This window comes from Colwellia sp. MB3u-55, from assembly GCF_014076785.1.
In the GTDB taxonomy this organism is placed as follows: Bacteria; Pseudomonadota; Gammaproteobacteria; order Enterobacterales; family Alteromonadaceae; genus Colwellia_A.
This window is the reverse complement of record NZ_JACGUS010000120.1, coordinates 57,672-115,342: the sequence shown is the minus strand read 5'-3', so window position 1 is coordinate 115,342 and position 57,671 is coordinate 57,672. Positions and strand designations below refer to the sequence as shown.

Sequence of the window (57,671 nt, the reverse complement as noted above, 5' to 3'; positions counted from 1 at the left end):
AACTTAAATGAGTGAACTCATTAGCACATGGTTAACTAACCAAGGTATCGCCGAAGCGTATTTAGCGATGACCACAATTTTTGTTGGTTGCATGCTCATTTTTGTCATTTCGGCATTGGGTTACTACCTCGCAAAATATCAGGTATTAGCTTTTGTTAACAAAATGGTCAGCAGAACAAAAAACACTTGGGATGATGTTTTATTAGAGCATAATGTTTTTTCTCGCTTCGCTTTTTTAATCCCGTTATTCGTACTACTGTTTTTAACGCCTATTTTACTGCCGGAACAGGCATTACTTGGCGCCGTTTTAGTGGTTTTTGTAAAAATAGCTCTCAGTTTTCAAATTGCACGTTGTATCAGTGCTGTTTTAAACGTCATTAGAAGTCTCTATCAAAATACGGCGCGTGACCGCTACTTACCCTTAAGCTCAACGATACAAGTGATAAAACTGGCTATTTATTTGGTTGCCACTATTTTATCTATTTCATTTATTTTAGATAAGTCACCTATTTATTTACTCAGTGGTTTAGGTGCATTAACGGCTGTTTTATTATTAGTATTTCAGGACACGATTAAAGGTTTAGTCGCTAGTATTCAAATATCAGCGAACAAAATGGTCGCGCCTGGTGACTGGATTGAAATTCCTAATTATGGTGCTGATGGTGATGTGATTGAGATTGGTTTAAATACGGTTAAAGTAAAAAACTTTGATAATACAGTGACAACCGTTCCTACGTACGCCTTAATAAATGGCTCATTTAAGAATTGGCGAGGCATGCTCAATTCAGGTGGTCGACGTATTAAGCGTAGTATTATTATTGATATTAACAGTATTTCATTTTATCAAAATGCAGAGATTGAAAAACTCAAAGAAATTAGTTTATTAAAAGATTATTTACAGCAAAAATCTGATGAAATCACCACGAGTTTAAAAACGGCTAATTTATCTAACGATAATGTTAATAGCCGACAGTTAACCAATGTCGGAACTTTTCGCGCTTATATTACCGCTTATTTGGCTAAACATGAAAAAATACATAATGAGATGACTTGCATGGTCAGGCAATTAGCGGCAACCGACTCAGGCTTACCGCTGGAGATATATTGCTTCAGTAATGACCAAAACTGGAAGAATTATGAAGGTATACAAGCCGATATTTTTGACCATTTATTCGCAATGGCACCGGTATTCAGTTTACGTGTTTTTCAACATCCTACCGGCTATGACTGGCAAAAAAGTCGCTCGAGTCGAAAATTCTAACGTTGACGAACCACGCCTTCTTGCATCGTTGAGGCAACAAGCTGTCCTTGACGATTAAAAATTTGTCCTTTAACTAAGCCGCGGCCGCCACTTGCTGACGGACTGTCCATAACGTAAAGCAGCCAATCATCAAAACGAAATGGGCGATGAAACCACATAGCATGGTCAATAGTGGCAATCTGTAAATTGGGTTGCCAATGACTCAAGCCATGGGGAAATAAAGCCGTTGGTAAAAACAAGAAGTCAGAAGTATAAGCCAGCATATAAGTATGAATACGCAAATCATCAGATAAGGTACCGTTTGCTTTTATCCACATCTGAGACTTAGGTGCTGTCTTTTCGGGTTGCAGCCAATTATAAGGTTCAACAGGACGCATTTCGATGGGTTTTTCAGCTAAAAATTTACCTCTAATTTCTTCAGGTATTTTATCTTGGTTATCGAAAATAAAATCTGTGTAAGACGCTAAATCTTCAGGTGCGGGTACATCAGGCATAAGATCTTGATGCTCAATGCCTTTTTCATATTGTTGAAAAGAGGCCGTCATATAGAATATATCTTTACCGTTTTGAATTGCTTTAACACGGCGAGTGCTAAAACTTTTTCCATCACGAATATTTTCCACTTCATAAACAACCGGCTTACTCGCATCGCCTGGACGTAGAAAATAAGAATGAAGAGAGTGAACATTACGTGCTGAATTTACTGTTTCTTGAGCGGCAGAAACAGCTTGTCCCATTACTTGACCACCAAACAGCGCACGAAAGCCTAAATCTTGACTTTGACCACGATAAATTCCTTGTTCGATTACCTCTAATTCTAATAATGAAGATAAATCATCCAACACTTGACTCATAATATTTAGCACTCACTGATATAAAATTTTGACTATAGCATATTTATAATTTATATCTTTAGCGACATTTTAAAATTGTTGAAAATTCATACGCTGCAAGGTAATATCTAAGCAATAAGAAAATTATTGACTAAAAATACGAAGAGATCTCAATGGAAGCGCTATTAGAAAGAGAAGTATTGTTAGAAAGAAGGCAAGGTAGTAATGAGGAGCAGTCGCTATGGGACAGGCTTTCTCTTGCACAAAAATTTGCCGCCAGTAGCATGACTCAGTTTGGTTACGACTTATCTTTTATTAGAAACAGCAATAACGGCAGCTTAGCCATATTACAATGCAATGGTAAAACAGCAACTATTAACGGTGAAGGTGAAGTAGACTCAACGCCAAGTATAATTATTCGTCCTTAGTTATTCATCCTTGATTAAAGGCAAATACCTAGCCTACTTTCAGAGATACATGAAAAGATGCCCCAGTTAGGCATCTTTTTTAGTTTTAGTGAGTAATAAAGTTTCAATTAAAGAAATATACCCCGTCAAATTATTACTTGACCACATACGCCTTACGCTCGCATCTTGCTTAGCGATATGCTCCACAAACTTTTTAAAAGCGTCATCGTCGAAATTTCCATAACACTTTTTAGTGATTGACTGCAGTTTGCCTTTTCCTTTTAAACACTCAATAAAAATTGCTGCATAGTTATTAATCAGTGGTGAAATAATTTCAATCGTCTCAGGCTCTAATGCCTGGCAATTTTTAATTATTTGTAATCGATTTTTAACAAAATCTTCGTGTCACTTGGCAATTATAGCCATAGAGTCTATATAAAACTTATTTTCTTTCTGACTACTACTGAGCTCTTTTTTCATACTAAATAATGCGCGTTGTAGACCTTCCAATCGAAAATAAAAATAAATACTCAAAGCTACAAAAATAACAGCAATGGACAATACAAAAATCATATTAAACCTATTAAAATGAAAAGTAATATTGACTACGCTTTAGTGGTTTCACTTAAACGCGATAAAAATATGTAAGGGTCAATATCTTGTGCTGTGGGTGAACCATAGGCGTAGCGAATTTTAAGTGAATAATCACCTAAATTAGCGAAGAATCTAAGCTTAATCGCGTTAGCTAAACTATTTAACTTAATCGCTATTTCAGCTTGAGTTTGGTGGGGGGCTATCAGTAAATATTCACCATCGTTAATTGTACCCGCTTCATCAAATTCACCTTTGGACTCATTAAGTAAGATCGCTAATGTTTTTGAAACTTCGAGCATAACTTTATGATTAAAGTGAAAGGAAAGCTCTTGCCAGTTAACAACTGATAAGTAGCCAATCGCTAAGGGATAGTCGTATTTCCTCGCCATTTTATAATTTAGTTGATAATTTCTTTTAGTTTGAGAGGGCGTTACCAAATAAGATAATGGCTGTTCCACTTCATCGTATACTTGATTTAAGCGTAACGTTCTTTGCCTTAATCCAAAAAAAACCAACGTAATCAATAATAAAATAACGATCACAATCAATAAATATATGACCTCTTTTTGCGCGATAAATTTTGCACTAAATTGAGTTTGTAACTTACTCTGTTCTGCGAGATTCAGGATTAAATTTCGACTTTTATCATTTGCACTTAACATTTGACTGGAGTCGATAATTAATGAGGGCTCAGCCTTTTTCTGAAACTGTTCAAGTAATACAAGATAATCTTTATGGGCAATTAACGCATTTTTATAATCACCGTTTTTCTGATACATATCACTTAATAAAAGTAATAATTTAGCCTGCTTTTTTGATAGCTTTATGTGTTTAGCATTTAATTCTGCTAGTTGAAGGTAGTGTTGATACAAAGCTTTATTGTTTAATAGACTTGAGGTCTCTGCTAATAAAATTAACGAGGTTAAATAAGGCTTACTTAGGCTCTTTTCATTAAATGTAGCACTGGCTGATAATAGCCAGTTATGTGAATCACTGAACTCTCCCTGCTTTAATAACACCTCTGCCAATCCTAATTCAGCATAGGCAGCACTAATTGGCGCATTTTTATTTTTACCATATTTTTGTGCTTCCCAAAAAGCATTGTAAGCATCATCAAATAAATTTAACTGAAAATAAGCACGGCCTAAGTGTAAATAAGTTTGGTCAATATTAGCTAATTTATCTAAATCAAATTTTAAGGTTAATAACTTATTTTGCATGGTTAGCGATGCTTGATAATCGCCTAAATAATAATGTGCCGTTGCTAAAATTTCTAAAAGACAAAGGTGGTCCTCATACTGAGGATTTACAGAAATCAGCACCTTAACTTGATTAAGATCATTCATCGATAAATCGTTTTTATTTTGCAACGCATAGGTAACAGCTCGATAACTCAAAGCAATTAAGCGATATTTTAGCACTTGTGGAGAATCAGCAATTAAGATGACATTGGTTGCCATATTTTGAGTTTTCTCATACTTCTCCTGTAAATAATAGCCATCTGCAACTTTCAGCAATAAATTAAACTTTATTGCTGGTTCAAGTCCTTGCAGAGAAATTCCATCTTGCGCAAAATGAAATGCCTCGCTATTTTCACCCTTATTATTGGCAACATCAGCAAGAAGGATGAAGGTTTTTCCACGAATTTGGACGGTATAATTTTCTTGAGATCCTAAAATTTTTTTTGAAAGCGTAATAATCTCTTCGTAGGGAAGGTTTTCAGCGTCTTGTAAAAAATAGCGTTCTACATCTTTAATGTTTTGCTCAACGTTTAAAGCATCATTGGCAAAACAAAATGAAGGAGCTATAAAAAAACAAAAGATCAACAACAGCTTACAGGGCATTATGAACTAAAATCCTTTATCTCATGATCAGTAGAGTGATCAGCCATAACCTATAAATTTATCTATTACTTATAGGTTTTCGTTACGGTTCAACAAATTATCCATAATAAAGGTTTACAAGCATAGTTCAACGCTTATAATGAATTTAGAGTTTCTAAAACTCGAAAAGGGCAAATCTAGTGAAAGCTAGAGACGCAAAGTTACCGGTCTAAGGGGAAACCTAGGATAGCGGAACTGCCAAGTATAGATATAGTGGGGGCTTGTCTTTATTTTGAACAGTTTGCTTTCGGTATACTTTGCGGTCCTTCCCTTCTTTTTAATTATTTTCTGCCATATATTAACTTCATTTAAAATACTATATAACTAAGCATATGTTTTTTAAAGACAAAATATATATGTGGTACTTTACTTGTTTTTACTAGAAAATGGTCTATTGATATTGTTAATTGGGTGTACAAATTGAGATGGAACAATGAAATATCATGATTCCATAAAACAAGCTGAACTAAAAATGAACATGGCCGTAAAACAATTACAGCGGTGGCTTTTACCTGTCAGCCCAATTAATTATTCAGTTAGCTACGAATATATTAATAAAAAAAACATTCTTCTTAATACTGCTATTGAAAATAAACTTGCCACAGGTAAAAAACTTGATGATTTCTTCATTGAAGAAAATTATCGTCAGTTCATTTTAGGTCAAAGTAAATTCAGAGATGAACTCATTGACGACCTTAATGACGTTGTCACCCATGTTGAAAAAAACAGCCAAAAATCATCGCAGAGTATTAATAAACTTATTACCACGCTAGACAGTAATGTTTCTGACCTACAATCTAACGATAAAGAAAAAATAGTCGTTGCGGTAAATAGTATTCGCCAAGCATCTAAAGCCTTTAAACTACACCAACAAAAATTTGCTGAACATATTTCTTTTACCCGTAAAAAAACACAAGCTTTGAAAGTTGAATTAAAAGAAGTACGTGAAGAAATTTACATGGATCCACTTACCGGTCTTTATAATCGTAAAGCCATGTCTAAGCATTTAGATTTATGGCTAACAGAAGATCCAAGTCGGCAAGTTGCCGCAATTGTCGTCTGTGTTGATCAAATTTCAGAAGTTAATCTGCAATTCGGTCATTTAATTAGTGATGTTCTCTTATCAAAAATAGCTAGTAAAGTAAGTAGTTATGTTGCTGGCAGCGGCCTACCAATACGTTCTGGTGGCGATGAATTTTTAATTCTGTTGCCTGATATTGACAAAGGAAGTGCTCGAGAAATTGCTGATAAAATAGCACATGGCGTTGAAAAACTGCGCTTTGTTAGTAGTAAGTCTGGTATTAGATTACCTCAAATGACATTATCTACTGGTGTAGGCATATTTAATGTTGCTGAAAATGCCAACAGTATCTTAAAAAAGTCACGTCTGTTGCTACCCGATTTATAGAAAAAATAATACATTAAGTTCTTAATCACTCAACAAGATACTTTTTGCTAAATTAGGTTTTTTCTATCGCTGATATTTTCACTTCAAAAAATAATATCAGTGATAGTATGCTCCCACCTTACTTAATATAAGCGGTAATAATCCTAATATACTCAGTGATAAATCAAAGAAGATCACATTGCTAGTGCTTAGCTAAAAAAAGTCGACGACAGCCTCCTTGTTTTCTCATATACTGAATGTAGTGTAAAATTCCTAACGACTAAGAGAGAAATAAGTTATGAAAAAAATTACTTTAGCTGTTGCTGCTACTTTAATGATGGTATCTCCTGTTTTTGCTGGTGATGTTGCTGCTGGTAAAGCAAAAACTGGTATGTGTGCCGCTTGTCATGGTGTTGCAGGTATTTCTGCAGTTCCAATGTACCCAAATCTTGCTGGACAAAAAGAAGCTTACACGGCGAGCCAATTAAAAGCCTTTAAAGCTGGCACACGTAAAAATGCAATCATGGGACCTATGGCTATGGGTTTGAGTGATGAAGATATCGCGAATATTGCCGCTTATTACGCTAGTTTAAAATAAACTCAATAATTATTGTTGAACCTGGTTCATCAAAAAATAATATTAAAAAACGCTCAATTGAGCGTTTTTTGTTTTAAGCATTATGCTGTTGAATAACCTGCAAAAAGTCATGTCCGTAACGGGCAAGTTTTGTATCACCAATACCATTAATATTTAGCATTTGCTGTGATGTTTTTGGCTTTATACGCGCAAGCTCTGACAACGTTGCATCATTAAAAACAATGAATGGCGCAATATCCTCTACATCAGCAATCGTTTTACGCAAAGTTCTTAATTTAACAAATAAGACACGGTCATAACGTTTATCAGTTTTATCTTGTTGCCAATAACTTGCTTTTTGCAACCTTGGTGAAGCTAACATTAAGGGTTCATCCCCTTTCAACACCGAACGCGATGCTTGTGTTAAAAATAACGCAGATTGTTGAGAGATATCTTGTTGTAAAAATCCTAAATGAATCAATTGTCTAATAATAGCAAACCAATATCCTGGCGTTTTACTTTTACCGATAGCGAAAGTTGACACTTTTTCATGCTGCAGTTGCCTAACTTTTTCGGTTAACTCCCCTCTGAGCACTTGCACAACATGTTCAATATCACCTTGTTGCTTGATACGAAACACACAAGACAAGACTTTTTGTGCGGCTTCAGTAGCGTCAAATTGAGTGGGTGGATCTAAACAAATATCACAGTTACCACATTTTTTTGTGGTAAATTCTGCAAAGTAATTAAGTACAACTTGTCGACGGCAGGTTTGAGCTTCAATAAAGCCTTTTAACGCTTGAAAACGCTGTTGTTCAACATTCACCCTTTCTTCATTATCACCATCAGCTATATACTTAGTAATGCGTTCTACGTCTTTTTCATCATATAAAAATAACGCTTCTGCCACTAAACCGTCTCGGCCAGCACGGCCAATCTCTTGATAATATGACTCAAGTGTTCTCGGAGGTTCAAAATGAATCACAAAGCGAATATTTGATTTATTGATGCCTAGCCCAAAAGCTACCGTGGCAATAACCACTTGAATATTATCTTTGGCAAAACCATCTTGGACAATATTGCGCATCTCTGTTTCCATGCCAGCATGATAGGCAGAACAATTTACACCCGCACTTGCTAACATTTTAGATAACTTCTCAACTTGCCAGCGGCTACTACAGTAAACAATGCCACAATCATCACCACGCTTTTTAATGTAGCGTAACACTTGGTGATCGCCCTTATATTTATCAGCTAAGGTAAAACGAATATTAGGCCGATCAAAACTGTCAAGGTGAATATAAGGATCAGTCAATGCGAGTTGAAGAAGAATATCTCTTCGGGTTGTAACGTCGGCCGTTGCTGTTAACGCCATAACAGGTACCGATGGAAAGCGTTGTTTAATTGTATGAAGTTGTGTGTATGCCGGCCGAAAATCATGTCCCCATTGTGAAATACAATGCGCTTCGTCAATAGCAAATAAACTTATCTGTATGCTCGCTAAGCGTTGCATAAAATAATAATTTTTTAAACGCTCTGGAGCTATGTATAACAACTTAAGCTCACTACGAGATAAACGCTCAAAAATATCATTGATTGTTTCTTGATCTAAACTTGAATTTACAAAAGCTGCTGAAATACCTTGTCGAGTCAAACCATCAACTTGGTCTTTCATTAAAGCGATTAAGGGTGAAACAACTATGGTTATTCCTGGTAATAATACAGCAGGCAGTTGATAACACATCGATTTTCCACCACCCGTTGGCATAAGCACTAAGCTGTCTCGACCCTGAAATAATTGCTGAATAATTTCTAATTGTCCACTTCGAAAAGTTTGATAACCAAAATGATGCTTTAACGCATCTTCAAGCTGAGCTTGTGAGACTGTAGGGGGAGCTTTTAGCAACGGAGTAAACTTTATTAAACAACAATTATTGTTATTTTACCCCAGTCACAAGAAAAGTCGAGAGCACTGTTTTAGTATTTCTTGAATGCTTAGAAAGATAAGTGCTAAGCTGCAATGAGACATTAGACCAGTTAGAAAAATCTGCTGGCTAAATTGGAAGGATTATGACAAATAATTTAGATGAAAAACAGATGATTGAGCAACTTACTTATTTTTGGTCACACAACATTCCCTTTAATAAATTACTGGGCCTAACCGTTAGTAAATTTGATTGTAATACCTCAGAAGTACGTTTTTTATGGCAAGATAAGTTAATGGGTAACCCATTACAGAAAACGCTACATGGTGGTGTTACTGCATCAGCCCTTGATTTTGCTGGTGGTGTTGTCGTGGCAGCAAATATGATTGAACAACTTGAGCACAAAACACCAACAACAATTCAACAAAGTTTGAGCTGCTTAGGAACGATAGATCTGCGTACCGATTATTTACGACCAGGTCGTGGTGAGGAGTTTATCGCCACAGCCCATATTATTCGTAGTGGCAATAAAGTCGCTGTTGCTCGCATGGAATTACATAACGAAAAAGGTGACCACATTGCTTTTGGAACTGGCACTTATTTAGTTGGTTAATCTTCACTGATTAGTTTTCAAAGTGCTGGCTTTGTGTTCATACGATAGCTAGTTTCAGGTCTAGTTAAAAATGTGCAACTGGTATTCATTATAAATGAGTAGTTATTAGCTAATTAAAGTGAATAACGTTAGCAAAAATATTCTCAATATACCGCCAACAATTTGTGGTTATCAAACAAGTAAAGCGCTGAAATAAAAATCATTGTGCTATAATTCGGCTCTTTATTTTTACTGCTAAAGTTTACTGAAAATCATGACTGTAACTGATAACAAAGACCGTAATGGCGTAATTAACGCGATTAGTGCTTATCTGCTTTGGGGTTTAGCGCCCATTTATTTCAAATTAATTTCTTCTATCAGCCCTGATGAAATTATGGTGCATCGTATTATTTGGTCGAGCCTACTGTTATTTTTAATCGTTATCATCAGTAAAAGATCTCGCGTATTAATCGATACACTCAAACAACCTAGGTTATTGGCTAAACTTGCCTTATCCGCTACTTTTCTATTAGTAAATTGGTTTTTATTCATCTGGGCGATAAACAATGATCATCTGCTAGACGCGAGCTTAGGTTATTTTATCAATCCTTTATTTAGTGTCGCACTCGGTGTTATTTTTTTAGGTGAGCGTTTGCGAAAAATGCAGAAGTTCGCCGTTGCGCTGGCATTATGTGGGGTATTAATTCAACTGGTTGTATTAGGTTCATTACCGGTAATTTCATTAGCACTTGCTGGAACGTTCGGTATTTATGGCTTGTTACGTAAAAAAATGCACCTTGATTCTTTTGTTGGTTTATTAATTGAATCAAGCATGATGCTACCGCTCGCGATTGTTTATTGGTTGTTATTTGTTAATACTAATACCGCTAACATGTTTGAAAACAGCTCAAATTTAAACCTGCTATTGATCGCTGCAGGCGTAGTTACTACAGCGCCACTGCTATGTTTTACTGCTGCGGCAAAGAGGTTAACATTATCAACGCTAGGCTTTTTTCAATACATTGGACCCAGTATTATGTTTTTTTTAGCAACCTTCTATTATCAAGAAACATTGCAGCCCGCTAAATTAGTCACCTTTGCTGCTATTTGGTTAGCTTTGGTTATTTATAGCGTAGACTCACTAAAAGCCAGAAATGAAAAACGTAAATTAGCATTAAATGAACGATTAAGTCGTTAATTTTATTGCCGAAATTATATCTAAGGTTGATTAAATACTGGCCTTAAGCCTTTTTATCTGAATAATCTGAAAACTAGAGCCTGCTGCTAGCTTACTTTTAATTTTGATATTACTCTGTAGTTTTTAACTGTTAATAATGCTGTAGACACTATTTAAAAAGACGATGTGATTTAGTTAAGTTAAGTATTGGCTTTAAGCTTTATTGGCAGGGTAATATGAAAACTAGACCCTAATGTTAGCTTACTTTTAATTTTGATCTTACTCTGTAGTTTTTAACTGTTAATAATGCTGTAGACACTATTTAAAAAGACGATGTAATTTAGTTAAGTTAAGTATTGGCTTTAAGCTTTATTGGCAGGGTAATATGAAAACTAGACCCTAGTGTTAGCTTACTTTTAATTTTGATCTTACTCTGTAGTTTTTAACTGTTAATAATGCTGTAGACACTATTTAAAAAGATGATGTAGTTAAGTTAAGTATTGGCTTTAAGCTTTATTGGCAGGGTAATATGAAAACTAGAGCTAGTGTTAGCTTACTTTTAATTTTGATCTTACTCTGTAGTTTTTAACTGTTAATAATGCTGTAGACACTATTTAAAAAGACGATGTAGTTAAGTTAAGTATTGGCTTTAAGCTTTATTGGCAGGGTAATATGAAAACTAGACCCTAGTGTTAGCTTACTTTTAATTTTGATATTGCCTTGTAGTTTTTGACATATAATATTATAAACAATATTCATTCCTAAGCCAGTACCGCCGGAATTTCTTTTGGTGGTGAAGAAAGGTTCAAAAATATTATCTAGCACATGTTGGTTCATGCCATGACCATCATCTTTAAAGACAATAACAACATGACCATCTTGGGTTTTCGTTAACTCGATAGCAATATTGCCTTGTGCTTTATTTTCAAAAGCGTGCTTTAACGCATTCGTGACTAAATTTGTTAGCACCTGCGCTAACGCTCCAGGAATGGTGGTTATTTTCAATTCACTTTCACCGCTATATTGATAACTCACCCTAAAGCGCTTCATTTCTGCCGATAACGTTGACATGACCTCTTCAATATAACTGACTAAATCAATTTCTCGCTCTTCACCCACCATTTGATCTGCTGCGACTTGCTTGAAGTTATTCAACAACTCAATAACACGCTCTAAAGCGTTCGTATTCAAGTTAGAAGCCTTCTCCATACCATTAAAGTAATGTTCCATCGCCGTGCGGGTTAAGTTGCCTGTTTCAAAGTTTTTACGAATCTTTAGGGTACTTTCTAAAGCTGAACTTGTTGATGTTACCGCAATACCAAGTGGGGTATTAATTTCATGGGCAACTCCTGCAGTTAAAGTGCCTAACGACGCCATTTTTTCAGATTGAATTAATTGCTTTTGCATCTTTTGTAAATTTTCGAGCGTACGAGTTAATGTTCGTGTTGTCTGCCTATTTTTAACAAAAAGTACGACCACCAATCCTGAAATCACTACTAACAGGGTAAGAAAGGACGCCATTACAATCAAATAAATTCGCTGTTTATCAATGCGTTCCTCGCGATTATCTAACTCTTGATTTTTTTTATTTAATTGCATGGCTTGAAAACTTATTTGTTGCTGTTGCTGTTGCAAAATATCTTTATTAGTCAATATTTTTTCAGCCATAGCCCTATTTTCTTGTTCTTTATTGACAACCGAGCTTTGCTGGTTCTCTAAGATTGTTTTTGCTACTTTTAACTGGGTTGCTACTTGCTGTAATTGCAGCTCTTTGGTTTTTATCGAGCGTTGCTGTTGTTCAGTATCTATCTTTAGGATATTTAGCTCTTGCTGACGCTTACCTGCCATTTTTTCTTGCTGTGTTAAATTCTTATTTAAGGTATTAAGCTTTTCTTTTGCTGAGGATATTTGATTTTCTTGATCGGTTAACTTTTGGTTCAACCTTGCTTCACGCGCCCTAATGACTTGTAATGCCAACTCTGTTTCTCTATACAAGGTAGCCACCTGAAGTTCAGTCCCCCCTGACAATAATAATTCAGCAGACATCACCAAACCCTCAAAGACAATATTTGATTTATTCACTTCAAAATCTATCGCAGAATTTTCAGCATCGTTAACTAGATTGATCATCACATTATGCTTATCAATACTGTTATCAGTAATCAAAAGTGTGTTGCTACTGCGAAGAATGGCAGCAATATCGGCTATTTCAGTATTGCTATTGGCAGCAGTAAAAAACAAGTCGGTTTGTTTACCCGCTTCGATATTTTTTATGACAATAACTTTGATTGGCTTGTTTCTAATGACACGCTTAGCCAAGGTGTTATTAAGCAAAGCAGCAAAAGTATCATCACCATAAACACCGATAACAAATTGCTGTTTATTATTTTCATTTTGCCAGCTAACATGTTTAATAAAATTGTAAATATAAGCGGCTTTAACTTGCTCACTATCAATTTTCTGGGCAAAAATTGAGCTTGAGGTGCTAATAAAAAAACAAAACAACATCAGCAAAGGTTTGCTCATGAGCATTATTTTTTTCTGCATTTAGTGCACCCTGTTGTTAAAATAGTTTGACCACTTTACTTTTTTTTATAAAAAAAAACACCTATAAGTTAATTCAAGCTCGGCATTACTTTAATATATAAATTTTAACTAAAGCGTTAATCATCAATGCCAAAAAGACTCAATTGATTGCGGCCATTTTCTTTAGCATTATAAAGCGCACTTTCCGCTTGATTCAGTTGTTTAGCAAACGTCTCTTTACTATTACAAACTAAGCCTATGCTGATGTTAAAGGCAATATGGTGCTCTTCAAAAGTTAGCTGAGAAACAGAAATTTCTCGACGAAGATCCTCTAATTTAGTGTAGAGTTGATCCTCATCAGTACCGTACATTAAGACGGCAAACTCTTCACCACCTAAGCGGGCCAGCAAACCTGATCCTAGATGTTTACGCATATATAATGCCAGTACTTTTAAGACATGATCGCCAGCATCATTTCCGTAGTTATCATTGATTTTTTTGAAAAAATCAATGTCGAGCATAGCAACACAATAAGGCATATCTCTTTTAATATATTGCGGCACCAGTTGTTCTGCTTTAGAGAAAAAAGCACGTCTGTTAGGTAAGTCGGTTAAATAATCTACGTTTGCTGCTTTTTGGATTTGTTCAATATTGTTTAAATTCTCAATATTTTGGGTAATTCGACAATAAAACTCTTCTGGGCAAAAAGGTTTACGTAAAAAGTCATCAGCACCATTTTTAATAAAGCGAGCCGAATGCATACCGTTGTCTGCTCCAGATATACCAATAATAGCGAGTTGATCACGACTATAACTTTTACGGATTTCATTGGTTAATTCGATACCGTCCATTATAGGCATTTCCAGATCGGTGATCACCAATTTAATGTCTTTGTGCTGCTTTAAGCGTTCTAGCGCTTGCACACCATCATTGGCTAAATAAACATTAAAGTTGCGGCGTTTTAAGAGCTGAGAAACATAATTTCGTGCCGCTAAAGAATCATCAACTACAAGAATACCTGTGCTGCTGTTGGTTATTTGCCAATGTAAAATACGTTTTAAATAAAGGAAAGCTTGACTATTCTCTTTAGGAATATAGTCAACAACGGGCTGAGCAAGTATTTGCTGTCGAGTAGTCTCATCCATTTTACCTGTCATAACGACACTTGGAATACCATGAGAGAGCACACAAGCTATTGCTTCGCCATTGGGAGCATCTGGTAAGGCATAATCTATAGTGGCTGCAAAAAAATCATTTTTGCCCTGTAAAATATCTTCTACTTCGGCAAGTGTGGTAGCAATAGTTACCTGATAATTTAATGCCTCGCCAATTTGCTTAATAACACGAGCAATAGGCTTACTGTCTTCTACTACAAGTAACTGCATTGACATATAATCTCATACCTTATTTTTATAATGGCATCACATGAAAGAACCAATTATTTTCATGTGATATTAAACGATGGCTTGTAAGTTAGCATAGGCGACCACTAGCCATTTACTACCTACACCAGCAAAATTAACTTGAATACGACTTTGAGCTCCTGAACCTTCATAATTTAAGACAACGCCTTCACCAAATTTAGCATGAACAACTGACTGTCCTAAACTAAAGCCGCTGTTCTCAAAAGTTTCCAGGGTGAAAGTCGAAGAAAACTTGCCTTTAGTTGATGGACGAGTCACTTGGTTTTGTAATCTTATTTCTTCGGTACACTCAGGAGGTAATTCACGTAAAAAGCGACTGGCTTTATGAAATTTTTCTTGTCCATAAAGTCGGCGACTTTCTGCATGACACAAGTATAGCTTATTCATAGCACGTGTCATGCCGACGTAACATAAACGCCTTTCCTCTTCTAAACGACCTATTTCTTCTACTGATTTTTGTGAGGGAAACATTCCCTCCTCTAAGCCGGCAATAAACACTAATGGAAACTCTAAACCTTTCGCAGAGTGCATAGTCATTAACTGCACAGCGGGTTCATAATCATCGGCTTGTGACTCGCCAGCCTCAAGGGCAGCATGTGTTAAAAACGAGGTGAGTTTTGTTTGTTCTTCTATTAACTCTGGGTCCGCTTCGAATGTCTGACAAGCCGTAACAAGCTCATTTAAGTTTTCTATTCTTGCCTCGGCACGTTCACCTTTTTCAGCTTGATACATGGCTTTTAAACCACTGTGATGAATAACATAGTTGGCCTGTTGGTCGAGGTCAAGGTGACTAGAGTCATCTTCGAGAGTGTCGATAATATTAATAAAATTTTGAATGACTTTCGCACTTCGTCCTTTCAATTCATCATTTTTTAGCATGAATTGACACGCTTGCCATAATGTCATTTCTAAACTGCGCGCAGCGTCACGTATTAACGATAGGCTAGTATTACCAACGCCACGTGTTGGGGTATTAATAATACGTTCAAAAGCCGCATCATCATCGCGATTATTTAGTAAGCGTAAGTAAGCAAGTGCATCCTTAATTTCTAAACGTTCAAAGAAACGTTGACCACCGTAAATACGATAAGGTAAGCGACTCTGCAAGAGCGCTTCTTCGAGTAAACGAGATTGCGCATTACTGCGATATAAAATAGCGACATCATCTAAGCTGCCTTCTTTACGCCAATCCGTAATTCGACCTGCAATAAAGCGAGCTTCGTCTATCTCGTTGAATGCGGTATAAATAGATATTTTTTCGCCCGCTTCATCTTCGGTCCACAACTTTTTACCTAAGCGGTTATTATTATTGGCGATAAGTTTATTAGCCGCATTAAGAATATTGGCTGTGGAGCGATAATTCTGTTCTAAACGTATAGTTTTTGTGTCGTCAAATTCATTAAGAAAACGCTGAATATTTTCAATTTTTGCGCCACGCCAGCCGTAAATTGATTGATCGTCATCACCAACAATCATCACCTTACTCGATGCGTTACCTAGAATATTTAACCAGGCGTATTGAATAGCATTGGTGTCTTGAAATTCATCGACTAAAATATGCTTAAAGCGTTGCTGATAATGGGCAAGCAAAACGGGATTATTCAACCATAGTTCATGGGCACGCAGTAATAACTCGGCAAAATCGACTAAACCGGCTCGATCACAAGCTTCTTGATATCCTTGATAAACTTTAACAAATGTTTGCTCAGTGGGATCATCATAAACCTCTATGTGCTGTGGACGAATGCCTTCATCTTTTTTTCCATTGATATACCACTGCATCTGCTTGGGTGGCCAACGTTTTTCGTCAATACCTAACGAACGTACAATGCGCTTAACTAAGCGCAGTTGATCATCTGAATCAAGTACTTGAAAATTCTGTGGTAATTTAGCTTCTTGAAAATGCATACGGAGTAAGCGATGGGCTAAACCATGGAAAGTACCGACCCACATACCATGAACATTACCTTCAACTGTTTTCTCAACACGCACTCGCATTTCTGCTGCGGCTTTATTGGTAAAAGTAACAGCTAAAATACTATGAGAAGAGGCGTTTTCAACTTGCATTAACCAGGCAATACGTTGCACTAACACCCGAGTTTTACCACTTCCTGCGCCAGCTAATACCAACATATTTTGTAGTGGAGCGGCGACAACATCTCGTTGTTTTTCATTGAGTGACTCAAGTAGTTCAGAAACGTCCATAACGGAAAAATAACCTTAGAAAAGTAGAAAGTAAGTATAGATGAAATTATAACAAGTGACACAATTCGCTAATATCTGCTAACTCAATATTAGGTAGAACAGTTAGTGGTTTACCAACGTCATAGCAAGAAATCCATGCGGTTTGGCAGCCTGCATCGATAGCACCTAGAATATCAGAGCGGCCACAATCACCAACATGTAGTAGTTGTGACGGTTTTATTATTAATTTTTCGCAAGCTTCGGCAAACATATCTGCTGCGGGCTTTTGTCGTAGTCGTTGATTTTTATTTAAAGCTGTCGTTGATAAATCACCGGCATGAAATCGATAGCTAAAATAAGCTGAAATACCTATTTTATCTGTATCAACATTGCCGTTACTGATGGCCACCAAGGGATATTTTTTTTGTAGGCTTTGTAATAATTGATGCACCGCTTCTGGCACAACAAAATCGCTGCGTTGTTGGACAAAATAATCTAACGCTTTTTGTGCTTGGTCATTGGCAATGTCATCAGCTAAACCCAATACCTTCATACCTAAGGTGTAAGTGGCTAAACGCATATCACCCATATGGTGTATTAATTGTGGGTTCGCTGCTATAGCTTGCTCGCGAAAAGGCGACCAAAAGCGATAATCAAAAATAATGTTTTTTGTCGCATGAGTGGCAATTGTCTGTAATGAGAAAAGTGCCGAAAAATAAGCAACCATTTTGGCATCTGTTGCCATCATTACCGGATAATTACTATACAGGGTATCATCAAGGTCAAAACTAATGGCTTGGAAAGGGGTTAAGCGACGATAAAATTTCATTGTTTGTGTTATTTATACAGTTGTTGAAAAAGTAATTTTGCCACCAGCTTTCTAAATTGACTAAGCAATAAAGTATCCATGCGTGGATCAAAGTGGTCGGCGTCGGCACTGCTTATGGCTATAAAGCCAATGTCATCATTAATATGGTTTAGCTTAATTAAGACCACAGAGCCTTCTTGATGTTGCGAAAAAATAAGTTCTTGCTCGCTTTTTTGTAAGCGGCCAAAATAATAATCATCTTTGGATAAACGATTATTCATCACCCCTGCACAATCGTTTTTAACGATGCTAGCATGGCTAACCTCAGTATTTTCTTTTAACCAGACTTTTAAACCCGATAATGACAATAATTCAGTGGTGGCTTGGTACAAACAATCAAGCAACTCAGTCGCGGAGCTACAATCTAATAAGCGTAAATATAAGTCGCTATACAAAGCAAAAAGCTGTTCATTATGGTTAGCTATCGCCATAAGTTGAGTGATTTCTTCTTCTAGACCATGAATTTTTTGACGTTGCTGGCTTTGTTGTCTTTGCACTAACGAGACTGTGCCACGATGAACATCGGATAAACGAAGGCTAGTGATCAGCTCAGGATTACGATTAAAAAATTCAGGGTTATCATGTAAGTAATCAACAATGAGATCATCGGTTAAACTTACTTCATCTAATTGTATTGGGGTTGAGTCGTTCAAATTAATTCTCTATATCTTGAATAGTTAAATAAGCTAACTTTATGCCGATTATAAATTTAATTGCCCGTCAAATACATGTACGGCTGGGCCGGTCATTTTGACTGAATTACCCGGTCCTTTCCAATAAATCTTTAACTTACCGCCCGGTAATTCCACCGTAACATCTCGACCTAATTTATTTTGTATTTGGCCAATAACTACCGCTGCACAAGCACCACTACCACAGGCTAACGTTTCAGCGGAACCACGTTCATAAACACGAAGTTTAATATAGTCAGGGGCAACAATTTCCATAAAGCCAACGTTCACTTGCTGGGGAAAGCGTTCGTGATGTGACAAAGCTTTACCTAACGTCTCAACAGGAGCCTCATCAACCGAGTCAACTGTCAACACACAATGTGGATTACCTAAAGAAACCACGCCACACAATACGGTGTCTTCATCACTGCGAAGAATGTAAGTACCTTCTACTTTTTGGGCAGTAAATGGAATTTGGCTTGGTTCAAACTTAGGTGTTGGCATATTCACTGAAACGTTACCATCACGTTCAACAAATAAGGTCATCTTGCCTGACTGTGTCGACACCTTAATTTTATTTTTATTTGTTAAGCCTTTTAAACGCACAAATTTAGCAAAACAACGAGCACCATTGCCACACTGCCCAACTTCACTACCGTCGGCATTAAAGATGCGATAATGAAAATCTAAATCGGGATCGTACGGTGGCTCAACCACTAACACTTGATCAAAACCGACACCGAAATTACGATCGGATAACTGCTTTATTTGCTCATTAGACAAATAAACATTCTGGGTAACATTGTCTAGTACTAGGAAGTCGTTACCTAAACCGTGCATTTTTGAAAAATTAACTAACATTTACTTCCCATATTCAATTTAATACTTATTTTGGTAACAAAGACTCGCCTTGCCATAATTGCTCAAGTGTTTCCCGAGCACGGATCAAATGATTTTTTTCACCATCAACCATAATTTCAGCCGCTTTTGGACGACTATTATAATTTGAACTCATCGAAAAACCATAGGCACCCGATGAACGTATCGCTAAGAGATCACCAGCCACGATACTTAGTTCTCGAGCTTTACCCAAAAAATCACCGGTTTCACAAATAGGACCAACAATGTCGTAAGTTTTTTTACTGGTGACTTCATTTTTTTCAACTTCGATAATCGCTTGCCATGCTTGATAAAGCGACGGACGAATTAAATCATTCATTGCAGCATCAACAATCGCAAAATGCCTATCTTGATTCGTTTTAAGTAATTCAACTTCGGTCACTAAAATTCCAGCATTAGCCATAATGGCACGACCGGGCTCATAAATCAGTGTAATATCACGATCGGCTAACTTATCCGCAATCGCTTTCGCGTATTCGTTAGGGTGAGGTGGTGTTTCGTTGTTATAACATACGCCTAAACCGCCGCCAACATCGATATGTGATAAACTAATATTTACCTCTGCGAGGCGGTCAACAAGTGCGAGTACTCGATCAAGTGCGTCTAAAAAGGGTTGTACTTCAGTTAACTGCGAACCAATATGGCAATCAATACCCTTTACAGCAATATTTGATAAACTATTGGCGTGTTGGTAAAGCTCAAAGGCATCATCAATACTAATACCAAATTTATTTTCTTTTAAGCCTGTCGATATATAAGGATGCGTACCAGCATCTACATCAGGGTTTACTCTTAAAGAGACCGGTGCAGTTATTTTCATCCGCTCGGCTACCTGCTGAATACGCGTTAATTCTGCAGCTGATTCAACATTGAAACAGTAGATACCCTTTTCTAGTGCAAAAGCAATCTCATCTGATTTTTTGCCAACGCCCGAAAACACCACTTTGCGGGCATCACCGCCAGCTTGTAATACACGAGCAAGTTCACCTTTTGAAACAATGTCAAAACCACTACCTAAAAGTGCCATCACGTTGAGTACGGCAATGTTACTGTTGGCTTTCACCGCATAACACACTAAATGTGGTTTATCACCAGCCGCTTGGTCAAACGCATGCCAGTGGCGCTCAATAGTCGCTCGTGAATATATATATAACGGCGTACCATGTTGCTTAACAAGTTGAGTAACGGCACAATCTTCAGCATACAGTGAAGTATTTTTGTAATTGAAAAAATCCACGATTAATTTTCCTGCGATTTTGGTGCTGGTGAGTTTGGTTTTGGCTGTGTATTAGCGTGCTCGGTTTGCTGCTGTACTTTTACTTGCACAGATTTTTGCGTTAGTGGACCTTTAATTCCACATCCACTTAAAAGCACTGGTATAATAAAAAACGCTAAAATAATTGAATTTTGTTTACGCATACTTGATTTATTCGATTTTTTTATCATGATAGACGTTTTATAATCCCATGACCAACAAATAGCTAGCAAAGATGAATAAATTTCATTGCGCTAGAAAAGGAAGCATTAATGAACGACAGCCAATACAATTTACTTGCCGATGAAATTATTCTTCAAATAGAAGAAGCCATTGAAGATTGTGGTACCGACATTGATTATGAAGGTGTGGGTGGCATGCTAACTCTCACCTTTAAAAGTGGTAGCAAAGTCATCATTAATAAACAAGCACCCTTGCAGGAAATATGGGTAGCAACTAAATTTAATGGTCATCATTTTCAGTGTGAAGATAGCCAATGGACAGACAAACGTGGTGGTGGCGAACTTTGGCAATTCTTATCAAAAGCGATCAGTATTCAGGCCGACACCGAAATAACTATTAGCGCAGGATAATTTAATGAGCACAACAACTGTACGCATTGCCACACGTAAAAGTGCACTCGCTTTATGGCAAGCCGAATATGTAAAAGCACAATTAGAGCATTTCCACGCGGGCATTATTGTTGAACTTGTTCCCATGACCACCAAAGGCGATATTATTTTAGATACACCTTTAGCCAAGGTCGGTGGTAAAGGTTTATTTGTTAAAGAACTCGAAGTTGCCATGTTAGAAGACCGTGCTGACATCGCGGTTCATTCAATGAAAGATGTCCCGGTAGAATTTCCTGAAGGGCTAGGTTTAGAAGTGATTTGTCCACGTGAAGACCCCCGTGATGCCTTTGTTTCTAATACCATTAACAGTTTAGCCGAACTGCCACAAGGTGCTGTTGTTGGTACTTCAAGTTTACGTCGTCAATGCCAAATTAAAGCCATGCGCCCAGATTTAGACATTCGTGATTTACGCGGTAACGTAAATACCCGTTTAAAAAAATTAGATAATGGCGAATATGATGCCATTATACTTGCTGCAGCAGGATTAATACGTTTGGCAATGCCTGAACGAATTCAAGAGTTTATTGAACCCGAGGTCATGTTGCCAGCAAACGGACAAGGTGCTGTGGGTATTGAATGTAGAACCAACGATGAAGCCCTTAAAGCTTTACTTGCACCATTAGGTTGTGAAACTACCCGTATTCGGGTGTTAGCAGAACGAGCGATGAACCGTGCTTTAGAAGGTGGTTGCCAAGTCCCTATTGGGAGCTATGCTGTCATTCAAAACAATGGTCAAGTTTTTTTACGTGGTCTAGTGGGAGCAACTGACGGTAGTGAAATACTCACCAGTGAAATAACCGGTGAAAGTAAAGATGCAGAACAACTAGGTAATATACTGGCTGAGCAACTCCTTGAAAAAGGCGCTGATAAAATATTGCGTCAGGTTTATGCACAACAGTAACACACACGTTTTAATCACACGTCCTGAAAAAGCAGGACGTGCTTTAGCGCAACAGTTAAAAAGTATTGGCATTGACAGTCACTGCCAACCGTTCTTTGATTATCAATCACTTGCTTGTAAAATCACCACTAAAAAGCTCATCAAACAATATCCTCAAGCCATTGTTATTTTTGTCAGTGTCGCTGCGGTCGAGTTTGCTCATTGCGCTGTTAATTTTTCTCAATGGCAACAAAAACGCGTGATTGCTATCGGTAGCTCAACACTAAACGCTTTAAAAGCAAAAGGGCTTAGTGCGGTTTCCCCTGAACTTCATACCAGCGAAGGTTTATTAACACTTAATATACTCGATGAAAAAAAAATCAGTGGCGAAACCATTATTATTGTTCGTGGTGACGGTGGTCGAGAGCATATTGCCCAGCAACTCACCTTGCGAGGCGCCAAGGTTCACTATTTAGAAAGCTATAAAAAAGTCTGGCTTACCGTCACGCAAAGACAGGTTCAACAATGGCGAAATCAACAAATAAATTGTATTGTCATCACCAGTAACGCTTTGCTAGAAAGCATAGTACACTTAATAAAGCATTCAGAGAGTTATTGGCAAACCACTTGTTTATGGATTGTCGCTAGTAAGCGCATTGCCGAACAAGCGAAACAACTAGGGTTACTCAATATCATTAATGCTAACGGTGCTAATGATCAAGCCATGCTTAGTGCAATCACTTCATATGGAAAAAATAATGACTGATAAAAAGCTAAACGAGTCAAATACTTCAGAAAAAAAATCGACTGAAAAAAAGTCAGATCAAGGTATTTCAACTTCTATTTCACTAGCATCAGCGACAACGGTATCCTCGAGTGAAGAGCAGAAGTCCCACGAAAAAAATAAAGCCTCAAGTGTGGTTAACGAGAAAAAACCAGCCATTAAAACCTCAGAAAAAAAAGCTAAACCATCGGTGACGAATGATACAAAGGTGAATAAACAAAAGTTATCTAAGACTGCTGTAGTTTCCTTAATCATAGCTTTAGCAACAAGTGTTGGTGTCGGCGGTTTATATTACTGGGATATGCAGCAACAAGCACAGAGCAAGGCAGAATTATTACAACAAACTCAGCAAATTTTAGCTACTAGTGAGCAAAAAACCCAACAAAGTTTGGCCAGTAGTAAGCAAAAAGTTAAGCAGTTATTTGCTCAGCAACAAACCATGTTTTCACAACGTTTAAACCGTGAGATTGCAACAATAACAACAGACAGCCAAGTTAAAATCGCTCAACTTGAAAAGGCTGTTGAACGATTATCACAAAATCAACCCAGTGATTGGTTATTACACGAAGCAGAGTACCTTATTCGTATTGCCACTCGCACGATGTGGCTAGAGCAAGATACAAGAGCAGCAATTGGCTTGCTAAAAGATGCAGATATGCGCCTCAAAGAACTTAAAGATCCGCAGTTTTTACCTATTCGCCAATTAATTCGTCAAGACATCGCACAGTTAACATTAATACCTGTTGTAGACAACGAAGATACCGTTATGACCTTAATGGCGATGAGTCAACAACTGGCAAACTTACCCTTGGCTATGGTTAAAATTCCAGATAATGACAACAAGAGCAGTGATTTCACATTATCTGAAAGCACCAATGATTGGCGAGAAAATCTTGCAAAAACATGGCAAAAAATTCTTGCAGATTTTATTACTGTCCGCAGAAGTAGCGGTAATGTAAAGCCATTAATGTCGCCACAACATCAACAAAATCTTATTGAAAACCTTAGCTTAAAGTTACAATTAGCTCAGTGGGCAGTGACAGAGAAAAAACAGAAAATTTATAATCAAACCTTAAATGACATTCAACTATGGTTAACAGAATACTTTGATATGCAAAAAGTTGAAAATCAAAGCTTTTATCAAGCTATTCAAAAACTAAAAGGTAAGATAATCACTTATGATTACCCCAGTACGCTTTTATCGCTAAAAGCGATGAGTAAAGTGCTAGCAGAAACGCCCTTAAAACCAACACTTGATCAATTAACGCCTCAAGTAATGCCTGATAAATTACACGAGGACAAAGAAAAAGCACTTAATGGCTCATCTAGAGCACTAACTGAAGAAGTTGCACCACAAGAGTCAAAAGTACAGCCTAACAGCACAAATGAGGCCTTATAATGAAAAAATTAATACTGTGGATATTAATATTTTTTGCTGCGGTTGCTATTAGCCCACTGCTAATAAATGAAAAAGGTTATATCTTAATTGCGATGGGCGATTTAACCATAGAATCAACCGTAGTAATGGCATGTATCATGTTAACGCTATTATTTATCGCCTTAGGGTTATCGATGACACTTGTACGTGGCAGTCTACGTTTGGGTTTTGGCAGCTGGAACAAAATTGCTTTTGCTAATCGCCGTCGAGGTTTAAGGGACTTTAATCGCGGTATTGCTGCCTTTATTCTTGAGGACAACCAGCAAGCAGAACATTTGTTTGCTAAAGCGGCTGAACCCTCAAAATTTACTCATACGTCTTATCTATTGGCTGCTGCAGCATCGTCAAAACAATCGCTGCGATCAAACACAAATCACTATCTAGCTTTATTAGCGCAAGAAGACAATGGCGTTAAAGGCTCTGGTTTAGAATCAATACTCGTGACAATTAAATTATTAATCTCTCAGGAAGACTTTCCACAGGCACGGAGTATTATTGATAAACATCACAAACAAATTGGTCATGATGCAAGGTTATTAAGCTTAGAGATCATCTTAAGCTTGCAAGAAAAACGTTTTGATTATGTGATAGAGCAACTTGTTTCAGCCCGTAAACAAAAAGCTATTACAAATGAAAAAATAGCACTATGGGAAGCAAGCGCTTTCTACGGTGCTTTTAATGAAACTATACGCAAAGAAAATAACGATTCATTGGCACAGCGGTGGCATAAACTGACTCGCAAATTAAAACATAATGAAGTTATTCTCTGGGCTTATTGTCGAGTATTAGCCGAGCACAAAATTACTGAGCCACTTAATAAAATATTATTACCCGTGATAAAAAAAGGCGCAGATGATACTTTTTTAAAGAATATTCGCCAGCTACCTATTTTGGCTACTGATGAATTAATCGGTGCCGTTCAAAAACAGTTACATAATGATCCTCACAGCGGAAAATGGTTAAGTTGTTTAGCTAATTTAGCCGCAAAATCTCAACAACTGCCGATGGCAGAAAAAGCCTTTAATAGCCTGATTAATTTAGCAGATACACAATATGATGTTATTGATTTACTCAGTTTTTCTCAAGTATTAGAGCAGCAAGGCGAATATAAAAAAGCCAATCAAGTATTAAATAAAGCTTTAGGTCAAATTGACAATTTTAAGAATAATACCTTAGCTATAAATAACGGAAATGAACAAAAATGAATTTAACAGTCGACTTTAAAAAACCTGAAATTGCCGGTGCTTTTGATTGGCAATTATGCCAAGAAATCAATGTAAAAAACGAGCAAGGCGATATTATTGCTAAAGCTGAAATTGAGCTAATCACCCTTAATAAACACCGAGATGCTGTTGGCTCTTATACTTTATTAGCCAACGAAGATACTGACTGGGAAATTCCACTTAACCTTTATTTTAAAGGTCAAAACCTCGAGCAGGGCTTGTGTGAACAATTAAGCATTACGGCTGAGACCAAAAAAGCTAAAACACATATTTTACTTGAAGCGATCAGTGTTCTGCCACGATATCGTAGACAAGCGATTGGGCAATACCTGCTTAGAGAAATTGTTAAACATCATCAAAAAGCTCAATCTATTACGGTATTAAGCATGCCTATGCATCTCTTTGTTGATGCCGATGAATGTGAGGATGAAGGTATTAAAGCTTATTATCAAGCGGCTGATTTGCAAACTGAAAAAGTAACGATAGATGATCTCACTCACTTTTTTACTAAAAGTGGCTTCGTTGATTTTACTGTCGACGAAAGTTTACTGGCTGAGCCTTTACCCTATCAAATATTTGTAGGTAGCCCACACAGTATATTAAAAGACTCAATCTAAAAATATTTTGAACTTAAACACCTATATCAAAATCAAATAAAAGAGGCCCACTATGTTTAGCATTCACGGAGAATGGAAAATTGAAGTTTGTGGCAATGTTGTTGTGCAATCGTTTTCTAGTACTTGGAACGAAGAGGCTATAATTGCTTATGCTAAAGAGTTTCGTGCTAAAGCAAGCCCCCTTAAAGGTAGCCCTTGGGCTATTGTTTCTTCTTTTGAGGATTGGGAGTTCGGTGTTCCTGCAATTGATAAACATGTCGAAGAACATTGCCAGTGGTTCAAGGATAATGGTTGTAGTAAAGATTGTCATATTTACACAAAGAGCGCTGCCAAAGAAATGCAACTAGAAAGGCTAATACCGCATACCAATGCGTCTTATGAACGGCAAGTATTTACCAATGCTGAAGATGCATCGACTTGGTTGGCGAGTCATGGATTTTTAATTGATAGTTTAAGTATCGATCGAATCACCAATAAATAGCCACTTAATCTAGTCAGTCATTATAAAAAATAAGATAGTCATCAGTACCTACGTCATGATGACTATCTTCACAAAGCCCTATTTAATAAATACTAACGTACTAAGCATTCATTAAATAAGGTTCTCTACCTTGATGTTTGTTACCACGTTTGAATGAACCTTTACCTTTTTTAGCCTGCACCACTTGCAGCTTATAAACTTTCGATGTGACAAGAGCCGCGAAAAAATTATCTTTGATTTTTCCTCGGCCTAAGTCTGTTGCTAAAGTATTTTGCAATACTTGACCCTGCTTATTTTTACTCATTAATTTTTCTCTTCTATAATAAAAGCCATCGGTATGATGGCTTTATCGGTCATTCATTTAAAAACTTTATCTGATATTAAATATAGGCAAAAGCATCAGCAAACATATGTTCAACTAAGGCGCCTTGCGCTAAAAAGTCGGTGCGAACTGCGCCCACCATATCAAAACGCCCTGCCAAATAAATATCATAATCGGCTAAATTTTTAATATCTTTCATCACAACGTGGTGAACCATACCCACTTGTCCTTGCCAGTTATCATCTGGGTTCTCTACAACTGGGTGAAAAGTACCGTTTTGTAAACCTGCAATAATCTTAGCCGTTTTTTCTAGTTCATAACAAGCACTTTGATCACGCAACCCCCAATAAACAGTAATCTTTCGTGATGACCTTTGTGACGCTAACAATTCATACATAGATTTTATATAAGAAAATCCTGTACCACCCGCTAAAAGTAAAAGCGGACGTTCACTTTCACTACGCAGCTGCGCATTACCTAATGGCATTTCAACAGTAACGGTGTTATTGGCTTTAATATGTTCAATAACTTGCATTGGGTAACTGTCAGCACCTGAAGCACCTATTTGTAGTTCAATTAATTCAGCCTTGGGTGCACTGGCAATTGAGAATGGACGTTTATCATCCTCACTCATCACAAAATTTAAGTATTGGCCGGCTTGAAAATCGATTTGCTCACTTGGCTTTAATAGCACTTTATAAACAAACTCTGTCAGAGATGTTAATGATTCTACCTGACACTTAATTTTATTCATTTATTTAAACCTTTCATTATTCAGTTCCTAAAACATGTTCAGGATAACAGTTACTAATTCTTTTTATCAGTTGTTGGAAATATATTAAGTTCATCCCAAATATTATCAACATCTGTTTTAACTTCTTCGCTCATCACAATAGGTTCACCCCATTCGCGATTTGTTTCACCTGGCCATTTATTTGTTGCATCCATACCCATTTTTGAACCTAAACCAGATACAGGAGATGCAAAGTCTAAATAATCAATCGGTGTATTTTCAATTAATACCGTATCTCGACTTGGATCCATCCGCGTGGTCATTGCCCAAATTACGTCTTTCCAATCACGAGCATTAATATCATCATCACAAACAATAACGAACTTAGTATACATAAATTGACGTAAAAAAGACCAAACACCCATCATTACCCGTTTTGCATGTCCAGCATATTGCTTTTTAATAGTAACAATCGCCAAACGATATGAACAACCTTCAGGTGGTAGATAGAAATCCTGAATTTCAGGAAATTGTTTCTGTAAAATAGGCACAAACACCTCATTTAATGCCACACCTAAAATGGCGGGTTCATCCGGCGGGCGGCCAGTATAAGTACTGTGATAAATAGGGTCTTTACGATGGGTAATATGAGTTACCGTCATCACAGGGAAGTTATCAACCTCATTATAGTAACCGGTGTGATCACCGTATGGCCCTTCTGGAGCAACTTCAGCAGGGTCTAGATAACCTTCTAAAATAATCTCAGCAGTCGCAGGTACTTCTAAATCGTTACTAATACATTTAGCCACTTCTGTTTTAGCACCACGTAGTAAGCCAGCAAAAGCATACTCTGACAAGGTATCAGGAACAGGTGTTACTGCGCCTAAAATAGTGGCCGGATCTGCACCTAAAGCAACAGAAATAGGGTATTTTTCACCTGGATGAGTTTGCTTAAATTCTTGAAAATCTAATGCGCCACCACGATGAGATAACCAACGCATAATAATTTTATTTTTACTGATTAATTGCTGTCGATAAATACCTAAATTTTGACGTTCTTTATGAGGACCTCGTGTAACCGTTAACCCCCAAGTAATTAAAGGAGCAACATCTCCTGGCCAACATTTTTGAATAGGTAGTTTATTTAAATCTACATCGGCACCCTCAACAATAACTTGCTGACACAACGGCTTTTTAATCATTTTTACCGGCATATTTAGGACTTGCTTATAAACCGGAATTTTACTAATCGCATCACGAAAACCTTTAGGAGGTTCAGGCTCTTTTAACATGGCAAGTAATTTACCAACATCACGTAAAGCACGTACATTAGGTTGTCCCATAGCCAAAGCAACACGATCAGGCGTACCAAACAAATTAGTTAGTACTGGCATCCCATGTGGTACACCATTTTTGTCAACGGGGTTTTCAAATAATAACGCTGGCCCCTGAGCACGTAGCGTACGGTCACTGATTTCGGTCATCGTTAAATCTGTAGAAATAGGCTGGGGAATACGCTTGAGCTGGCCTATTTTTTCTAACTGTTTTATAAAATCTCTTAAGTCACTATATTTCATAAATTTAAATCACTCTTCCACTTAATAGTTTGACAATGTTTTAAGCAAAAACGCCAGCTGTTATTGCTAACGCTGGCGTTTATGTACAGGATCTCGCAATCACACAGATGTGCATAAGCGACCAATAAACTATTTACGTTTCATAGAATCAAAGAATTCGTTATTCGTTTTAGTCATTGCTAGTTTATCGATAAGAAACTCAATTGCACCGACTTCGTCCATTTCATGAACGATTTTACGTAAAATCCACATTTTCTGTAATTCTGCAGGTTTAGTGATCAATTCTTCACGACGAGTACCACTACGATTAATATTAATCGCCGGGAAAACGCGCTTTTCAGACACTTTACGAGAAAGGTGTAATTCCATGTTACCGGTACCTTTAAACTCTTCGTAAATAACTTCGTCCATTTTAGAGCCGGTTTCAACTAGAGCTGTCGCTATAATCGTTAAACTACCACCGTGCTCAATATTACGCGCGGCACCAAAAAAGCGTTTTGGACGGTGTAAAGCATTGGCATCAACACCACCGGTAAGAATTTTACCTGATGATGGAATAACCGTATTATAAGCTCGAGCTAAACGTGTGATTGAGTCAAGTAAAATAACAACATCTTTTTTATGTTCAACTAAACGCTTCGCTTTTTCAATAACCATTTCAGCTACTTGTACATGGCGGTTTGCTGGTTCATCGAACGTTGATGCAATAACTTCGCCTTTTACCAAGCGCTGCATCTCTGTTACTTCTTCTGGACGTTCATCGATAAGCAATACCATTAACTCGGCATCAGGATGGTTATGAGCAATACTTTGCGCAATATTTTGTAGTAATAATGTTTTACCCGCTTTCGGTGGAGCAACAATTAAACCACGTTGCCCTTTACCAATTGGAGAAGCCAAATCTAAAACACGTGCGGTAATATCTTCAGTTGAACCATTACCGCGTTCCATAATTAAGCGTTCATCAGGATGAATTGGGGTTAAATTTTCAAAGAGTATTTTGTTGCGAACATTTTCTGGCTTGTCGAAATTAACTTCTGCTACTTTTAATAACGCGAAATAACGTTCACCTTTTTTAGGTGGACGAATTTTTCCGTGAATAGTATCTCCGGTACGCATACTGAAACGGCGAATTTGACTCGGTGAAACATAAATATCATCAGGTCCCGCTAGGTATGAGGAGTCTGAAGAACGCAAAAAACCAAAGCCGTCTTGTAAAATTTCTAGAACACCGCCACCAAAAATATCATTATCGTTTTCGGCATGGGCATTTAATATAGCAAAAATTATGTCTTGTTTACGATTGCGGCCTAAATTATCAAGCTTCATAGATGCGGCAAGCTCGACAAGTTCGCTTATTGGTTTTTCTTTAAGTTCGATCAGGTTCATAGTGGGGTTCTTTAACTATTTATATTGAAGTGAGTTTGCCTGTTGGCATCATTGAAATTGGAGTTTGGTTTGAAATGTGGTTCATTAGAAAGCTAAATTTAGCACTAAAATTTAATCAGGTAAAGGATCAAAATTTGATCTATGGCTTTCTTCTTTAATTAATAAGCTAATATATACAAAAAAGGCTCGTAAATACGAACCTTTTTTTGAAAACTTATAAATTATTATCAATAAACTCTTTTAATTGAGTTTTAGATAATGCGCCGACCTTAGTATCAGCGACTGCGCCATCTTTAAATAACAATAACGTAGGAATACCACGAATACCGTATTTAGGTGGAGTAATTGAATTTTGATCGATATTTAATTTACCAACAGTTACTTGACCTGCATATTCTTCTGCAATGTCATTTAATAAAGGTGCAATCATTTTACAAGGACCACACCATTCAGCCCAAAAATCGACTAATATAAGGCCTGAGGCGGTAATTACGTCAGTATCAAAACTGTCGTCTGTTAACTGAACAATTCTATCGCTCATTTCTATCTCCGTTAAATGGTGGCATTATGCCAATTGATAGGGATTATAACGCCATCATTATGAATTACCAACTTTGATCTTATAACTGTTGGCTATTTCTAACATTAATTGAGTATTTATGAATACATTTACTCGATACCGTTTTTTATTAACTATATAACCTGTTAAGCTGTGCGCATGAATAAAACACACTTAACTGAAACTAAGTTCTCTGAACTTAACCTCGACACTAAAGTTGTCGCAGGTCTTGACGCTATGGGCTTTGAGTATTGCACTTCAATTCAAGAGCAATCTTTACCCATTTTATTGAAAGGTACTGATATTGCAGGCCAAGCACAAACAGGCGAAGGTAAAACAATCGCCTTTTTAGCTGCAACCTTTCATCACTTATTACAAAAGCCAGATCCAAAGCATAATCAACCTCGTGCCTTAATCATGGCACCAACACGTGAATTAGCGGTACAAATTCACCGTGATGCTAAAGAAATGGCAAAAAGCACCGGCTTACGCTTAGGCGTAGTTTATGGTGGTGAAGGCTATGAAAGCCAGCGCTTAGAGCTTGAAGCTGGTGTAGATATTCTTATTGGTACCTGTGGTCGTTTGCTCGATTACATGAAACAAGGTATTTATAACCTAAACAATATTGAAGTTGTTGTGCTTGATGAAGCCGACCGAATGTTTGATCTAGGTTTCATTAAAGATATCAGATATATGTTTAATCGTATGCCTGCCGCCACAGCACGTTTAAGCATGTTATTTTCAGCAACCTTATCTTTTCGTGTAAAAGAACTTGCATTTGAACACATGAATGAGCCAGAAAGTGTTGAAATCGCGCCAGAACAAAAAACAAACACTCGAATTTCTGAAGAATTATTTTATCCTTCTAACGAAGATAAAATGGCTTTGTTACAAACATTAATTGAAGAAGAATGGCCTGAAAAAGCGATCATCTTTGCCAATACCAAGCATGTTTGTGAAAAAGTTTATTCACATTTAGAAATTGATAACATCCGCGTTGGTTTATTAACTGGCGATGTACCTCAGAAGAAACGTTTAAAAATTCTTGAACAATTTAGTGCCGGTGAATTAGATATCTTAGTTGCCACTGATGTAGCCGCGCGCGGTTTGCATATTCCTAGCGTAAGTCATGTATTTAATTATGATTTACCTGATGATTGTGAAGATTATGTACATCGTATAGGCCGTACTGGCCGTGCTGGTGCAACAGGTCATGCTATTAGTTTCGCATGTGAAGGCTATGTTTTTAACTTACCTCCAATCGAAACCTATATTGAACATGCCTTGCCGGTAAGTAAATATAATCAAGATGCATTATTAACTGATTTTCCTACTCCTAAGCCTCGTCCTCGTCGCCATAAGCCTCAAAATGGTGGACAAAATCGTGGCAGAACGGGTGGAAACAACCAGCGTCGCCACTAGATGACTATGACGATCACCCATACTGAGATTTCCACACCTCTTTATGCGGTGATCGATTTAGGTTCAAACAGCTTTCATATGTTGATCACCCGACAGCTAGCCAATAGCGTTCAGGTGGTTGATAAAGTTAAACGTAAAGTTCGTTTAGCCTCCGGTTTAAATTCAGACAACCAACTAAGCCAAGCCGCAATTGCCCGAGGCCTTGAATGTTTAAGCTTTTTTGCTGAACGGCTGCAAGATATCCCTCAAAAAAACGTCCGTATTGTCGCGACTGCAACCCTGCGTCTTGCTAAAAATCGTGAAGAATTTTTAACACAAGCTAATAAAATTTTGGGACAAAAAATAAAGCTACTCAGTGGCAAACAAGAAGCCAAAAATATTTATTTAGGGGTAGCACATACCAGTTGTGGCGCTAAACAACGCTTTGTAATTGATATTGGCGGCGCAAGTACTGAGCTTATTTTAGGTGATGGTTTTGAAACTAAGCAAGTCGAAAGCTTAAATATTGGCTGTGTCACTTTTAATAGCGGTTATTTCTCTGATAATAAATTAACGGCTGAAAATTTTACTCTTGCTATAGCTGCAGCAAAAAAAGTAATCTTTCCTTTGGTCGAGCGTTTTAAAGAAACGGGTTGGAAGTTAGTGTTAAGTGGCTCTGGCACCATGCAAGCCCTGACAGAAATGCAACAATTTAACCATAAGAGCACTGGTGTTAATCTGCTTTTTTTACAGACTGTTCAACAACAGTTAATACAATGTAAAACAATCAGTGAAATTAAGATTGCTGGGCTTAGCCAAGAAAGATCGCCCGTTATAGCCAGTGGCGTCGCTATTTTAATTGCCGTCATTGAAAGCTTTAACATTGAAAACATTCAGTTATCAAGTGGTGCTTTACGTGAAGGTTTACTTTACAGCATGCTGCCTAAAAAGGTAGATATGAGTATCCGTCAAAGTACGATTAATTCTCTCACTGAAAAATTTCATATTGATAATCAACATTCTGCACGAATTCAAAAACAAGCGACAAGTTTATTTCACACCTATAAAGAAACTTGGTCATTAGATGAAGAAAACAGCTTAGCATTATTAAATGCTGCCTGTGAATTACATGAAATTGGTTTGTTATTAGAATTTAAGCAGCATCAGCAGCATGGTGCCTACATATTACAACACGCTGACTTACCTGGGTTTAATCAAATTGAACGACAATTACTAGTCACCTTGGTCAGGTTACACAAAGGTGATATTGATGTCGATTTGCTAGAAAACCAAACGGCAGTAAATTTTCAGCAAGCCAGCTACCTGTTAGTTATTTTACGTTTAGCCATCATTTTATGTCGACGTCGCAAAGATGATGCTTTACCCGAATATCAAACCACTATTATTAAAAGTACCCGTGATGACATTATCAATTTATGTTTACCGACGACTTGGCTTGCTGCACACCCACTTATCGCTGACGAACTGCTCCAAGAAAGTGCTCACTTAACACAGCTTCATTTATCACTTAACATATTTTGTGAGACTCAAGAAGCCCTTAAATAACCATTCATTTATTGTTTGATATCTACTCTGTGAAGCTCAATAACATAGTTAAATATCAATATTTAGTGATGATTAACTATTGGTTTTAGATGCCCAAAGATTGGTAAAAATAACAATACTGCCACCAATCACCATCATAAGCGTTATTTGTTCACCTAAAAGAAAATACGCAGCTATAGAACCGTAGATAGGCTCTAAACTTACCGCGATACTTGCTGTTTGCGCTTTAACTACCTTTAGAGAATGATTAAATAATGTATGAGCAACTGCCGTAAAAAGAACACCTAAAATAATTAATACCGACAGCTGCTGGTAAGATATGGTGATCGGATATAAAAACATTAAGGGTAATAAACATACCGTAGCACAGGCGTTTTGATAAAAGGCCACTTTTTTAGCCGATGTTTTGGCAACAAACTTTCGATTTAACAGTGTTAATAAAGCAAAACTCATTGCCGATGTCATTCCCCATATAACACCATCGATATCCCCTGCACTTAAATGGTCAAGTGGTAGAATAAATAAGATACCAACAACCGTGAGTAAAGCTTGCAATAACGCCTTATAATGGAATTTTTCTTTAAACAACATAGGTTCGAGAAAACTAACAAAGACAGGAAAAGTTGCAAAAGTGATCAAGCCAATTGCGACACTTGATACCTGAATAGCATAAAAGAAACTCCCCCAATGAAAAGCTAAAACCAAACCGGTAAAAGCAAGCGGCAATAGTAGTGACTTTTCAACCCTTAGAGACTGCTTTCTAATCAGTAAAACAAAAATCGCAATAGTTGCCGCGGCAAAAGCAGCACGGCCAAAAACAATATGGCTGGCTGGCATATTTAGCCACTTAGCAAAAAGACCCGATATAGCGAAAAGTAACACCGCACTATGCAGTGAAAATAATGACTGTTTGTGACTGGGCATTAATGCTCGACTTAGTAAAATTAAACAAGCTATCCTACCAGCTAAAACACCTGAGCTAATAGAATAAGTCGTTTGCCTATATATTTTTACTATCTACTTATAGCATTGCAAAGTAAGATTTTTACAATCAGCGCCCTTAAGATCGGGCGATAACATTATTGTTCCTTTAACCAGTAAGCCACTTTTTTAGCAAAGTAAGTTAAAATACCATCGGCGCCCGCACGTTTAAAAGCGAGTAACCCTTCCATAACACAAGGTTTTTCAGCTAACCAGCCATTTTGAATGGCTGCCATGTGCATTGCATATTCGCCACTCACCTGATAAGCATATGTTGGTACTTGGAAAGTATCTTTTACTCGGCGCACAATATCTAAATAAGGCATACCCGGTTTTACCATGACCATATCTGCACCTTCGGCGATGTCTTGAGCAACTTCATGTAATGCTTCATCACTGTTTGCTGGGTCCATTTGATATGAGAATTTATTACCGCCTTTAATGTTACTTGCAGAGCCAACAGCATCACGAAAAGGACCATAATAATTAGAAGCATATTTTGCTGAATAAGCTAAAATTCGCGTGTTTACAAAACCATGTTTTTCTAATTCTTGACGAATTGCCCCAACACGACCATCCATCATATCTGAAGGGGCAACCACATCGGCACCCGCTTGAGCATGAGACAACGCCTGCTTAACTAAAATTTCTTTGGTAATGTCATTTAATACGTAACCCTCATCTTTACCCTTTATGCCAAGAATGCCATCTTGTCCATGGGTCGTAAAAGGGTCAAGAGCAACATCGGTTATTACCCCTAATTCAGGAAACTTTGCTTTAAGAGCACGAACAGTACGTTGAGCTAATCCTTCAGGGTTATAGGCTTCTTCAGCCATTAATGACTTTTTATTTGCTGGAGTGACAGGAAATATAGCAATGGCAGGAATACCTAAATCAACCAGTTCTTGCGCTTCTTCTAATAATAAATCAATACTTACACGTTCAACTCCAGGCATAGAAGCTATAGCTTCGCGCTGATTTTCGCCATCAAGAACAAAAACCGGATAAATTAAATCATTAACGGTTAATTGATTTTCTGACATTAAGCGACGCGAAAAATCATCACGGCGCATGCGGCGCATTCTGCGGGCAGGAAATTGCCCAAAAGCGTTACTCATAAAATTTTCCTATATAAATAAAGTTGATAAGTTAGCGGTTAACTATCGCTAGCTTTGACAAAGTCTTGTTGTCTCACTTGATTGCGGCCATTATGTTTTGCTTGATATAAGGCTTGATCTGCTGCGGCAAAGAGATGCTCGGCTTGAACATCTTTTTGTTGTAAATAAGTGCTAACGCCACAGCTAATGGTTAGACTTATGATAGTGTTATTGTAGCTAACCTGACAGCTAGCAATACTTTCCCTTAATTCTTCAGCCAGTGCTAATGCCCCTTGGCTATCTGTTTCAGGCAAAATTAAACAAAATTCTTCACCGCCATAACGACAACTGATGTCTGCACTTCTTCGCAAGCAACTTTTAATGCAAGCAGCCACTACGATTAAACATTCATCACCGGCTAAGTGACCATAAGTATCATTCACTTTTTTAAAATGATCTATATCAATAATCACTAAGCTCAAGGGCGTTAAGTTACGGCGACTACGTCGATATTCAGCGAGTATTTTTTGATCATAAAATCTCCGGTTATACAAACCGGTAAGGTCGTCTAACGTATTCTTTTCTTCTAGCTCTTTATTAACTTCTTCGAGTTCTTGCAAAGCAATATTGAGCTCTAAAGTACGCTCTTGTACTTTACTTTCAAGCTCATCGTTATCTTGAACTTCATTTTCAACGTGCTGATCTGCTGCATTGCTAGCAAGAGAGTTTTTAGTGTTTTTATCTTGTGAAAATACTAAAAACGCCATAAAGAGAGCCATAATTAATAACAATAAGGTCATCGATGAAAATAGCATAACCAACTGAATTATCGATAAAATTACCACTAATATTGTAACAATAAAAAGGTAAGAAGTTGACCGATTAAAGAGTGAGATCATTAACACTCACCTAAGTTGAAAACTTTTCGCGCATTTTCACTGGTGGCATTAATAATGTCGTCGCTATGGCATTGGTACAATTGAGCAAGCTTTTCTATGACGTAAGGTAAATAGCTTGGTTCATTGCGACTGCTTTTGGGTTTAGGCTTAATGCTTCTAGGTGTTAAATATGGCGCATCTGTTTCAATCATCAACCTATCTAATGGAATTGATGGAATAAGCGCTTGTAATGGTTCTCCACGACGTTCGTCGCACACCCATCCGGTAATACCAATATACATACCAGCTGATAAGCATTGATTTAACTCATTTTCATTACCGGTAAAGCAATGAGAAACCATAGCAGGCACAGTGTTTAAATAAGGAGATAGTAATTGAAACCAGACAGGGAAAGCATCCCGTTGATGTAGAAAAAGTGGTAATTGAAGTTCTGCAGCTAATGATATTTGTTCAGCAAACACTTTTTTTTGTTGCTTTGGCGTAGAAAAATTACGGTTAAAATCTAAGCCACATTCACCAATCGCTTTTACCGCTTTATTTTTAGCTAATAATCGAATGTCATCTAAATAGTTATCACTGACATTATCGGCATCATGGGGATGTATACCCGCTGTGGTATAAAGATAATCTGGATATTGTGCAGATAATTCTAAAGCTTTATGACTTTCAGCGATATTAGTTCCGGTAACTAACATCGCCCTAATACCGGCAGATTTAGCCCGCGCGATTAATTCATCACGGTCTTTATCAAAACGTGCATTCGTTAAATTTACACCAACGTCTATCATATTATATTATTTAATTCGCTTTACACGGATAGCTCTATTGGTATTGATTTTTTTCAAAAAAAATGAACCTAACATGCCTGCAGATATTTCGACATTATCTTCTTTTTTCAGTCGCAATGTAATAGTGTCATTTTGTTTCCACACTTGGCCATTCTCGAAATGTATTGTTAATTTTTTTCTAATGCTTTTATTGATTTTTGCAACGGTATAAATGACTTTTTCTAAATTGTACCCACTGTCTTGTTGTTTTTTCTTCTCAATTTTATCACCACCAAAACGTGCTTCTTTTTGAACTTGTGTAGGAGATTCTTTTATTTCGACTGTATTTTTAGAAGTAAGTGATAATCTATCAAAACAGCTTAGGCGCGATAAATCATCTTGAACTTTAACACATTGCTCTAATTCATTACTTAATGTTTTAGCATAGCTACTGGTTGAAAAAACAAGCAATATGGTGATTAATATACCAATCTTTTTTAGCATTATTCAGTTTCCTTGTATTGATGATCAGTTTGTTTTTTCTGGTAAATAGACGCTATAAAAACGCCTAATTCAAATAATAACAGCATGGGTACTGCCAATAATGTTTGTGAAATAATGTCAGGCGGTGTTAACAACATACCAACCACAAAAGCACCAACAACAACATAGGGTCTTTTTGCACGCAAACTGTCGGGATCCGTAAAACCGGTCCAACACAGTAAAATAATAACAATGGGTATTTCAAAAACTATCCCAAAGGCAAAAAATAATTTTAGAACAAAATCTAAATAACTGGTAATGTCAGTGGCAATATTTACCCCTTCAGGGGCTACAGAAGTAAAAAAAGCAAAAATTATTGGGAAAACCACATAATAGACAAAAGCAATACCCCCATAAAATAGCAAAGTGCTGCCGAACATCAGTGGAATAACTAAGCGTTTTTCATTCTTGTATAAGCCAGGCGCGACAAAAGCCCAAATTTGATAAAGAATAAAGGGCATGGCAATAAAAATAGAAAGTACCATGGTTAATTTAAAAGGAGCAAAGAAAGAAGAGGCAACATCGGTTGCGATCATTTGTCCCCCTTCAGGTAAGGTTTCCATTAAGGGTTTAGAAACATATTCATAAATTTCATTAGCGAAATAGAATAAGCCTAAAAAGACAACCAAAACGCCTACCACAACGTTCAACAATCGGCTGCGTAATTCGAGTAAATGATCAAATAAAGTATAACTACTTGCTGGAGATGGATTCATGGTGTTACTTTTTATTTTCTTGTGAAGATGAAAGGTTAGCAGTGACTGCTGCTTCTTCAGTCACCTTATCATTTTTTTCAATATTTTCTGAGACAATACTTTGTGAGTCAACTTTTTCAGGCTCTTTATCTAATTGATAAGGACGATTGACCATCTCAGCAGCTTCTTTTAATGTTTTTAATGATTCAGCAATCTCAGGTGATAGATTTTTCATATCCGCTTGTTCAGCTTTCTTCAAATTAGCATGTAATTCTTGTATGCGTAATTCTTCGGTAAGCTCGGTTTTTACACTATCACTAAATTTACGAACACCACTTATCCAACCGCGCACCGTTCTAATCGCAACAGGTAAGCGTTCTGGACCTAAAACGATCATACCTATTATCGCAATCAGCGACAGCTCCCAAAAGCCAATATCAAACATCGCTTACGCCTGATCTTTTTCTTTTGTTTTTACTTTCTCTTCGGTGTCGGTAGTAACAGACTTATCAGCAATATTTTCTGCACTTTCTTCTTCCTTTTTAGCGTTACTATCTGTCATAGCATTTTTAAAACCTTTAACCGCAGAGCCTAAATCTCCACCTAGATTACGTAATTTTTTTGTACCAAATAACAACACTATAATGACCGCAACAATTAATAATTGCCAAATACCCATATTTCCCATGATAAACCCCTATTATTTACAATGGATTCATTATAAAGTTTTAAAATGAAAAATCATCCTTTGATAGACAAAATAATGCGATAGGACAAACTTTGCAGAAAAAGCACCTTATTTATCTGAGTTGCTTGTTGATGATCAGCATTACCTTCACTACTTTTCAGAGTAATGCTAGACAAGATCAAAACATGGACAGTGACACTGAAAAGCAAATAGTAAAACCTATCAAACATCCACAAAGGCATGTTGTGCCCACTCTTGTGCCCGATGACTGGGGTCAAGACGTACACGACACCATCGCTAATTCCGTTTATCAATCGGCTACTTGGTTTGATAGTTTTTTTACCGATATTGATAGCCAACAAATTGAACCTAAAGCAACAGCCAAAATACGTTTTGGCTGGATACCCAAAGCACGTCATTTGGCGGAGCTTGACTCTCGTTTTCGATTAAAAATAAAGTTACCTCACTTTAAAGACAAGATGAGCTTGATTCTTTCCGATGAGGATGACGTTGAAGATGGCCAATTACCCCTCGATGGCATCGGTACTCAGCCAGAAATAAATGAAGAAAGCTTTGCCGCGGCCTTACGTTATGTGGTTAAAAAGAAGAGCGATAGCTTAGTCGATACTCGATTAGGAATTTCAGGCGGTGATATTTTTATAAAGATACGTAAGCGCAAGTTGTATACCTTCAATGAAAAGCACGGTTTTAAAGTTGAACCTTCAACGTATTACTTCTTAGGTGATGGTCTTGGAGCCAAGTTATTTCTTGAATATAATTATCAATATAATGAAAAATCACAATACAGGGTCAATTATACTATTCGCGGCTCTGAATCATTTAGTGGCATCCGATGGAAACACGGCTTTTATCAATTAAACCAATTAGATTCAACAACAGCCTCCGTTGTTGGTTTGCAAGTTGAAGGTGAGCGTAATGGTCAATATGGTTTTTTTACCGACAAATATACACTGAGTTATCGTTATCGATTCAATGCACTAGAAAAATGGTTGTTTTTTGAAGTAGAACCATTTTTAGAGTGGTCAAAAGAGGATAACTACACCACCACACCCGGAATTGCGCTACGCATCGAAGGTTTTTTTAGTAAAATATGATTAATTGTTAAAGAAAAATTAGGCACTAACTTTAACGATAACCTCACTTTCGGTTATTATTCGTGGCATTTTTATTGGTCGACTAATATGAAAGCCCTGACCAAATTCACAACCGGCGTTCTGTAACTTTTTCAACATTTCCTCTGACTCGATTCCTTCAGCGACTAAATGGTAGCCAAAGTTACTGCCCAAATCATGCAAAGCCTTCACTAACGACAGATTTTTATTATTAGTATTTAGCGTACGAACAAAACTTCTGTCTAATTTGATAAATTCAAACGGGTAGTTGTGTAAGAAGTTTAATGACGATGAACCCGCGCCGTAATCATCTAGAGCGAGTTTAACCCCAAAATCTTTTAATCGACGTAAGTTCTTCAGGGCTAATTCACTTTGTTGGGCAAATGCAGATTCATTAAATTCAAGAATTAAACGGTGAGGCTCTATAGCTGCGTCTTTAATTTGTTTGATCAACTTATTGAGCTGATTCGCTTGAACTAAATGACGTCCCGATAAATTAATACCAATAAAAGCATTAAAATACTCAGTATTTTGTTGCCAGCTTTTTAATTGTTGACTAACTTCTTTAATAACCCAAGCTTCGATGTCTAATATCATGCCAGTTTCTTCGGCCATATATAAAAATTCGCTTGGCGTTAATAAACCTTTAGTTGGATGCTGCCAACGTAATAAGGCTTCAAAACCAATGGTATTCGTTAACGTTAAGTTGGATATTTGCTGATAATGCAGTTCAAATTGACTCTCGGTAATAGCAATTCGTAATTCTTGCTCTAAAGTCATACTGGCTATCAGTTTTTCTCGCATGCTTTCATCAAAAAAGACATAACGACCACGACCTAAGTTTTTAGCTTGGTACATAGCGGCATCAGCATCACGTAAAATTTCATGAGAATCCTTATAATGACTGCTACATTGCGCAATACCTATACTGGCATTCGAGTAAAGTGTATGACCACCTAAACTGAAGGGTTTGGCAATAGCGGTAATAATGCGAGAGGCAACTTCTTCAATATCATATTGACATTGTAGTGAATCAAGCAAAATAACAAATTCATCTCCCCCTAAACGCGCTAAAATATCATTATCTCTAACACAGTCTTGTAATCTTAGTGCTATCTCAATAAGAAACTCATCTCCAGCATGATGTCCCAATGTATCGTTAATCATTTTAAAGCGATCTAAATCGATAAATAACACCGCAAAGCGTTGATCTGGATGACGCTTTAAATGTCGTAATGCATAGCTCAATCGGTCTGAAAACATCGCTCTATTGGGTAATTTTGTTAGGCCGTCGTGATGTGCTTCATAGTAAAGTTGCGCTTCTGCTTTTCGTCTCTCATCAATTTGCATACGCAAATTTAAATTACTCGCTTGTAACTCTTGGGTACGTTGATTAACCGTATTTTCTAATTTTTCATGGTGTTTTTTTATTTCGGCTTGCGAACGCTTACGTAAAATAGCGGTATCAACGTGCTGGCTAATAAAACGTATTAAAGTTAGGTCACTTTGTTGATAGGCTTGCGAATCTTGGTAATGCTGAATAGCTAAAATGCCGAATATCTTACCGTCTTCCATTAATGGAGCAGCAAGCCATGCTTGTGGCATTTTATTTTTAGGATAATCTATCGTCAGCGCTTCACTCGTTATTTCGCCTTGCTCAGATAAATAAAAGACTTCATCTTCGGTAATTAATGTCGGTGCAACAGCATTCATCGCTAATTCTGTCAGCCCAAAGCCTAACATTCGAGGCAGAGGTGTATGCACTTTTTCATCGTCATAATAGGGAAAAGTCACAATAGAACTATCTTTGTTATCACCCGTGTCTAACAAGGCAATATATAAGTTTTTTGCTGGTAATAAAGTATTGATTTCTTGATGGATAGCTCGATAGAAGCAATCAATATCTTGTGAATTAGCCGTAATTTCTGAAATTGATAGTAAGGCTTTATGCATTTTTACCGCTTTCTTACGCTCAGCAATTTCAACTTGTAGCTGCTTATTCATTTCGGTTAGCGTTTCAGTACGCTGTAAAATACTTTGCTCTAGTAGTTCACGACTACGTACACGATCAATAGCGGTCACTAAATGCAAGGCAATAAATTCAAGCAACTGACAATCATATTCATCAAAGTAAAGTTTATCATCGTAACTTTGTAATGCCAGAACACCAATAACCTGACTGCCACGTCTAAGGGGAACACCAAGCCAATCAACACAGGATGAACCATACAGAAAAATATCAACTGATTTTGCTAATGCGAGGCGTTCTTTAGCCGAGCAATGCATCGGCTTTTCACTTTCAAAAACCATACCTGTTAAGCACTTTCGCCAGTCAGCAACTTTTAAATGATCATGTAAACGAATTTCTTCAGGGTTGTGGCAATGAGCAAGCTCAAGGTTATCTTTTGAATTGATCAGGGTGATATGAAAACTATCGGTAATTAGTAATGTTTTAATCACCGATTTAAGCTCAGCATAAAAGGCTGCCATATCGGTTACTGTGCTTGCCAATTCAGACAACTGCAACAAACCCGACTGCATGGTTTTAACCTGCCGATACTTTTTAAGTAGAGACTTTAATTTGGGAAGCTGACGTAATGCCAGAATGTCTTCCTTTGCCTTTAATTCCGTCAAGGCGATTCCATAATTAGTTATTAGTATTATTTTTAAGCGGTTAGTCTACCAAATTAATACCACTTGGCTAGTACCTTATTTGAATTGATAAGATCAATACAGTATATGCCTATTTTTTGTACACTATAATTTACGAGTTACGCAACGTTTACCGAAAAGAGATGAAAGACCGTTAATGATTAACATAAGCAAGCTAGTATCAGTGCTCAAAAGAGAAAATCTACAAAAAGCAGACATAAAAAAACCGACATAAATCGGTTTTTTTTTGGTACAGACATGATCCAATAACTAAGCAGCCATTGAACCTTTAAGTTTATTAAGGGCATTTTTTTCTAGCTGTCTGACACGCTCTGCAGAAATATGATACTTGTTAGCTAAATCTTGTAACGTCGTTTTATCTTCAGTTAACCAACGGGTTCTTATAATATCTTGGCTGCGTTCATCAAGAATGACTAAAGCATTAGATAAACGCTTATTAGCATGAGAAGAGTGATCTTCATCTTCAACCTGAACAGCGAGATCTGACTGATGATCTTCAAGATATAAGGCTGGAGAGTAACCTCCACCAGCAGAATTATCAACATCGTCAGATGACAGCTCAAAAGCCTGATCTTGATTACTCATTCTAGATTCCATCTCTAAAACATCTTTAGGCGTAACACCTAGAGTCTCTGCAACATTATTAATTTCGTCGTTACTGAACCAACCTAAACGTTTTTTGTTTTTACGAAGGTTAAAAAACAATTTACGTTGTGCCTTGGTTGTTGCCACTTTAACAATACGCCAATTACGTAACACAAACTCATGAATCTCAGCTTTTATCCAATGAACAGCAAACGACACTAAGCGTACACCCACTTCCGGGTTAAAACGCTTAACAGCTTTCATTAAACCAACGTTACCTTCTTGAATTAAATCAGCTTGAGGTAAACCATAACCTGCATAACCTTTTGCTACATGAATAACAAATCGTAAATGCGACATAATAAGCTCTTGTGCCGCTTGTAAATCATTTTCTGAATATAAACGAGTGGCGAGTTCATTCTCACGCTGTGCTGTAAGCATAGGAATGCCATAAGCAGACTGCATGTAAGATTCAATACTACCGCTACGTGGAACTGTTAGCGCCATTGATTGTATCGGTTTACTCATTTTAAAAACCCCTCTTTATCGCTCTTTAATAATTCTTAAATAATTTTTTAACTTTCTGGCTCGCTATAATAGCATACATCGATCGTGTAGGCGAGCAACGAACCACACATTACCTTACAACACAAGACGAAACAACTCAGTCAAGTAGATTTATCTGTTTTTTTTGTGTACATTTGTTAAAATAAAAGCATCAGAAAACACTTAAAATTTACAAAACAATATCTTAGCTTTTGTATCAAGATGTAATTTAGCAAGGATGTGGCTATTACTTTATGTATTTAAGTAACTTATAAATGAATTTTAGAGGGTTATAATTTGTACTCATACGTTGCTCGTCAACCCATCTTAGATATTAAACAAAATGTTGTTGCCTATGAATTGCTTTTTCGTGATGGTAAAAGTAACAGTTTTCCTGATATTGATCCTAATCAAGCCACATCTAACATACTAACTAATAACCATTTAAGCTTAGGTATAGAACAAGTCACTGGTGATCTACCCGCATATATTAACTTTCATGCTAATACTTTGATTTTTCACTTCCCAAGCTTCCTTGATCCCAAAAATGTGGTATTAGAAATTTTAGAAGACGTTCCGGTAACCCCTGAGCTATTAGCTGCTTGCCAGTCACTTCATGAGAAGGGTTATAAATTAGCCTTAGATGATTTTGACTTTGATGAAAAGTGGGCTCCATTTTACCCTATCATAGACATTATCAAAATTGATGTCCTTCAGTTTTCTATTCTAGAAATTAGCAAGCTGGTCAGAGAACTTGCCAGGCTAAACGTAACACTATTAGCTGAAAAAGTAGAAACTTTACAACAATTTGAACAATTAAAAATGCTGGGATTTACACTTTTTCAAGGTTATTTTTTTGCAAAACCAGAAATACTAAAACAGCGAAAAATCACCACGGCAAAACAAAATATCCTCGAACTGATCAGCCAAGCAAGCCAAGTAGAATTAAACATTAACAAAATCAGTGAAATTTTTGCCGTTGACCCCGGCTTAACCTATAAATTACTGCGTTTTATCAATAGTCCTACTTATGGTAGTAGCCAAGAAATAACATCGTTAAAACATGCTCTTGCTTATATTGGACAAGTTGAACTGAAAAAATTTATCGCGTTGCTTGCGCTGTCAGATTTAAGCTCAGATAAAAATCCAGAAATTATGCGTCTTTCTTTAGCACGAGCTAAGTTTTGTGAAAAAATCGCCCTTTGCCGCTTTGAAAGTGAAAATCCGCCTAAAGCTTTTCTCACCGGTATATTATCGTTAATCGATGGTATTATAGACCATGATTTAGAATATGTATTAGGTGTGTTACCTATTCATCAAGGCATAAAATCGGCATTAAGAAGCGAGCAGTGTGACCTTGGAGATTACTTGTCATTAGTAAAAAACATTGAACAAGGCTTATGGGTAAAGGGTGAAGAAATTGCCAAGAGAATTACTTTAGAGAGTGAACTTTGTTTTCAAGCTTATAAAGACTCACTGTCATGGGCAGACGAAATGATCGCCTGTGGAACTTAAATCGACATTTAGTAGACTTTATTAATCAGCGGTAGGCTCTATGGTACGAATATGCTTACGCACTGAAATATAACTTCCTGATAAACCGAGTATAACGGCAAATAATATCAGTGTCATCGCTTCTGAAAAGCTTAAACCACTTATAATAAAGTTACTCTGATATAAGTGGGTTAATTCAGAGAGAGCCCCCGATAAATATTTAGCGAGCAGAGCCACACATAACCAAGAGACCACACCCCCCAAAATACCATACCAAAGGCCCGCATATAAAAAAGGACGCTGAATAAAGCTATCCGTCGCGCCAACAAGTTTCATCACAGCAATCGCATCTTTTTGATTTAAAATAGCTAAGCGTATAGTGTTGCCAATAATGAGCACCACAGACAGACACAGTAATGCACCGATACCTACCACGATATCTTCAATAAGTTTAGCAATAGCTTCTAATCGAGAAAGCCATTCAAGGTCTAATTTTCCTTGCTGAACCTCTCGTTCTTTTTCTAGCTTCAATAATAACTCTCCAGCCGCCTGTGTTTGGCTAGCACGCGTTGTTGGGGTCACTAACAGTGTTGCTGGTAGGGGGTTTTTATCTAAATATTCTAGCGCCTGTCCAAAACCAGATAAGGTTTTAAACTCTTGTAAAGCCTGCTCTGCTGAAATATAAGTAACGTTGGCAACTTCAGGATAAAGTTCAATTCGGTGAACTAAGTTTTGTGCCGCTTTGTCAGTCACTGACAATTTCAAAAATAAACTAATTTCTGAGGCGGTGTCCCACTGTTCACTGATGGCTTTAGCATTTTTGACAAATAAATGTAACGTAGCGGGTAAGGTCAAACTGATACCTAAAACCAAAACCGTCATTATTGAGGTGAAAGGGGTACGCCATAAATCACCTAAACTACCTACGGCTTGTTGAACATGTCGAATTAATCTATCTGTTATTTTTGCTGCAAAATTTAATTTCTGCGACGGTTGGCCAAAACGGGTAGGTTTATTCATTATTTTCATGCTTAACTTGTAAACCTTCAACGATACCATCGGTGATCATTGAACCTTGTTTAAGCGTCAGCGTTCTATATTTCATTCTAGCAATTAGCCCCAGATCGTGTGTAGCTATAAGTACGGTAACGCCAAAATCATTAAATTCTTCAAACAAGCGAATAATATCTAAGGAAAGTTTAGGATCTAAATTCCCGGTTGGCTCATCAGCAAGCAAGATTAATGGCTTATTCACTAATGCTCTGGCAATGCCAACTCGCTGCTGCTCTCCACCTGACAACATATTAGGAAAACAACGTAACTTATCGCTCAAATGGACTTTATCTAGCGCTGCTTCCACACGTTTTCGCGTTTCCTTATGGCTATACCCTTCTATAACTAGAGGTAATGCAACATTATCGAAAATAGTTCTGTCCATTAATAGATTATGGTTTTGAAAAATCATCCCTATTTTTCGACGAGCATAGGGAATATCTTTATACTTTATATTTGATATTTCACTACCGTTAATTTGGATTTTACCACTGGTCGGCTTTTCCATTAAGCTCATTAGCTTTAAGAGTGTACTTTTCCCCGCTCCTGAATGTCCGGTTAAAAATGCCATTTCACCCGCTGCCAATTCAAAACTAACATTTTTAAGTGCTAAAAAGCCACCGGGATAGGTTTTACTGACATTGTTAAAGTGGATCATAAAATGGCCATACTCTTATTTTTATTATTCTTCACATCGTGTAGCGGACATCAGAACTATACCGTAAATCTTAGCTATCTTGGGTAAATAATGCATCAATAAAATCATCGCCGTTAAATGGACGTAAGTCATCAATGCCTTCACCGACGCCTAAATAGCGGATAGGAATCGCATTTTTATCGGCAATAGCAAAGACAACACCACCTTTAGCCGTACCATCAAGCTTGGTTAATGTTAGTCCCGTCAAACCAACCGCTTCATTAAATAATTTTGTTTGGCTTAACGCATTCTGTCCAGTGCCTGCATCTAAAGTTAACATCACTTCATGAGGTGCTTTATCATCGATCTTTTTCATGACACGGACAACTTTTTTCAATTCATCCATTAAGTGACTTTTGTTCTGCAGCCGGCCAGCAGTATCGGCAATGAGTACATCAACACCACGGGCTTTTGCGGCACTAATCGCATCAAAAATAACAGAAGCACTGTCTGCGCCTGTATGCTGGGCAATAACAGGAATATCGTTGCGCTCGCCCCACACTTGTAATTGCTCAACCGCCGCGGCTCTAAACGTGTCACCAGCCGCTAGCATGACCGATTTACCTTCAGCTTGAAATTTTTTCGCTAATTTACCAATAGTGGTGGTTTTTCCAACCCCATTAACACCAACCATTAAGATAACGAAAGGACCTGAATCATTATTAATCTCTAACGGTACACTTACTGGCTCAATAATTTTCTTTAACTCTTCTTTGAGTAAATCATACAAAGCTTCAGCATTTTTAAGTTGTTTACGTGATGCACTTTCTGTAAGTGATTTTATAATTTTTGTGGTCGTTTCAATACCCACATCCGCTAACAGCAAATGGGTTTCGAGTTCTTCAAATAACTCGTCATCAATTTTTTTACCACTCAATAACGTAAATATTCCACCACCAATATTTTGGCGTGTTTTAGTGAGTCCTTGCTTTAATCGAGCAAAAAAACCAGCCTTAGCTGCTGGCTCTGGCTCTGGCTCTGGCTCTGCAAGAATATTGTCGACAACAACGTCATCGATTACAAGGCTTTCACTTTGAATTTCTTCAACATTCTCTGCGATCTTTTCTTCAGAAACATCAAGTGTTTCTACTGATGTTTCAACAACATCTGTAACTTCTTCAACAGCTTCTTCTTGCTGACGTCCCAAACCTAACCAGGAAAATAGACCTTTTTTCTTCGACATAACAATAAATTCTTCTCTGAACCATCATTTTGATGGCAATAGTTCACTAAACAAGGATAAAATCCTCGCTATAGTAGCACCTAAAAACAATACAAAAAACAAAAGCTGAGTAAGATATGAACAAACAACGTAAACAATCAGCAAAACCTAACAATAAAGGCAGTATTCGTATTATTGGCGGATCACACCGTGGTCGAAAGCTGCCTGTTTTAATGGCAGAAGGTTTAAGACCGACCACAGATAGAGTAAAAGAAACTGTCTTTAATTGGTTAATGCCTTTTATTCAAGACAGTCTCTGTTTAGATTGCTTTGCTGGCTCTGGTGGTTTGGGTTTTGAGGCGTTATCACGAGGGGCAAGCCATGTTAGCTTCGTAGAATTAAACAAAGCGGCGGCTCAGCAATTACTTGAAAACCAACGTTTACTAAAATCGTCTAATATCTCGATAGTAAATAGCGATGTGCTGATTTTCATTGAAAAAAACATCAAAAAATTTGATATTGTTTTTATTGATCCGCCTTTTCGCAAAAATTTAGTGGAGCAAACGGCCAAACAATTAGACCAACATAGTTTGGCTGACAACGCATTAATTTATGTAGAAATGGAAAGTGAAGACAATAATCAACAGCTGCCCACTAATTGGACACTATTAAAAGAAAAAATAGCCGGACAAGTCGTTTATCGTTTATATCAAAAAATGTAAGCTTGGTTAATCGTTGGGAGTTAACTTTAAAATCCCCCCAGCTTAATATTATCAATAAAACGCTTACTGCTTAGGTTTGAGCTTTAAGTCATGAAAATCAAAGCTAAAATCAGTTGCGCGCGACACAGCTTGCATAATTACCTCGTTAATTGAACCGTCGGGATTCAGATTAAAATTAACAAAAGCATCTGCTTCCAAGGTTCTATCATCCCAACGCACAATAAATGTATTATGTTGATAATGCTCTAATACACCGTGTAGTGCGGGTGTATGACCAAACTGCATGCTTAACGCATTATTTGCATAGTTAATCGCAATATCACCGTACCAATTATCTTGATAGGTTTGTGCATAAGCTTTTAAAGGTAAAGAATGACGGGAATTTTTATCAACATTACTGGCAGCTTCTGCTAAACGATTTTTTTCTACACTTTTTCGTTGCTCACTCATCGTCTCATAAAAATCCACCCAGTCTTTTTCAGGCAAGTCTAAATATTCATTTAATATTTGATGATAAATCGCATTAAAAGCATATCCGGATTGCTGATTGGTTAAAATAACCATCGCTAAGTTTTCTTCTGGAACTAAGACAACTTTAGAGACCATACCTAGAATACCGCCACTGTGATGAACTAACTTTACACCGTGGTAATCATTTAAAAACCAACCTAGACCATAACCTGAAAAATGAGTTTTATCATTTTTTATCGCGGTAGCTGATACCGGTAATATTGTTCGCATTTGCCACATATTGTGGCTTTGAAGTTCACTAAAAAGTTTTTTGTTATCACCATAACCGCCTTCGTTTAACTGCGCTTTGAGCCATAAAGACATATCATTAACACTTGAGGCAACAGATCCCGCTGAAGAAAACTGTTCTAAGAAGTTACCGCCAACCACATTTAACTTGCCATCTAACGGAACATGAGCACGAGCAACATTTTTGTTGTTTATTGAAATCAGTGAAAACTTTGCTTTAGTATTCTTCATCCCTAACGGCTTAAAAATAGTTTCTTTAATATTTTCTTGCCAAGTTTTACCGGTAACTTTTGCGATGATCTCGCCGGCAATAACATACATTAAATTATCGTAAGCGAATTCACTGCGAAAACTTGAAACCTCGGGTAAATGCTTTATGCCTTTAATAATATCTTTGTTGGTTAACGTTGTACCAGGCCAAATCATCAGGTCGCCTGCACCTAAACCTAAACCACTGTTGTGTGATAATAAATCGAGTAAAGTAAACTCGCGAGTCACGTAAGCGTTTGGCATTTGAAACTCAGGAAGTATATCAATAACTCTTGTTTGCCATGTCAATTTCCCTTGATCCACCAAATTGGCTAGTAACGCCGCGGTCATCGCCTTAGTGTTAGAAGCAATACCAAAAAGAGTATCGCCATTAACCTTATTATTTTTACCATATTCCGTTAAACCGAAACCTTTACTCATCACCACTTTATTATCTTTGATAATAGCAACAGCAACACCTGGTACTTGAAAAGTATTCATTGCCTTATTAATCGATTTTTCGATATTTTGATTTTTTTGTTCGAGCGTACTTGCCGGATTAGCAAAAGCTAATGAGGCAAATAGATAGGCTAGCGTCATCAAAATAGTGTGAAATAATTTCATCTTTTATCCTAATTGTTTAGTTATTCTAATAAGTAGGTTGTGCATCCTAAGTAATTTCAATACCTAAATTGGATAATCCTTCCTCAAGAACCATCGCTTTAATCTTAATACAGGTTTCTTTATTTTCAGGAGAGTCTTTTAGTGCGTAATAGAGCTCATTTTGCGTATCAAACTCCCACTCCATTAATGGGTGTTGTTCAATTTCTTTAGTCGTAATGTCACTGTCGTCATTAGCGTCTCTTTGATCAGCGATCATCAGTTCAACATAATAAGTTACGCTATTCTCTGATAATCGTGAGACAATTTCAGCGCCTTCCACCTCTTTATCTTGCATCGCCTGTAAAAGTGACATTGTTGCCATAGTTGCATCAATGGCTGGAAATACCCCAAAAAAATCAAAACCTTCTGGATCGGGAATTTGTGGCTCCAGTTTATTTATTTGTGCTTCATAATTTATTTTACAACGATTATTTTTATCAAGCCATTGCCAGATAAGCTCTAATTGATTAAGTAATACTAAAAATTCACCAAAATCTGCATGTTCAGAAAAAACTTTATAATTGGGTATCATTCGCTCTAATAATGCAGCAGAAAAAGCGATCTGTTGCCATTGACTTAAATGGGAAAAAGGAAGTTGAATAGCCACTGTACTCTCCATGGAAAAGTTTAAAAAATGAGTATATCCCAGAATATAACATTACGTTTATTTAGATATAAAAAAAGAGCCATAAGGCTCTTCTCTTAAAACTCTTAAGCGATTACGCTTCAGCAGTTTCTTTAGCAAATTGTATTTGAATAGCCGTTACTTTTTGCTCACTATCAGATAGATTGCGTAATTGAGCTAAACGATTAATTTGACCAATCGATCCTAACATCGCATGAATAGGAATAAATAGACCTCGTTTATGGAAATCTAAAACTTTAGCTTCGCTAAGTTCCTGAAGTTTTTTCTCGTTAATACCAAATAAACCAACCAGTTTTTTATTTTCACCGGTACTGAAATTAATGTGCAATTCTAATTCTTGCAATAAATCATTTTCAGCTAATTCAACCATAAATCTTTCAGTCATGGTTTCATTTTCATATAAACGGCCTAATGATTCTTGAACGTTTTTATAAAAATCGGTAACCAAACCTTCAGCATCAAACAAGGCATTATCTTTATCATCGCCTACATAGGCACTGTCTAAATCGATATAAGTCGTTAACGTTTTTTCTTTATCTGGGTCTATACCTAAACCAAATGGCACCATAGATGCACCATGTGGTAAGTAAGTACCAGTCCAACGTTCATCTTTATAGTATAAGTTTTCGCCAGCTTCTAGTCCTAGCATAACGATACTGCGGAAGCTTGAGCCCTCAGGCTGCTTAACTAAGAAGATAGGAAAGCTGTTAGCGGCTTTAGTATATTCTGCTGCGGTAATTGGAGCAATGTGTTGCTTCTCAATATGTTCTAAGCCACGTTTAGTAGTAACTTTTAAATTCTGGTGTTGATCTTTTCTTACTGGAACGACGTTAGCCATAATAATATTCTTCTCTTTAATGCATGCGCTTTTCATTTAAAACTTTAGCGCTTATATAATGTTATAAATAGTTATGGTGCCAATAGGGCGAGCTTTCAATGGTATATAAAAAAAAATGTTATTTTTATTTAAATATTAAATCACTTTTCACTCTACACAATAAGTCCGCTATACTTTTGTAAAGAATATCAAGTAGCTAATACTTCCTTATTATCTAAATAATGTAAATTTAATGAAAAACTTACTCATCACCTTATTTTTTGCTGTATTAATATTGTTATTAACAAATATCGTCCATGCAAAGCCAAAAACAAAAACTATTTATGGCCGTAATTTAGACGGATTTGCACAGGTTAAAATAAAAAACAACACAACTGAAAGCCTTGCCTGTTACGTTGCAATCGATGGGTATAAAATTAAATTTCGATTACAGGCACTTCGTGAATCAAAATGGTACACAGCCACAGATAAAGGTTTTCAATATCGTAGCTTTAGTTCTTGGTGCGACTTCTTAACTTTATACCCCGAGTATTTAAAATATCAAACCTTCTAATTATTGATAGATGCAAATAACAAAATATATAAATCCCACTTAAATAGACCAAAAAAATAGCGCTAAGAAAATTAGCGCTAATAGGTGACTATTGACTAGGTTTTAGCATTTATCGAGCTCTGTAAAGCTTAATAAGGGCATTCGTTGAGCCATCCATATCTAGCGTTTCACTGGGGTCAGTTATTTTTGTCAGTACTTTATTACCCAGCGACTTGCCTAATTCAACCCCCCATTGGTCAAAAGAGTTCACTTTCCAAATAACCCCCTGCACAAACACTTTATGCTCATACATCGCAATTAAACTGCCAAGCACCTTAGGTGTTAACTTTTCAAATAAGAGCGTGTTACTGGGTTTATTACCCTCCATAACTTTATGTGTAGACAGCTTTTGAATCTCTGATACATCACAGTTCGCTTTTTTCATTGCCGCTTTTACTTCTTCGAGACTTTGCCCCGCCATTAAAGCCTGACTTTGACCAAAACAGTTAGACGCCAGCATATCATGATGATTACCCATCTCATGAAAAGGAAATAATGGCATCAAAAAATCAACAGGAATAGGGGTTTTGCTTTGATGAATAAGTTGATGAAACGAGTGCTGACCGTTGGTCCCTTCGCTTCCCCAAATGATTGGCCCCGTATCATAAGACATCGATTTATTATCTAGTGAAATAGATTTTCCGTTACTCTCCATATCCAGCTGTTGGATATATGCCGGTAAACCCCGTAAATAATGGTAATAAGGTAATAAGACTTGTGATTGTGCGCCATGAAAGTTTCGGTACCAAATACCTAATAACGCCAAAATAACCGGGAGATTTTTTTCAAGTGGCGCCTGGGTGAAATGTTCATCCATTTCAAACGCCCCTTGTAAAAAGTCACGATAATGCTCAAAACCTATAGCTAAGGCTAAGGGTAAGCCAATCGCAGACCACACCGAATAACGTCCTCCCACCCAATCCCACATCGGAAAAATATTATCTTTATCTATACCTAATGCTTGCGCGGCCTCAACATTAGACGACACACAGGCAAAGTGATGTTTAACGTTTTCGGTGGTAGCAGTAGCAACAAACCAATCACGTGCTGTTAGGGTATTACGCAGTGTTTCTTGGGTAGTTAAGGTTTTAGATGACGTAATAAAGAGCGTCGTTTCAGGATTAACTTTAGCAAGCACATCATGAATATGACAACCGTCAACGTTCGCAATAAAATGGACGTTTAACTGGCTTTGTTGATAAGGTTTTAGTGCCTCTGACATTATTTTAGGTCCAAGAAAAGACCCACCAATGCCAATACTAATCACATCCGTAAATGCTTTGCCGGTATAGCCTACTTTTTTACCTGATGAAATATCATTAACAAAAATCTCAAGCTTAGCCAGCGTTGTTTGTATTTGTGGCATCACATCGACACCATCAACATAGACAGCGTTCCCTGAAAAGTTACGTAACGCGGTATGTAATACCGGACGATTTTCAGTGGTATTAATCGCCGAGCCATTAAACATTTGAGCTCGCTTATCGACTAAGCCAGATGACTGTGCCAAATTCATGAGTAAATGCATGGTTTCATCAGTAACACGGTTTTTCGAATAATCGAGCATTATTCCCGCGCCAGAAAGTGAAAAATTATTAAAACGTTCCGTATCTTGCGTAAATAAATCGCGCATTTGTACTGGTACGTTTTTATTATAATGATTAACGAGTGACTTCCACTCAGGGGTGCTTGGTAACATACCCGTTATATCCTAATTAAAAAGAGGAGACTGACTACAAAGTCACATGATAGCGCAACCTTTAGGTATCGGTCATATTTATACGAATAAATCATTAAAAATGATTAGAGAGTTGGCTTTAAATACCCTAAACATATATTAACATCTTCTATTGAGTCTATAATCACCGCAACACGTTGATGAATATGAGATGATATGATTGTTAATATATGCTCGTGTTCAGTAAAAGCTTTAACCTAAGCCTTTTCAACAAACATGGCTAAGAGATTTTCTTCATACAACAAACGTTATTTAGCCAGTTCATGAGAATTTTTAGTGTCACTGGAGTAGCAAAAAATACCGCTACAAGAAAAAAAAGATGAACATTGCCCATCATAGTGCCATTCCAACGCATGTTATATTTTTTTAGCAAGCGCGCCTTCATTACCTAACAGTAGAGCACTAATGTAACCTGTAAAGCCCGATGAACACTGAGTAAAGTTTAACATATGGAGCGCAAACTCTGCTGCCAGTGTCGGTATTTCCAGTTTTGCGGTGGTCAGTAAACAGCAGTCTTATGTACTATCTAATGTATATAAACGCGACGGACCGTCTGATGTCAGCGCCAGCATGGTCGAGGAACCATATAAAACATAGCTTACACATACTTGCTCTGCCCCTTGTTGAGCAAATTGTAATTTACTGGTTACGAGAACGTCATCTTTGGCGAGATATATGGTAAATATAGAGCCTATTTGACAATTGATATCGATAACTATTTGTAATAGTTTTCTATTATATAATTATACTGAGCATTGATTTACCCCAAACCAATAATCTGGGGCCGATGCAAGTACTTTTAAGTATTTTACCAGTGGTAGGTAGCACTAATAGTGTATTGTTCTCCGCGTCCGGGAGTACCTGGCACTTCTTCAAAAGATTCATCCCAAAGATTATCTGCTGCAAATACAATATCCAAACCTTTAAACTGCGCAGGAGAAATTTTTACTGTAAAGTGGGTAAATAAAGCATCGTCATCACCGTTTCTAAGCATATTTTCTTCTTGTTTACGCCACTCGTTATCAACACGAATTTCAACGATGTCGGTTGGGTACCAGATCACCCCTAATGTTACGCGGTGATCTGGGTAATTCAAAGCATAAAAGCTAGCATCGATATCTGTAGTACCATAATTTTCAGATTTATCAAAGAAGGTATAGCTGGTGATGATTTCTGCATGCTCAAAACGCTTTACCGCCAGTAGTTCTAGACCTAGCGTATCGATATCGACCGGATTTGCAGAACGAGCAGAGGTTGAACTCAAACTATAGGTCCAATCAGTTAAATCATGATCTTGTCGATAAAAAATAGCTGTATTAAGACGCCAAGTTTCTCGATCTAATGCCAAACCTAATTCAATGTTTTTAGTGGTTTCTCGCTTAAGATCATAGTTACTTCTAAACAATCCCCCCGCATTACTCCCTCCTATAGCGGTATAACCTGCCACTTGACTCGCTTCTGCATAAGAGAAATAAAGTGTTTGTGAACTGTCATCAGCATTAATGATATTCCACGTTATATCACCAATTAATGACACTTGTGAATCGTCACGGTTAGTGTCGTCAAAAGCAGCACCAAGACGAAAAGTTAACTGTTGATCCTCTTGTAGATCCATTCGATATTCAGGCAAAACACTGAGTTTGTAATAATGGCGAGAGGTAAAGTTATTTTCAAGCGTCGTTGATTCAATTTTGTCTGCTATAAACTGGCTTGAGTAATTGAGGGCAAATGATGCTGTTTGTGCATGGCGACCAGAAACTGCTATCGACTTAACCTCAGTTTCATGAAACGCTTGAAATACATTAGGATTTTCACGCGAAAAAACATAATGGTCGTTGTTACGACGAAAATAAGTGGAAATTTCAAAGCTGCTGTCTTGTGCATACTGCTGTTGATGATTAAGTATTAATAATCGTGTTTTAATGTCTTCAGTTTCATTAACATTAAATGGCGTGTACATATTTGGCCAGCCAAAAAACTTTTCTTGAGAGCCAAAAAATAGATCAGTCTGTGATGATGGTCCAACTAACTGAATACGAGCAGAAGCACGTTGAAAATCGTGGTCGCCATTATCTATTGTACCGTCACTTTCAGAGCGAGAGTATTCAGCTTCAACCCCGATAGTCCAATCGGTATAATCAGCCAATGCCACACTAACGCCACTGTGTACGCGTTGTAGATTAAAGTTATTGTTACCAGCACCAATTGAAACACTACCTGCAGTTTTAATCCCTGTCCAGTCTCGCGAAACAGTGCCTACCGAGCTGTTAACACCGAGTAGAGCATTATCTGCACCGGTGAGTATATTAGCATTAGATAACATTTCCTGAGCAATAGGAATTTCGGCAAAGTAATGTCCAGTTTGCGGATCAAATAAGGTCGCGC

Annotated in this window: 54 protein-coding genes and 1 riboswitch (1 of these 55 only partly in view); of the genes, 19 read left to right on the top strand and 35 right to left on the bottom strand. The window is 37.2% G+C overall.

The window, feature by feature from the left end; translation table 11 throughout:
- Positions 1-7 precede the first annotated feature (7 nt).
- Positions 8-1,261, top strand: a complete 1,254-nt coding sequence (locus H4J66_RS15965) for a mechanosensitive ion channel family protein (RefSeq protein ID WP_182175963.1) — start codon at positions 8-10, stop codon at positions 1,259-1,261.
- On the opposite strand, the gene tesB is transcribed toward H4J66_RS15965, so the two are convergent.
- Entirely contained in the window at positions 1,258-2,115 is an 858-nt protein-coding gene (tesB, locus tag H4J66_RS15960) for an acyl-CoA thioesterase II (RefSeq protein WP_182175962.1), read from the bottom strand. The genes H4J66_RS15965 and tesB overlap by 4 nt on opposite strands.
- Positions 2,116-2,267: 152 nt before the next feature.
- Here tesB and H4J66_RS15955 point away from each other — a divergent pair, with 152 nt between their 5' ends.
- Positions 2,268-2,522, top strand: coding sequence for a hypothetical protein (locus H4J66_RS15955; RefSeq protein WP_070375371.1), 255 nt, complete (start codon positions 2,268-2,270; stop codon positions 2,520-2,522).
- 584 nt (positions 2,523-3,106) lie between these two features.
- On the opposite strand, the gene H4J66_RS15950 is transcribed toward H4J66_RS15955, so the two are convergent.
- Complete coding sequence (locus H4J66_RS15950) at positions 3,107-4,939, bottom strand: hypothetical protein (RefSeq protein ID WP_182175961.1); 1,833 nt, start codon at positions 4,937-4,939, stop codon at positions 3,107-3,109.
- Positions 4,940-5,098: 159 nt separating this feature from the next.
- Positions 5,099-5,181: riboswitch (cyclic di-GMP riboswitch) on the top strand.
- A 230-nt stretch (positions 5,182-5,411) separates the two neighbouring features.
- Here H4J66_RS15950 and H4J66_RS15945 point away from each other — a divergent pair.
- Positions 5,412-6,386 carry a GGDEF domain-containing protein gene (locus H4J66_RS15945; protein ID WP_182175960.1) on the top strand — a complete coding sequence of 325 codons (975 nt, stop codon included), beginning with the start codon at positions 5,412-5,414 and terminating at the stop codon, positions 6,384-6,386.
- A 277-nt stretch (positions 6,387-6,663) separates the two neighbouring features.
- Positions 6,664-6,963: a cytochrome c gene (locus tag H4J66_RS15940; protein WP_182175959.1), complete on the top strand. Its 300-nt coding sequence runs from the start codon at positions 6,664-6,666 to the stop codon at positions 6,961-6,963.
- A gap of 73 nt (positions 6,964-7,036) precedes the next feature.
- Here H4J66_RS15940 and recQ read toward each other — a convergent pair whose 3' ends face one another.
- A complete protein-coding gene (recQ, locus tag H4J66_RS15935) occupies positions 7,037-8,848 on the bottom strand; it encodes a DNA helicase RecQ (RefSeq protein ID WP_182175958.1) in 1,812 nt (603 codons plus the stop codon).
- Between the two features lie 164 nt (positions 8,849-9,012).
- Between recQ and H4J66_RS15930 the strand changes: the two genes are divergently transcribed.
- Positions 9,013-9,480, top strand: coding sequence for a thioesterase family protein (locus tag H4J66_RS15930; RefSeq protein WP_182175957.1), 468 nt, complete (start codon positions 9,013-9,015; stop codon positions 9,478-9,480).
- A 253-nt stretch (positions 9,481-9,733) separates the two neighbouring features.
- Positions 9,734-10,657, top strand: coding sequence for an EamA family transporter RarD (gene rarD, locus H4J66_RS15925; protein ID WP_182175956.1), 924 nt, complete (start codon positions 9,734-9,736; stop codon positions 10,655-10,657).
- Between the two features lie 615 nt (positions 10,658-11,272).
- Here rarD and H4J66_RS15920 read toward each other — a convergent pair.
- The 8 genes from H4J66_RS15920 to H4J66_RS15885 form a co-directional block, all read right to left on the bottom strand.
- Positions 11,273-13,183, bottom strand: a complete 1,911-nt coding sequence (locus H4J66_RS15920; RefSeq protein WP_182175955.1) for a YfiR/HmsC family protein — start codon at positions 13,181-13,183, stop codon at positions 11,273-11,275.
- A 116-nt stretch (positions 13,184-13,299) separates the two neighbouring features.
- Positions 13,300-14,547, bottom strand: coding sequence for a diguanylate cyclase (locus tag H4J66_RS15915; RefSeq protein ID WP_259368510.1), 1,248 nt, complete (start codon positions 14,545-14,547; stop codon positions 13,300-13,302).
- Positions 14,548-14,616: 69 nt separating this feature from the next.
- Positions 14,617-16,791, bottom strand: a complete 2,175-nt coding sequence (gene uvrD / locus H4J66_RS15910; RefSeq protein WP_182175953.1) for a DNA helicase II — start codon at positions 16,789-16,791, stop codon at positions 14,617-14,619.
- A 46-nt stretch (positions 16,792-16,837) separates the two neighbouring features.
- Positions 16,838-17,599 (bottom strand): HAD-IA family hydrolase, encoded by a 762-nt coding sequence (locus tag H4J66_RS15905; protein WP_182175952.1) that lies wholly within the window; start codon positions 17,597-17,599, stop codon positions 16,838-16,840.
- Between the two features lie 8 nt (positions 17,600-17,607).
- On the bottom strand, positions 17,608-18,291 hold the full coding sequence (locus H4J66_RS15900; RefSeq protein ID WP_182175951.1) for a DUF484 family protein: 684 nt from the start codon (positions 18,289-18,291) through the stop codon (positions 17,608-17,610).
- Positions 18,292-18,339: 48 nt separating this feature from the next.
- The gene (gene dapF, locus H4J66_RS15895) at positions 18,340-19,170 is read right to left on the bottom strand and encodes a diaminopimelate epimerase (protein ID WP_182175950.1); all 831 of its coding nucleotides are present in this window, start codon (positions 19,168-19,170) and stop codon (positions 18,340-18,342) included.
- A 25-nt stretch (positions 19,171-19,195) separates the two neighbouring features.
- Positions 19,196-20,446 carry a diaminopimelate decarboxylase gene (gene lysA / locus H4J66_RS15890; RefSeq protein WP_182175949.1) on the bottom strand — a complete coding sequence of 417 codons (1,251 nt, stop codon included), beginning with the start codon at positions 20,444-20,446 and terminating at the stop codon, positions 19,196-19,198.
- A 2-nt stretch (positions 20,447-20,448) separates the two neighbouring features.
- Positions 20,449-20,655 (bottom strand): lipoprotein, encoded by a 207-nt coding sequence (locus H4J66_RS15885; protein ID WP_182175948.1) that lies wholly within the window; start codon positions 20,653-20,655, stop codon positions 20,449-20,451.
- 81 nt (positions 20,656-20,736) lie between these two features.
- On the opposite strand from H4J66_RS15885, the gene cyaY reads away from it, so the two are divergent.
- Genes cyaY through H4J66_RS15850 form a run of 7 tightly spaced genes read left to right on the top strand, consistent with a single transcriptional unit; the run spans position 20,737 to position 26,519 of the window.
- A complete protein-coding gene (gene cyaY / locus H4J66_RS15880; RefSeq protein WP_182175947.1) occupies positions 20,737-21,057 on the top strand; it encodes an iron donor protein CyaY in 321 nt (106 codons plus the stop codon).
- Positions 21,058-21,061: 4 nt separating this feature from the next.
- Complete coding sequence (hemC, locus tag H4J66_RS15875; protein WP_182175946.1) at positions 21,062-21,997, top strand: hydroxymethylbilane synthase; 936 nt, start codon at positions 21,062-21,064, stop codon at positions 21,995-21,997.
- Entirely contained in the window at positions 21,984-22,742 is a 759-nt protein-coding gene (locus H4J66_RS15870) for a uroporphyrinogen-III synthase (RefSeq protein ID WP_182175945.1), read from the top strand. Before hemC ends, H4J66_RS15870 begins: the two co-directional genes overlap by 14 nt.
- Complete coding sequence (locus H4J66_RS15865) at positions 22,735-24,159, top strand: uroporphyrinogen-III C-methyltransferase (protein ID WP_182175944.1); 1,425 nt, start codon at positions 22,735-22,737, stop codon at positions 24,157-24,159. Before H4J66_RS15870 ends, H4J66_RS15865 begins: the two co-directional genes overlap by 8 nt.
- Entirely contained in the window at positions 24,159-25,403 is a 1,245-nt protein-coding gene (locus tag H4J66_RS15860) for a heme biosynthesis HemY N-terminal domain-containing protein (RefSeq protein WP_182175943.1), read from the top strand. Before H4J66_RS15865 ends, H4J66_RS15860 begins: the two co-directional genes overlap by 1 nt.
- A complete protein-coding gene (locus H4J66_RS15855) occupies positions 25,400-26,038 on the top strand; it encodes a hypothetical protein (RefSeq protein ID WP_182175942.1) in 639 nt (212 codons plus the stop codon). Before H4J66_RS15860 ends, H4J66_RS15855 begins: the two co-directional genes overlap by 4 nt.
- A gap of 52 nt (positions 26,039-26,090) precedes the next feature.
- Positions 26,091-26,519 carry a hypothetical protein gene (locus tag H4J66_RS15850; protein WP_182175985.1) on the top strand — a complete coding sequence of 143 codons (429 nt, stop codon included), beginning with the start codon at positions 26,091-26,093 and terminating at the stop codon, positions 26,517-26,519.
- Positions 26,520-26,619: 100 nt separating this feature from the next.
- On the opposite strand, the gene arfA is transcribed toward H4J66_RS15850, so the two are convergent.
- The 5 genes from arfA to trxA form a co-directional block, all read right to left on the bottom strand.
- On the bottom strand, positions 26,620-26,823 hold the full coding sequence (gene arfA, locus H4J66_RS15845; RefSeq protein WP_182175941.1) for an alternative ribosome rescue factor ArfA: 204 nt from the start codon (positions 26,821-26,823) through the stop codon (positions 26,620-26,622).
- A 76-nt stretch (positions 26,824-26,899) separates the two neighbouring features.
- The gene (gene fre, locus H4J66_RS15840) at positions 26,900-27,595 is read right to left on the bottom strand and encodes an NAD(P)H-flavin reductase (protein ID WP_182175940.1); all 696 of its coding nucleotides are present in this window, start codon (positions 27,593-27,595) and stop codon (positions 26,900-26,902) included.
- A gap of 53 nt (positions 27,596-27,648) precedes the next feature.
- Entirely contained in the window at positions 27,649-29,151 is a 1,503-nt protein-coding gene (gene ubiD, locus H4J66_RS15835) for a 4-hydroxy-3-polyprenylbenzoate decarboxylase (RefSeq protein WP_182175939.1), read from the bottom strand.
- 129 nt (positions 29,152-29,280) lie between these two features.
- Entirely contained in the window at positions 29,281-30,540 is a 1,260-nt protein-coding gene (rho, locus tag H4J66_RS15830) for a transcription termination factor Rho (RefSeq protein WP_070375345.1), read from the bottom strand.
- A 214-nt stretch (positions 30,541-30,754) separates the two neighbouring features.
- A complete protein-coding gene (trxA, locus tag H4J66_RS15825) occupies positions 30,755-31,081 on the bottom strand; it encodes a thioredoxin TrxA (RefSeq protein ID WP_070375344.1) in 327 nt (108 codons plus the stop codon).
- Positions 31,082-31,258: 177 nt separating this feature from the next.
- On the opposite strand from trxA, the gene rhlB reads away from it, so the two are divergent.
- Positions 31,259-32,521 (top strand): ATP-dependent RNA helicase RhlB, encoded by a 1,263-nt coding sequence (gene rhlB, locus H4J66_RS15820; protein WP_070375343.1) that lies wholly within the window; start codon positions 31,259-31,261, stop codon positions 32,519-32,521.
- Positions 32,522-32,527: 6 nt separating this feature from the next.
- Entirely contained in the window at positions 32,528-34,066 is a 1,539-nt protein-coding gene (locus tag H4J66_RS15815; protein ID WP_182175938.1) for a guanosine-5'-triphosphate,3'-diphosphate pyrophosphatase, read from the top strand.
- A gap of 72 nt (positions 34,067-34,138) precedes the next feature.
- Here the strand turns inward: H4J66_RS15815 and H4J66_RS15810 are convergent, their stop codons facing one another.
- From H4J66_RS15810 to tatA, 8 genes are all read right to left on the bottom strand, one after another.
- Entirely contained in the window at positions 34,139-34,990 is an 852-nt protein-coding gene (locus H4J66_RS15810) for a DMT family transporter (RefSeq protein WP_182175937.1), read from the bottom strand.
- A 155-nt stretch (positions 34,991-35,145) separates the two neighbouring features.
- Entirely contained in the window at positions 35,146-36,165 is a 1,020-nt protein-coding gene (gene hemB / locus H4J66_RS15805; protein WP_182175936.1) for a porphobilinogen synthase, read from the bottom strand.
- Between the two features lie 38 nt (positions 36,166-36,203).
- Complete coding sequence (locus H4J66_RS15800; RefSeq protein ID WP_259368511.1) at positions 36,204-36,911, bottom strand: GGDEF domain-containing protein; 708 nt, start codon at positions 36,909-36,911, stop codon at positions 36,204-36,206.
- A 131-nt stretch (positions 36,912-37,042) separates the two neighbouring features.
- The gene (locus H4J66_RS15795) at positions 37,043-37,831 is read right to left on the bottom strand and encodes a TatD family hydrolase (protein ID WP_182175934.1); all 789 of its coding nucleotides are present in this window, start codon (positions 37,829-37,831) and stop codon (positions 37,043-37,045) included.
- A gap of 6 nt (positions 37,832-37,837) precedes the next feature.
- Complete coding sequence (locus tag H4J66_RS15790; RefSeq protein WP_182175933.1) at positions 37,838-38,314, bottom strand: hypothetical protein; 477 nt, start codon at positions 38,312-38,314, stop codon at positions 37,838-37,840.
- On the bottom strand, positions 38,314-39,069 hold the full coding sequence (tatC, locus tag H4J66_RS15785) for a twin-arginine translocase subunit TatC (protein ID WP_182175932.1): 756 nt from the start codon (positions 39,067-39,069) through the stop codon (positions 38,314-38,316). Before tatC ends, H4J66_RS15790 begins: the two co-directional genes overlap by 1 nt.
- A 4-nt stretch (positions 39,070-39,073) precedes the next feature.
- Positions 39,074-39,493 carry a Sec-independent protein translocase protein TatB gene (tatB, locus tag H4J66_RS15780; protein ID WP_182175931.1) on the bottom strand — a complete coding sequence of 140 codons (420 nt, stop codon included), beginning with the start codon at positions 39,491-39,493 and terminating at the stop codon, positions 39,074-39,076.
- A 3-nt stretch (positions 39,494-39,496) separates the two neighbouring features.
- Positions 39,497-39,736 (bottom strand): Sec-independent protein translocase subunit TatA, encoded by a 240-nt coding sequence (gene tatA, locus H4J66_RS15775; RefSeq protein WP_182175930.1) that lies wholly within the window; start codon positions 39,734-39,736, stop codon positions 39,497-39,499.
- Between the two features lie 92 nt (positions 39,737-39,828).
- Here tatA and H4J66_RS15770 point away from each other — a divergent pair, with 92 nt between their 5' ends.
- Positions 39,829-40,851 carry a hypothetical protein gene (locus tag H4J66_RS15770; protein ID WP_182175929.1) on the top strand — a complete coding sequence of 341 codons (1,023 nt, stop codon included), beginning with the start codon at positions 39,829-39,831 and terminating at the stop codon, positions 40,849-40,851.
- An 18-nt stretch (positions 40,852-40,869) separates the two neighbouring features.
- Here H4J66_RS15770 and H4J66_RS15765 read toward each other — a convergent pair whose 3' ends face one another.
- Together H4J66_RS15765 and rpoH are read right to left on the bottom strand one after the other, a co-directional pair.
- Positions 40,870-43,503, bottom strand: a complete 2,634-nt coding sequence (locus H4J66_RS15765) for an EAL domain-containing protein (RefSeq protein ID WP_182175928.1) — start codon at positions 43,501-43,503, stop codon at positions 40,870-40,872.
- A gap of 288 nt (positions 43,504-43,791) precedes the next feature.
- Complete coding sequence (gene rpoH / locus H4J66_RS15760) at positions 43,792-44,655, bottom strand: RNA polymerase sigma factor RpoH (protein WP_182175927.1); 864 nt, start codon at positions 44,653-44,655, stop codon at positions 43,792-43,794.
- A 315-nt stretch (positions 44,656-44,970) separates the two neighbouring features.
- Here rpoH and H4J66_RS15755 point away from each other — a divergent pair, with 315 nt between their 5' ends.
- Positions 44,971-46,188 (top strand): EAL and HDOD domain-containing protein, encoded by a 1,218-nt coding sequence (locus H4J66_RS15755; RefSeq protein ID WP_259368512.1) that lies wholly within the window; start codon positions 44,971-44,973, stop codon positions 46,186-46,188.
- Positions 46,189-46,209: 21 nt separating this feature from the next.
- On the opposite strand, the gene ftsX is transcribed toward H4J66_RS15755, so the two are convergent.
- From ftsX to ftsY, 3 genes are all read right to left on the bottom strand, one after another.
- Positions 46,210-47,196, bottom strand: coding sequence for a permease-like cell division protein FtsX (gene ftsX, locus H4J66_RS15750; RefSeq protein ID WP_404842779.1), 987 nt, complete (start codon positions 47,194-47,196; stop codon positions 46,210-46,212).
- Positions 47,180-47,878 (bottom strand): cell division ATP-binding protein FtsE, encoded by a 699-nt coding sequence (gene ftsE, locus H4J66_RS15745; protein ID WP_182175925.1) that lies wholly within the window; start codon positions 47,876-47,878, stop codon positions 47,180-47,182. The genes ftsX and ftsE overlap by 17 nt, the downstream gene beginning before the upstream one ends.
- A gap of 70 nt (positions 47,879-47,948) precedes the next feature.
- Entirely contained in the window at positions 47,949-49,100 is a 1,152-nt protein-coding gene (gene ftsY / locus H4J66_RS15740; RefSeq protein WP_182175924.1) for a signal recognition particle-docking protein FtsY, read from the bottom strand.
- A gap of 116 nt (positions 49,101-49,216) precedes the next feature.
- Between ftsY and rsmD the strand changes: the two genes are divergently transcribed.
- The gene (rsmD, locus tag H4J66_RS15735; RefSeq protein WP_182175923.1) at positions 49,217-49,801 is read left to right on the top strand and encodes a 16S rRNA (guanine(966)-N(2))-methyltransferase RsmD; all 585 of its coding nucleotides are present in this window, start codon (positions 49,217-49,219) and stop codon (positions 49,799-49,801) included.
- Between the two features lie 63 nt (positions 49,802-49,864).
- Here the strand turns inward: rsmD and H4J66_RS15730 are convergent, their stop codons facing one another.
- The 3 genes from H4J66_RS15730 to H4J66_RS15720 form a co-directional block, all read right to left on the bottom strand.
- Positions 49,865-51,433, bottom strand: a complete 1,569-nt coding sequence (locus tag H4J66_RS15730; RefSeq protein WP_182175922.1) for a serine hydrolase — start codon at positions 51,431-51,433, stop codon at positions 49,865-49,867.
- A gap of 46 nt (positions 51,434-51,479) precedes the next feature.
- Positions 51,480-52,079 (bottom strand): YjaG family protein, encoded by a 600-nt coding sequence (locus H4J66_RS15725; RefSeq protein WP_182175921.1) that lies wholly within the window; start codon positions 52,077-52,079, stop codon positions 51,480-51,482.
- A gap of 112 nt (positions 52,080-52,191) precedes the next feature.
- Positions 52,192-52,992 carry a SapC family protein gene (locus H4J66_RS15720; RefSeq protein ID WP_259368627.1) on the bottom strand — a complete coding sequence of 267 codons (801 nt, stop codon included), beginning with the start codon at positions 52,990-52,992 and terminating at the stop codon, positions 52,192-52,194.
- 196 nt (positions 52,993-53,188) lie between these two features.
- Between H4J66_RS15720 and H4J66_RS15715 the strand changes: the two genes are divergently transcribed.
- Positions 53,189-53,509 (top strand): hypothetical protein, encoded by a 321-nt coding sequence (locus H4J66_RS15715; protein ID WP_182175920.1) that lies wholly within the window; start codon positions 53,189-53,191, stop codon positions 53,507-53,509.
- 109 nt (positions 53,510-53,618) lie between these two features.
- Here the strand turns inward: H4J66_RS15715 and pgi are convergent, their stop codons facing one another.
- The 3 genes from pgi to H4J66_RS15700 all read right to left on the bottom strand — a co-directional run.
- The gene (gene pgi, locus H4J66_RS15710) at positions 53,619-55,247 is read right to left on the bottom strand and encodes a glucose-6-phosphate isomerase (protein WP_182175919.1); all 1,629 of its coding nucleotides are present in this window, start codon (positions 55,245-55,247) and stop codon (positions 53,619-53,621) included.
- 554 nt (positions 55,248-55,801) lie between these two features.
- Positions 55,802-55,993 (bottom strand): hypothetical protein, encoded by a 192-nt coding sequence (locus tag H4J66_RS20835; RefSeq protein WP_409049366.1) that lies wholly within the window; start codon positions 55,991-55,993, stop codon positions 55,802-55,804.
- 101 nt (positions 55,994-56,094) lie between these two features.
- A protein-coding gene (locus tag H4J66_RS15700; RefSeq protein ID WP_182175918.1) for a TonB-dependent siderophore receptor crosses the window boundary here: on the bottom strand, positions 56,095-57,671 show its 3' portion. 307 nt of this gene lie beyond the right edge of the window; 1,577 of the gene's 1,884 nt are visible here — the last part of the coding sequence; its start codon lies beyond the right edge, outside the window; its stop codon occupies positions 56,095-56,097.

Excerpts from the sequence above, each read along its gene's own strand:
- rho (WP_070375345.1), bottom strand. The coding sequence starts at position 30,540 with ATGAACCTGATCGAACTTAAAGAAAAACCAATAAGCGAACTTGTCGAG.
- H4J66_RS15855 (WP_182175942.1), top strand. The coding sequence starts at position 25,400 with ATGAATTTAACAGTCGACTTTAAAAAACCTGAAATTGCCGGTGCTTTT.
- H4J66_RS15885 (WP_182175948.1), bottom strand. The coding sequence starts at position 20,655 with ATGATAAAAAAATCGAATAAATCAAGTATGCGTAAACAAAATTCAATT.
- H4J66_RS15800 (WP_259368511.1), bottom strand. The coding sequence starts at position 36,911 with ATGGCGTTTTTAGTATTTTCACAAGATAAAAACACTAAAAACTCTCTT.
- H4J66_RS15730 (WP_182175922.1), bottom strand. The coding sequence starts at position 51,433 with ATGAAATTATTTCACACTATTTTGATGACGCTAGCCTATCTATTTGCC.
- H4J66_RS15795 (WP_182175934.1), bottom strand. The coding sequence starts at position 37,831 with ATGATAGACGTTGGTGTAAATTTAACGAATGCACGTTTTGATAAAGAC.
- H4J66_RS15940 (WP_182175959.1), top strand. The coding sequence starts at position 6,664 with ATGAAAAAAATTACTTTAGCTGTTGCTGCTACTTTAATGATGGTATCT.
- ubiD (WP_182175939.1), bottom strand. The coding sequence starts at position 29,151 with ATGAAATATAGTGACTTAAGAGATTTTATAAAACAGTTAGAAAAAATA.
- ftsX (WP_404842779.1), bottom strand. The coding sequence starts at position 47,196 with ATGAAAATAATGAATAAACCTACCCGTTTTGGCCAACCGTCGCAGAAA.
- ftsY (WP_182175924.1), bottom strand. The coding sequence starts at position 49,100 with ATGTCGAAGAAAAAAGGTCTATTTTCCTGGTTAGGTTTGGGACGTCAG.
- H4J66_RS15810 (WP_182175937.1), bottom strand. The coding sequence starts at position 34,990 with ATGCCCAGTCACAAACAGTCATTATTTTCACTGCATAGTGCGGTGTTA.
- H4J66_RS15950 (WP_182175961.1), bottom strand. The coding sequence starts at position 4,939 with ATGCCCTGTAAGCTGTTGTTGATCTTTTGTTTTTTTATAGCTCCTTCA.
- H4J66_RS15915 (WP_259368510.1), bottom strand. The coding sequence starts at position 14,547 with ATGCAGTTACTTGTAGTAGAAGACAGTAAGCCTATTGCTCGTGTTATT.
- hemB (WP_182175936.1), bottom strand. The coding sequence starts at position 36,165 with ATGAGTAACGCTTTTGGGCAATTTCCTGCCCGCAGAATGCGCCGCATG.
- H4J66_RS15955 (WP_070375371.1), top strand. The coding sequence starts at position 2,268 with ATGGAAGCGCTATTAGAAAGAGAAGTATTGTTAGAAAGAAGGCAAGGT.
- rpoH (WP_182175927.1), bottom strand. The coding sequence starts at position 44,655 with ATGAGTAAACCGATACAATCAATGGCGCTAACAGTTCCACGTAGCGGT.
- rarD (WP_182175956.1), top strand. The coding sequence starts at position 9,734 with ATGACTGTAACTGATAACAAAGACCGTAATGGCGTAATTAACGCGATT.
- H4J66_RS15945 (WP_182175960.1), top strand. The coding sequence starts at position 5,412 with ATGAAATATCATGATTCCATAAAACAAGCTGAACTAAAAATGAACATG.
- tatB (WP_182175931.1), bottom strand. The coding sequence starts at position 39,493 with ATGTTTGATATTGGCTTTTGGGAGCTGTCGCTGATTGCGATAATAGGT.
- ftsE (WP_182175925.1), bottom strand. The coding sequence starts at position 47,878 with ATGATCCACTTTAACAATGTCAGTAAAACCTATCCCGGTGGCTTTTTA.
- tatC (WP_182175932.1), bottom strand. The coding sequence starts at position 39,069 with ATGAATCCATCTCCAGCAAGTAGTTATACTTTATTTGATCATTTACTC.
- H4J66_RS15720 (WP_259368627.1), bottom strand. The coding sequence starts at position 52,992 with ATGAAAAGCGCATGCATTAAAGAGAAGAATATTATTATGGCTAACGTC.
- H4J66_RS15860 (WP_182175943.1), top strand. The coding sequence starts at position 24,159 with ATGAAAAAATTAATACTGTGGATATTAATATTTTTTGCTGCGGTTGCT.
- H4J66_RS15865 (WP_182175944.1), top strand. The coding sequence starts at position 22,735 with ATGACTGATAAAAAGCTAAACGAGTCAAATACTTCAGAAAAAAAATCG.
- arfA (WP_182175941.1), bottom strand. The coding sequence starts at position 26,823 with ATGAGTAAAAATAAGCAGGGTCAAGTATTGCAAAATACTTTAGCAACA.
- uvrD (WP_182175953.1), bottom strand. The coding sequence starts at position 16,791 with ATGGACGTTTCTGAACTACTTGAGTCACTCAATGAAAAACAACGAGAT.
- H4J66_RS15930 (WP_182175957.1), top strand. The coding sequence starts at position 9,013 with ATGACAAATAATTTAGATGAAAAACAGATGATTGAGCAACTTACTTAT.
- dapF (WP_182175950.1), bottom strand. The coding sequence starts at position 19,170 with ATGTTAGTTAATTTTTCAAAAATGCACGGTTTAGGTAACGACTTCCTA.
- cyaY (WP_182175947.1), top strand. The coding sequence starts at position 20,737 with ATGAACGACAGCCAATACAATTTACTTGCCGATGAAATTATTCTTCAA.
- tesB (WP_182175962.1), bottom strand. The coding sequence starts at position 2,115 with ATGAGTCAAGTGTTGGATGATTTATCTTCATTATTAGAATTAGAGGTA.
- rhlB (WP_070375343.1), top strand. The coding sequence starts at position 31,259 with ATGAATAAAACACACTTAACTGAAACTAAGTTCTCTGAACTTAACCTC.
- H4J66_RS15965 (WP_182175963.1), top strand. The coding sequence starts at position 8 with ATGAGTGAACTCATTAGCACATGGTTAACTAACCAAGGTATCGCCGAA.
- rsmD (WP_182175923.1), top strand. The coding sequence starts at position 49,217 with ATGAACAAACAACGTAAACAATCAGCAAAACCTAACAATAAAGGCAGT.
- H4J66_RS15920 (WP_182175955.1), bottom strand. The coding sequence starts at position 13,183 with ATGCAGAAAAAAATAATGCTCATGAGCAAACCTTTGCTGATGTTGTTT.
- H4J66_RS15870 (WP_182175945.1), top strand. The coding sequence starts at position 21,984 with ATGCACAACAGTAACACACACGTTTTAATCACACGTCCTGAAAAAGCA.
- trxA (WP_070375344.1), bottom strand. The coding sequence starts at position 31,081 with ATGAGCGATAGAATTGTTCAGTTAACAGACGACAGTTTTGATACTGAC.
- H4J66_RS15815 (WP_182175938.1), top strand. The coding sequence starts at position 32,528 with ATGACGATCACCCATACTGAGATTTCCACACCTCTTTATGCGGTGATC.
- H4J66_RS15790 (WP_182175933.1), bottom strand. The coding sequence starts at position 38,314 with ATGCTAAAAAAGATTGGTATATTAATCACCATATTGCTTGTTTTTTCA.
- tatA (WP_182175930.1), bottom strand. The coding sequence starts at position 39,736 with ATGGGAAATATGGGTATTTGGCAATTATTAATTGTTGCGGTCATTATA.
- fre (WP_182175940.1), bottom strand. The coding sequence starts at position 27,595 with ATGAATAAAATTAAGTGTCAGGTAGAATCATTAACATCTCTGACAGAG.
- H4J66_RS15715 (WP_182175920.1), top strand. The coding sequence starts at position 53,189 with ATGAAAAACTTACTCATCACCTTATTTTTTGCTGTATTAATATTGTTA.
- H4J66_RS15905 (WP_182175952.1), bottom strand. The coding sequence starts at position 17,599 with ATGAAATTTTATCGTCGCTTAACCCCTTTCCAAGCCATTAGTTTTGAC.
- pgi (WP_182175919.1), bottom strand. The coding sequence starts at position 55,247 with ATGTTACCAAGCACCCCTGAGTGGAAGTCACTCGTTAATCATTATAAT.
- hemC (WP_182175946.1), top strand. The coding sequence starts at position 21,062 with ATGAGCACAACAACTGTACGCATTGCCACACGTAAAAGTGCACTCGCT.
- H4J66_RS15850 (WP_182175985.1), top strand. The coding sequence starts at position 26,091 with ATGTTTAGCATTCACGGAGAATGGAAAATTGAAGTTTGTGGCAATGTT.